Here is a 57,671-nt window from a genome sequence, read left to right as displayed (position 1 = left end):
TATAATGCGTGGAGCGAAGGAAGCCGTAGCCATCCTGCATCAGTTCCAACACACCTTCATTTAGGATTATTCCGTCAAACTCGCGGAAGTTATTGCTGCTGGCGGCCGCGTTCTGCTGACGGCGCGGTGCGTTATCACCGCCACGGTTTTGGTCATTGCGACTATCGCTGCGGTTTCCTACCTCAGGACGTTGCTCGCGTTGCTGTTCTGCACGATTTCCAACCTCAGAGCGCTGCTCACGCTGCTCTGTGCGGTTTTCGGTTCTTTCGCTGCGCTCTGGACGTTGCTCTGTTCTCTCAGTGCGTTCCGGACGTGCCTCTGTGCGCTCTACGCGCTGCTCCTGTCGCTGTTCACGTGGGTTAGCTCCTTCGGTACGGTTATCGCGGCGGGTCGTAACACGCTCACGCTGCGGGCCGTGGTCTTTAACGGGTGCCGGCTGTTGTACTAAAGTCGGACTAGTTTGTTCGCGGCGGGCTGCTTCGCGGGCAGGTCTTGGCTGGGCTGGTGCTTCGGCTGCAGGTTCTGTTTGCTCTTCGCTGGTAGTAATTGTGTTTTCAGTAGCTTCTGTTTCGCCGGTGGCGGCTGTACTGGGAGAGGACTTTACTTTTTTTGGCAATTTGTCGGGAGGGGTTATGGCTTGCTGGTCAAGGATTTTGTAAACCAGATCCTGTTTGCTGAGTTTCTTGAAATTCTTGACACCCAGGTCTTCTGCAATTTCCTTGAGTTCTGAAAGAAGCCTATCTTTCAATTCTTCAATTTTGTACATAAATGTGGTATGGTAGTTAAATTAACCTGCTTGGCACGCTAGGGCGAACGCAGCGAGAGCTTTACTTATAAATTCGGAAAATGGATGAATGCGATAGAGTTTTGTGAGGCTCAGGAAAGGGCCTGTCATAAATTGCACTGCAATGTTATTGCAATGCTTATTAATTAACAAATATTAGCGGGTAATTTGTTGAAAATGTTTCAGAATTTCCTTAAAAGATTTCGTAAATGCCGCTAACAACCTAAAAAAGTATATTTTTGCAGCTATACAAAGACCTAAATTATGCTACAGCTAAACGTTTTAAGAGAGCAGACAGAGCTGGTGGTGGCTGGACTTACCAAAAAAAACTACAAAAATGCCGCCCAAGAGGTTGAAGCTATTGTAGCCTTGGACCAGCAGCGCCGACAGGTGCAAAGCCAGCACGATGAGCTGCAGGCCCGAGCCAATACCATCTCAAAAGAGATCGGTATACTGATGAAAAACGGCGACCGCGAAAAAGCAGAAGCCCACAAAGCAGAAACATCCGAGTTAAAGCAGCAGACCAAATCGCTGAGTGAGCAGTTGGCTACCATTGAGGAGCAAATACAGCAAGCACTATACAAGTTGCCAAACCTTCCGCACGCAAGTGTTCCTGAAGGTAGAACAGCAGAAGACAATGAAGTAGTTCTGCAGCACGGTGAAATTCCTAAACTGCACGAAGGTGCCCTGCCGCATTGGGAGCTCATCCAGCAATACGACATCATCGACTTTGAACTAGGAAATAAAATTTCCGGCGCTGGATTTCCGGTGTACAAAAAGCAAGGTGCCCGTCTGCAGCGTGCGCTCATCAACTTCTTCCTCGACGAGGCTATGAAAGCCGGTTACATGGAAGTGCAGCCGCCGATTTTAGTCAACGAAGCTTCTGGCTACGGTACTGGTCAGCTGCCTGACAAAGACGGCCAGATGTACCACGCCACCGAAGACAACCTATACCTGATTCCGACGGCTGAGGTACCGATCACGAACCTTTACCGCGATGTGATTGTGCCGGTGGAGCAGCTGCCGATCAAAAATACAGGCCATACGCCGTGCTTTAGAAGAGAGGCCGGATCGTGGGGTGCCGATGTGCGCGGCCTGAACCGCCTGCACCAGTTCGATAAGGTAGAAATTGTTCAGATCACGCTTCCAGAAAACTCTTATGAAGCACTGGAAGAAATGAGCAACTATATTCAGGGTTTGTTGCAGAAACTGGAACTGCCTTACCGTGTGCTGCGCCTTTGCGGCGGCGACATGGGCTTTACCTCTGCCCTCACCTACGACATGGAAGTATACTCTACTGCCCAGAACCGCTGGCTGGAAGTAAGCTCTGCTTCTAATTTTGAGACCTACCAGTCAAACCGCCTGAAGCTGCGTTACAAAACCGAGTCAGGCAAGACGCAGCTACTGCACACACTCAACGGTAGTGCGCTGGCTCTGCCGCGCATTGTAGCTGCTATCCTGGAGAACAATCAGACACCAGACGGCATCAACATGCCAAAAGTGCTGCACCCATACCTGGGTTTTGAGAAGATTTCTTAGAAAGTGAAATTCTAAGGTTGTAGAGATTCCTCTATACCTGAATAAAGAAGCGCCGCTGAAATAACTCAGCGGCGCTTCGGTTTTTATACCGGACTTCTACCTTAACTCTTGATAGCGATTCTTAAAGTTGGAAATTGAGGCTTCATTCTTTAATCATCTTCAGATTTCCACACCTTAAATCTCAAAACCGGCGAACTATCCGAACTGCTCCAGGTACTGTTGATAATAGTTTTTAAGCTTGTATTTTTTGAGCGTTTCATTTCTGGCCTGCTGTATACCTGCTTCGGTAAGAGGCGTTTGCGAGAGCAGTTTTTGCAATGGACTTTCAGGCGTTTCTTCTGCCGAGTTCAGCGTCGCTTCCTCATACCTGGCCAGGAATTGCTCTGTCAGAGCCAGCTTGTTTTTTTGTACCAGCACAAAGCCAGCCGACACCAGCTTTTCGAGTCCTTGTTCCAGGTCTTGCATTGCCAGCACGTCGCTGTCCAGCGCATCGATCATTAGCAGCACATCCTGCAGCGTAGCGCCGCCCTCGCCACCTGTTGCCAGCAGCAGAGCATCGAGCAGTTGCTCGTCAGTGGCTTGCCAATTCAAATTATATTTGGACATTATAACTCGGTTTTTGAATATTTAAAAGACCTTAGCATAAAAGCTGTTCGAGACCTTTATATTTGCAAAGCTACATATCTCCTGCTCAATCTGAAACAACCTTTCATCACCCTTTTATATATGCTTCTTACAAAAAAGTACTCCCTCGCCTGCCTTCTTTGGCTGGCTTTTCTGTTTGTGCCTTCTATTAGCCAGGCCCAGAAAGTAAAATCAAAACAAGCCAAAGCCACTACAAAGGCACAACCTACTGCCTCCGCCAAATCACTGCTCTGGGAAATCAGCGGCAACGGTTTGAAGCAACCCTCATACCTGTACGGTACTTACCACCTGCTCAACTCCAGCTACCTGAACACGACACCGGAAGTAATGGAGCGCTTCATGGAAAGTCATGGCCTGGTAGTAGAAACAGAGATCGACTCAGCAAAGATGATGCAGCTAGGAGCTAAAATGGTTATGCCGGATAATAAACTCTCGAACCTGCTGAGCAAAGAGGATTACGCACTGGTGAACGAAGAAATAAAAGCCCAGTTTGGGTTTGAGTTGAGCATGGCCGACCAGATGAAGCCGATGACATTGATGCTGATGCTCTCTATGAAAGACTACCAAGGCATGGAAGTACTGAAAAAATATACAGGCCAGCCACTGGACATGTACTTTACCAGCCACACCAAGAAAAGCAATAAGAAAGTGAGCACGCTTGAGACCATGGAGCAGCAGTTTGACTTGCTGTACAACCACTATTCGCTGGATAAACAGGCAGAGCAACTTGTAGCCTACATCAAAAATAAAGATGTCGCTATGCAAATTTCAAACAAACTCGTGCAGTTGTATTTTGATAAAGATCTGGAAGGCATCTGGGCTTTATCGCAGGAATACAACGAGCTGACCGGTGGCGGCGATATGTCCTATATGACGGACGACCGTAACAAAGACTGGATGACAAAACTGCCTGCGATCATGAAAGAGCAGTCGACCTTTATTGCAGTAGGCGCAGCGCACCTACCCGGTGAAAACGGCCTGCTGAAGTTGTTGCAAAGAGCTGGCTATACCGTAAAACCACTCCAATAAATTAACTCCTTTGGTATAGCTATACCTAACAAAACAACATCGCCCGCACAAGTTTATACCTGTGCGGGCGATGTTGTTTCATACCTGCTTATTTATACACCTAAGCTTCTCTACAACTTAAAAGGCTGCCGTTCAATAGCGCTGAAATCAATATCGCGCATGCACTTGAAATGACCTTTTGGGCACTTGCTATACCCTATCTTAGAGCAGGGCCGGCAAGGCAGTCCGTTTACTTCGAGCACCTTATACCTGGTCCGGAAAGGGTACATGCCAAACTCAGCTATAGTGTTGCCCCAAACACTGATGATGTCCTTTTGAAAAGCCGCCGCAATATGCATCAAGCCTGTGTCGTGACTGACCACCTGCTTTGCCTGTCGCACCAGTGAGGCCGAACCTGCCAGGCTATACCTTCCGCAGGCGTTGTAGATAACTGTTCCCTGCGCATCGCCTGCCGCCTGTATGTAGGCCGCAATTTCATTACCGGTAGCAGCGTCTTCTTTGCCACCAAGCAGGATAATTGGCTGTTTCAGATCTGCACACAACTCAATGATGCGCTCCGTAGGGAGTCGCTTGGTATAGTGCTGCGCTCCGATGGCAAAGGCCGTATACCCCTGCCGGAAAGGTTCCAGAAGTGTGTTGATGTCTACTTCGTCAGCGGCAGGTATAAAGTAGTCCAGTCCTTTGCCGTCATCCTGTATACCTAGTGAGGCAGCAGCAGCCAGGTAGCGGTTAACGATATGTACATCTGGCAGGCGGTTCACTTTGAGGTTTACCATCAGCCACTTTTCGTAATTGAGTTTATCGAAGCTTTGGGATGGTTTGCCTAGTCTAGTTTTGATGATGCGCGTGCGCAGGTTGTTGTGCAGGTCTACCACAAAGTCGAAGTTCTCGGCCTTGAGTTCCTGCACCAGTTCGCCTAGGCTGTTGCCCAACGTATGCACCTTATCGATGTAAGGATTAGGCTCCAGTATACCTCTAAAACCCTGCTTGGTGCAGTAATGCACTTCAGCGCCCGGCACCTGCTGCTTAATGCAGCGCACCACCGGCGTAGTCAGCACGATGTCGCCGATAGAGGAAAAACGGAGAATAAGTATCTTCGGCATTCGCTACTTTATCTTCTCTTTCCGCGTTTTGAAGTAAGCTTCCACTTCCTCTGCAGACTTCGCATTGAATGTCATTTCTTTAGTCAATCCGCCTTTGCGACCTACCAGCACGCCGTAGCGCATGTCGTCGTAGCCGCTGGTGTGGTGGGCATCCGGGTTAATGCTCAGCATCACGCCCTTCTCGCGCGCATAATGCACCCAACGCCAGTCGATGTCGAGGCGCCAGGGATTGGAGTTGATTTCGATGATCACGTTGTTGGCAGCACAGGCATCGATCACCATTTTGTGATTGATCGGGTAGCCCTCGCGACGCAACAGCAGACGCCCTGTCGGGTGGCCGAGCATGGTCGTATAAGGGTTCTCGATGGCCGTGATCAGACGGGAGGTAGCCTTCTGCTCATCCATATTGAGGTTGCTGTGGATGCTGGCCACAATGAAATCGAAAGTCTTCAGAATGTCCTCTTCATAATCCAGGGAGCCATCGCCCAGAATGTCGGATTCTATACCTTTGAATATCTTGAAAGGAGCCAGCTTCTGGTTTAGCTCGTCAATCTCCTTTTGCTGACGCAGCACATCGCCTTCGCGCAAACCACCAGCATAAGCGGCCGTCTTGCTGTGGTCGGATATACCTAAATACTGGTAGCCCATGTCGCGGCAGTAAATCGCCATTTGCTCCAGGGTATGAGCGCCGTCGGAGTAAGTGCTGTGGTTGTGCAGAATGCCTTTCAAGTCGGACACCTCCAGCAGCTTCGGCAGCTTGTTCTCCATAGCCAGCTGCAGCTCGTTGGTGCCTTCCCGGAGCTCCGGCACAATGTAGGCCATACCTGCCGAGGCGTAAATATCCTCTTCAGAACTGTGACTGCTTTCGCGGGTTACGGTGAGCATGTTCTTGTTGGCAGCAAATATTTGGGACAGGTGCGCTGGTGAAGCGGATCGGATAAAGCGTTCGTTCTGGAAATTAGCCGGGCTGGCAAAACGAATCTCAGTGGCCAAGCCACTCACATTGTGCTTACCGCGCCATACCATAGGCCCTGAGCTTAGCTCGTCCTGCTGGAGTTCGTCCAGTTTGTTCAGGGCTGCTTCTGCTTCCGTTGGATTATCAGTTCCTATCACTAGCTCCAGCTTCACCACAATTTCCAGGCAGCGGCGCACATCGCCAACCAGCGCTACCTCAGCATCCGGCAAGGCCTGTTGTACCTGCTCCAGCAATGCCTGGGCAGCTGATTCGGCCTCGGCATAGAGTAGTTTGCCACGATTCTGCTGCGTAAACAGCAGTGCCTGTTTGATGTTCTCCTGTGTCTTGGCTCCGAAACCTTTCAGCTTGCTCACTTTGTCCTGTTCGCAGGCGTCAAGCAGTTCCTCTACCGTTTCAGTACCGAGTTCTCGCCAGAGCGTTCGTACCTTTTTCGGGCCGATGCCTTTAATGCGCAACATCTCCACCACACCCGGTGGCGTTACCGATAGCAGCTGATCCAGTTCCGTAAAAGAACCTGTTTCGGCTATCTCGATCACGCGGGCAGCGATGCTTTTGCCAACACCGGTTATACCTTCCAGCTCGGCCTGACTTTTTAGCGCCAATGACTCTTCTACCAGTTCCAGCGCAGCGGCCCCGTTCACATACGAGCGTACCTTAAACGGATTCTCGTCGTGCAGCTCCATAAGCTCGGCGGCCAGCTTAAACAGCTTTATGATTTTCTTATTTTCCAAGGCAATGTCGTGTATAAGTACAAAGATAGAAAAAGCCGCCATACCTTTGCCACCCCTACCCGGCAGCCTTTTATATAATGGGGCTTCTATATAAAGCAGGAAATCCCTAACTTGGCTATCTATTCAGTTGTTTGAAAAGACGCTATCAATACAAAAATATGAAATACGCTTCGCTGCTATGCGTTTTGTGCCTCGTGCTGCTGGCCAACACCTGCCGTAAAAAAGCAGAGGCCGAACTCCTGGGCCAGACCTGGTTACATTCTTACGAAGAAGATGAGGATGATGTGCTCGTATACCGCCCCAACACCTATGACTTTCCACCATCCAGAGGACGGACCGGTTTTGCGCTGGAGCGTGAGGGCGTGGCAAAGCAGTATGTGATCGCCCCTGCTGACGGACTCGAAGAACACATCGGCATCTGGGAATTCAAAGACAAAAATACGGTTCTCGTGCATATCCAGGGCAACGGTCACCCCGAGCAACGCTATACCATGGAAGTGGTGTCGCTGAAGGATAGTGTGCTCAAAGTGAGAGTAACGCCCGATGTGCAGGACTAGCTACTATTTAAGTTAGCGCATCATGGAAAAACCAATAGAGAAACTTTCGCTTAAAGTCCGCCTCATCATCTATGCCTTGCTACTGCTTGTAGCAATTGCGATGATCTATTCAGATAATTTTGCTGGATATTCGAAAGGCCTGGCAAACTTCTCTGAAGGTTTTGCCGGAGGGCTCATACTCGCTGTCGTCTTAGGCGAAGCGGCTCTATACCTTAGAAGACGAAACTATCGTAAACACCAAGCTTAATTCTACGGATGAAATATGCCTTCACCAGCCTGCCCGGCAATATAAGACTGCTGATCATGCTGCTACTGCTGGTAGCTACAATCATTATTGCTTATACCGATTATGTGCCACGTATCTTTGCCAGCTTTACAGGAGGATTTCTGATCGGTCTACTCATTGGCGAACTGACCATGTACCTGAAACGCACCAGCCGACAAAGACAGCAAGCTGTTTAAACTGATTATCAATTTAGTATACCTATACCTGAACACATGCAATACTGGTTAGTAAAATCAGAACCTGAAGCCTATTCCTGGGCCAGATTTGTAAAAGAAGGTCTCGCCTGCTGGGACGGCGTTCGCAACTACCAGGCACGCAACAACCTGCAGCTAATGCAGCCCGGCGACCTGGTGCTGTTCTACCACAGCGTGTCTGAAAAAGCGATTGTGGGCATCGCCAAAGTAGATAAAGCCGCCTATCCTGACCCAACTGCTGACGACCCGAAATGGATGGCAGTAGACTTGGTGCCGGAAAGAGAATTTAAAAATCCCGTAACACTGGACCAGATCAAGAAAGATCCGCGCCTTGAGAACATTGCCCTTCTACGCCAGTCGCGCCTGTCGGTGATGCCGCTCAAAGACGAAGAGTTTGACATGCTGCTGGCCTTAGGCAACTAACCTAGGGTAACTTGCTGCACACTGGCACAACGTTACTTTACAAAATGGAGTAAAAAGCATTTAACTGCCTTATACCCACTGCCTGCCGGCAGCACAAGATTGTAACATGCCATACCTGCGCCTTTTGCTGCTCTGCTTTGCCGTGCTGGCACCTGCCCTGCTTTGGGCACAGGAGCCGCGGCAACCTGTGCGCCTCGAGCTGCCCTACCAGTACGAAACCAGCCACGTAGAGGTAATGGCCCTGCCCGACAGCAGCCTGCTGGTATTCAGCCGAAAAGTCGATACATGGGCCCGTAATCCTGACTTTGTTCTTGAGAAGTATAACGCCAATCTGGAGCCTGTCTGGAAAAGCAAGCTGGACCTGAAATCAGAGTTCGAATTTGTACGCCACTATACCGAGGCCCCCTATACCTATCTCATCTTTCAGGCAGCCAAACCCACGCTCTATACCTTCGTGCGGCTTCACCTGGGCAGCGGTGCTATTTCTCAGAGCGAGGTCGAGTTGGATAAGGTAGAGTACATTTATGAATTCAATGTGCTGCGCGGCAACCACTTTCTCATCACTGGCAACAACTACGACACGAAGCCAAACCTGCTATACCTAAACCCCGAGAAGCCGCAGCCCACTATTTTGCCCGCCCTGTATGGCGAGGAGTCTTCTTTCTCTGACCTGCATACCGACCATGTGCACGGGCGTGTAGATGTGGTGCTGGTCGAGACCAATCGCCGGGTTTCGCGCCTGCAGGTAAAAAGCTTTGACCAGAACGGTAAACTACTGCAAAACTACTTTATCCTGCAGCCGCAGGACAGGAGTCTGCTCAACGCTGAGGTTACTCCCGGCGATACGCTTTCCCGCATGCTGGTAGGCACTTACGGCGCCCGCGACCTGCGCTTTGTGCAGGGTTTTTTCACGTCGCCGGTAGCTTTTAAAATAGCGGAAGGTGAATTTTACTCACTGCTCGACCTGCAGAACTTCTTCAAATACATGAAGCCACGCCGGGAGGAGCGAACCCGCAAACGTGAGTTTGCCCGCATTGCCGAAGGCAAAGAGCCACTGCAGCGCTACCGCATGCTCCTCCACGACCTGATCGAAACACCCCGTGGGTATGTATTGGCCGCAGAGATATATTTCCCCCAATTCCGCAGCAACAGCGGCTACTTCAACAGTCGCATCAGAGGACTGGAACGGGAAGCACAGGCTTACAAGCGCACGCACGCCATCGCCCTGGGCTTTGATCGAGATGGGGTGCTGCTCTGGGACAATGCCTTCCCCCTTCCCGACTTACTCACCCCCAGCCTGATACATGCAGTAGAAGTTGCTGCCCTGACGGACGGACGTGTAGTGATGGCCTACCCGGATAAGGAAAAAATTGTCTACCGCCTGATGGAGCAAAACAAGTTTACAGATAAGGAAACATCTGTTGAGCTTCTGCCCTACGAAAAAGAAGAAAAGATCACCAGCACAGATATAGCAGGCTTGATCCGCTGGTATGGCCCTCACTTTGCCGCTTTCGGCTTCCAGCGCGTACGCACACCGGATGGCCCAAACCGCACGGTCTTCTACATCAACAAGATAAGTTTTTAGTTGGCAATTTGTTGAATGTTGAATCTTTAGAGCTTTAGAAGTTAATTTGTTCGATTTCCGGATAATTAATGACTCTGAATAAATGTTCAGCTAAAATTTTATACCTGGCCTGATTGATTATTTTCCTTTCATGGTATCAACCAGCAACAAACAATTCAACCATTTAACAATTTAGCCTTTTAACCCCCTAACAATTTAACAATTCGGCCGAACATCCTATATTTGCAACCAAGACCCCAGGCCATGCAGAAAAGACTCATCGTAAACCACCAGTTGCTCGAGATTATGGTGATGCGCCTTTGCCACCAGCTCATCGAGAACCACGGCGATTTTTCTGATTCAGTGATCATCGGTCTGCAGCCCCGCGGCCGCCAGGTGGCACAACGCATCCAAAGCACCCTGAAAGCCATTCTGGGCACCACCGTACCAACCGGCTACCTCGACACTACTTTCCACCGCGACGATTTCAGAAGAAGGGATGCGCCCCTGGCCGCCAACGCAACGCACATCGACTTCCTGATCGAAGGCAAAAAAGTAATCTTAGCAGATGACGTACTCTATACCGGTCGCTCGGTGAGGGCCGCCATGGATGCCATGATTTCCTTTGGGCGCCCGGCCAATGTGGAGCTACTGGTGCTGATTGACCGTCTCTATAGCCGCCACCTGCCCATTGAGCCAACTTATGTGGGCCGGCGCGTTAACTCCCTGCAATCGCAGCGGGTGCTGGTGGAGTGGCAAGGGTCCGACACGCAGGAAGACAATATCTGGTTAGTGACCAAAAACGAAGAATAAAGCACCCATGCAAGAGCTCAGCGTCCGGCATCTACTCGGCATCAAAGACATTACAGCAGAAGACATTCAACTCATTTTCGAGACTGCTGATAACTTTAAAGATGTTCTGAACCGGCCCATCAAGAAAGTGCCTTCGCTGCGTGATATTACTATTGCCAACGTCTTCTTCGAGAACTCTACCCGTACCCGTCTATCGTTTGAACTGGCCGAGAAAAGACTTTCTGCCGATGTGATCAATTTCTCATCCAGCGGTAGCTCCGTGAAGAAAGGCGAAACCCTACTCGATACGGTCAACAACATCCTGGCCATGAAAGTGGACATGATCGTGATGCGCCACGCTAGCCCGGGAGCTCCCCACTTCCTGAGCCGCCACATCAACGCTAACATCGTAAACGCCGGCGACGGCACCCACGAGCACCCCACCCAAGCCCTGCTCGATTCTTTTTCCATTCGCGAAAAACTAGGTGATGTAGCGGGCAAAAAAGTGGTGATCATTGGCGACATACTGCATTCGCGTGTAGCCCTTTCCAACATCTTTGCGCTGCAGAAACTTGGTGCCGATGTCATGGTATGCGGTCCTGTTACGTTGCTGCCCAAATATATCAGAGAGCTGGGCGTGAAAGTAGAATTTGATGTCCGCAAAGCCTTGGCCTGGTGCGATGTAGCGAACGTGCTGCGCATACAGCTGGAGCGCCAGCAAATGAAGTATTTCCCATCCCTGCGCGAGTATACACTTTACTATGGCATCGATAAGAAGATGCTCGACAGCCTCGACAAGGAGATTGTTCTCATGCACCCCGGCCCAATCAATCGTGGTGTAGAACTAAGCTCTGATGCCGCTGATTCCCATCATTCCATTATCCTCAACCAGGTAGAGAACGGTGTTGCCGTCCGGATGGCAGTGCTATACCTGCTGGCTTCGAAACAGTAAGCTTTTATCCTTTTTATCTGAATTCTGTTTTGTATGGCGCGAGCGTCCTTGCTCGTGATTGCTATATTGGGGCTTCTGACCCAGGAATAGGTATAGCAACCTGTATTGCTTTATAGCTTGCCCTGGCCGGGCGGGCCTTACTTTTTTTATTGAGAAAAAAATAGAGGGCCCCTAGCCCCAGTAAGCAAAAAAATCAAGACCCTCCAAATCGAGGAGGGCCCCTACCCCCACTCGCTGAACGCTCTTGACAGGGGGACCCCTTCACCCCCAACAGTGGAGTGTCGTAATGGTGCACCTGACAAAGTGATCTGTTTCATAGCTTGAGGGGCAAGTTAGTCTTACTATACCTGCCAGTGGTATGTGCTACGAAGCTATACCTAATATCTGGCAGTTACAGCTATTCCCCTCTCGGGAGGGGCAGGGGTAGGTTAATCGTGTATGAGAATCCTGTTAATCCTGATTCAGACAACTACTCATTAACACAAAAAGGCCCCGCAGATTGCTCTGCGGGGCCTTTTTGTGTTTTAACCTTAACGGCTGGTTATGTTACTCCAGATTCAGTTGCATATCCGGCGTGTTCATCTCGAAACCAACACGTCGGTTCTGAGCACGGGCAGCAGCAGTTCTGGCTTTAGAGAGTCTTGTATTAACCTGTACAAGTGGCTGAGTTTCACCGTAACCTCTTGTCACCAAACGGTCTGGGTTTTGAACACCACGCTGGATCAGGTAATCCTTCACAGCTTGTGCTCTTTGCTCAGACAGAGCCTGGTTGTACTCTTCAGAACCAATGTGGTCAGCGTGACCTTTGATCAACAGTACGTGGTCAGGGTATTTCTCAAGAGCTACTACGATGCTGTCAAGCAGCTGACGGTAACCGTCCTGTACGCGAGCCTGGTCAAATTCGAATTTAACTTTCTCTTCGATCAGTTTTTTAGTACGCTCGTCCAGTTCAGGGCAACCTTTAGTTTCGGCAGTACCAGCAGAGTTAGGGCAAAGGTCTTCGTTATCCGGAACACCGTCACCGTCAGAGTCTACTGGGCAACCATCGGCACCTACCTGCACACCAGATGGCGTGTCTGGGCATTTGTCGTCTTTATCAGCTACGCCGTCACCATCGCTATCCGGGCAACCCTGAGTAGCAGCAGTACCTGGCTCGTCTGGGCACTGATCATCTTTGTCAGCAATACCGTCGCCGTCACGGTCAGGGCAACCACCTAAGTTAGCTACACCAGCCTCAGTTGGACACTCGTCCTGATAATCCGGAACGCCGTCACCATCTGTATCGATTGGGCAACCGTCTTTGTCAACCTGTACACCGGTTGGAGTATCCGGGCACTTGTCTCTTCTATCCGGAACACCGTCAGCGTCAGTATCTTTCGCTTTGCCCAGGTTAATGCCAAGGCCGATGTTGTGCTGCAGGAAGCGATCGTTGATGTTAGACTCGATGTTGTCATATTTGTCGTTGCTCGTGAAGTGAGCTCTTGACTCTATGAAAAGGCTCACGTTTTCAGAGAACCTGAATCGGATACCAGCACCACCAAATACAGTACCTGCAACGAAGTTTTCGTCATAAGCACCTGTTGGAGAAGTACCTTCTGGTCTTACGAAGTGAGCGCCACCACCTGCTGACAGGTATGGTCCGATAAAGGCATCCTCTTTCAGGATATTGCCATACATCTTCAGTCTCAATCCGAGGAGTGCCATACCGAGTTTGGTATCCATAGAGGAACCGAATCTGCTGAATTCAGTATTACCGTAGCTCAGGTGCAGACCAGCGTCGAAAGACGGGCTCAGGTATTGGTTCAGCGATACGCCGCCTCCCCAGCCCATTTTATCTTTCCACCAGTTGTTTCCTAAATCACCTTTATATTGGAGCGCACTTCCATATATCTGGAGGTTTGTCCGTTGGTCAGCGTTTTGCGCAAGCACAGCTGTGTTGGCAGACAGCAGGAATACAAGAGCAAAAGCAGTTGTTAATAGTTTCGTTAGAGTTTTTCGCATAATTTTAAAAAGTATATTTTGATATGACAATACGTACATATTTTCAGGTAAGTTTTTTTATATTTCCATAAAAAAACAGACGGAACGTATATTTCGATACGTCAGGCGGGTAGTCGTTGCATTGTTGTAGTTTTTATCCATAAGCAAAAGCATTTTGTTAATATCTAAAAAAATGGCCTTGACAGCTTAAATCCTAAATCTACTCCGATACGCTTTTGCACCGCTTTACCTGCTCTCCGCAACCGCGCATCACTATAATTCAACCCTTTTTACTAGTCTTGGGTTGTGTGCTCAACATCAATAAATGCAAAGCATCTGTTTTTTAACGTAAATACAATAAAAAAGGCTGCAAGTAGTTATCTGTAAACCCTTGCTATGCACGCGCTTAGCGCTTTTGCATCAACCTTTCAATGTCATCAGCCTCCAGCGGAATATTCTTCATCAGGTCCACCGGTCCGCTTCGCGTAATCAGGATATCGTTCTCCAACCGCACACCTATCCCTTCTTCTCTGATATAAATACCCGGCTCGCAGGTAAACACCATTCCTTCTTCAAAAGAGCGGTACTTGCTGCCCACATCATGCACATCGAGCCCTAAATGGTGCGAGGTGCCGTGCATAAAATATTTCTTATAAAGCGGATTCGAAGGATCCTGGTTGCGCACATCGCCTGCGTCAAGCAAACCGAGTCCGATGAGTTCATTCTCCATCACCGTTCCCACAAAAGCGTGGTACTGGTCAAGCGAATTGCCAGGCACCAGCATCTGGGTAGCCGCTTTCATCACACGCAGTACTGCATCGTATACCTCGCGCTGGCGCTTGGTAAACTTGCCGTTAACCGGCAGGGTGCGCGTCATATCTGCAGCGTAGTTAGCGTACTCGGCACCAACGTCCATCAGCAGCAGGTCGCCGTCCTTGCACTCCCGGCTATTGTCGGTGTAGTGCAGGATGCAGGCATTCTCACCCGAGGCTATAATAGGACTGTAAGCAGGTCCGCGTGAGCGGTTGCGTATAAATTCATGATAAAGTTCTGCCTCCACTTCATACTCCATCACCCCGGGCTTGATAAACTGCAGTAATCTGCGGAAACCAAGTTCGGTGATATCGCATGCTTTGCGGAGAAGCTCTATTTCTTTTTCGGATTTGATGGCACGCAGGTGGTGCATGATAGGCGCGCTGCGTTCATACTTGTGCAGCGGGTATACCTCCTGGCACCATTTAATGAAGCGGGCATCGCGTGTTTCTACCTCTACCACGGCACGCAGGTGCTCGTTGGTGTTCAGGTATATGTGCTCAGCTTCGGCCATCAGGCTATTGAAAACCTGCTTAAAATCTTTCAGCCATAACACAGTGGCTATACCTGAGGTGTCGCGGGCCTGTTCTTTGGTAAGCTTATACCCTTCCCATACCATAATGTGCTCGTTCGACTCGCGCACAAACAGTACTTCCTTCATACGCTCGTCGCGTGCGTCCGGAAAAAGCAATAGAATGCTTTCCTCCTGGTCTACTCCTGAAAGATAGAAGAAGTCGCTGTTCTGACGGAACGCCATGGTGCCATCCGCATTGGTCGGCATCAAATCATTAGAATGAAAAACAGCAAGAGAAGAAGGCTTGAGCTGCCGCACAAAATTGCGCCTGTTGTGGCAGAACAGCTCCTTGTCGATGGGCTGGTATTTCATAGTTCTGTAGGTATAGTGGCTAGGTGCAGTCGTCTGTCAGGTTCTTAGGCCTGACTGAACTTGCACTGCAAAGGTAGTACTTTTATATCAACTGCAAACACCTTTATAGAAAAAGCCTAATATATCAGCCGCTTCAGACTTGACTTATACCTTTTCCTTTCACACTGTATCCGATGATTTAACTCCCTTAGGCTGTGCGGGTAGCGAGCACAGCCAGCAGCTGTACTGTGGCTATATCTTTTGCACATTTAAAATGTCCTTCGGGGCAGGATTTGTACCCGTGCAGACCACAGGGACGGCAGTAAAGCGGCTCTTTTCTTTCGACAACGGCTGAGAAGTTTGCCAGTGGTCCAAATCCGAAGCGGGGCACCGTAGAGCAGAAGATGGCACAGGTGGGCGCGTCGAGCGCAGAGGCCAGGTGCATGGGACCCGAGTCGTTCACGTAGTTGAGCACGGCATCACGCATCAGGGCCGCTGATTGCAGCAAATTGAGCTGACCGCACAGATTTTCTACCCGGTTACTTTTGGTTTTGCTGATGATCTCTTCACAGTGCGTTTTGTCGGCCGGAGCACCGAGGAGGTATACCTTATACCTGTCGCCCAGCTGGTCGAGCAGCTCTACCCACTGCTCCAACGGGTACTGCTTAGTGAACCACACCGAAGTAGGCGCCATGCAGATAAACTGCTCCTGCTTTAACGGTTGCACTCTGTTGAAGTCTTCCGGAGAAGGGTATAATTTGGGTTTAGCCGCTTGACTGTCGGTGAGGCTGGCGATGAGCAGGTGGTTGCGCTCCACTTCATGCGTGCCGGAGTCCACACTGTGGGTATAACGGCGAGTAAAAAAACGGGAGAAAGGATTTTTGTCGAAACCAACCGTCTCACGGGCACCAGAAAGTGCGGTGAGTATACCTGTAGCACCAAAGCGTTGCAGGTTCACGACCAGATCATAACGCTCGTGCCGGATCTGCCGGAGCAGACGCATCAGGCTTTTATACTTCCCTTCCTGCTTGTTCCAGATCAGGACCTGCCGCAGCAGCGGGTGCCCTTTCAGCAGCGACTCGTTGCCTTTGCGAAGCAGAAAGTCGAGTTGCGCCTCCGGTAAATGGGCATGCAGTTTTTCCACCAGTCCGGTTGCCAGCACCACATCGCCCAGAAAGGCGGTCTGTATGATCAGGATCTTTTTCATCAGGTATAAGCTGCCGTAAAGCTACGCCAATGCGGCTAGACTTGAAAGTTTAGAAGCTGCAGGTATAGGCTTGTGCCAGCTTTCACGGAAAAGAACAAAAATATTTTTCTTCTTAGCGACAGGAAAGTTAGTTTAGCAGTTCTTTTAGCCACGATTACCTGTATGAAATCACTATTACATTCTACCAAACTCCTTGCAGCTACCCTCCTCCTCCTGACCACTGGCTGTGTGTCCACTTACATGCCCAATGTGCCCAATGTGCCCATGTTCACTGAAAAAGGCGAACTGAGCGCCGGCGGACACATCACACCAAAAGGCAATATCACATTTAATACCGCGTACGCAGTTACCGACAACCTTGGGGTGATGCTGAACGGCTCCATGCTGAACCAGGAGCGTAAGAAGCGGGACTTCCGCCACAACCTGATAGAGGCGGGCGCAGGCTATTTCACCACATTTGGCCCGAACCAGAACCGGGTGCTGGAGGTATACGCTGGCTTTGGCGGTGGCAGCAGCGACCGCACCGAAAAAGAAGAGAAAGAAGGTGTGATGACCCATACCCGTCGCGAGGCCGGCTTCAGCAAATATTTCACACAGGTTAACTTCAGCTCGAAAAAGAAAAAGTCGCTGCGACTGCTCGGCAACGAATACCCGCTTAACTATGGCACTGCCCTTCGTGTGAGCTATGTCAACATGAATAAACATATACTTGACGGAGTGGAACAGCCGAACGAGGACAACATTTTCCTGGAGCCGATTTTCTATACCCGGATGGCCTTGAGCCCTTCGGTGCAGCTGCAGTATACCAGCGGCACTAACTTCGGGCTGCGCAACCGCAAAGCGCTGACGGCGGGCTACTCCGTGTTTTCATTGGGCTTTGTGATCAACGTGGGCGGCCGAAGCCTCGACCGCTAACATTTGGCAGGCAAGCGGCCTGTTTTGGTACTTTTTGACTATCTTTGCAGGCTAATTGCGAACTGAATGCTTGATTATCATATTCATACATTGCCGAACGGTATCCGAATCGTTCACAAACAAGTACTACACACCAAAATTGCCCACAGCGGCTTTATTCTGGACCTGGGCAGCCGCGATGAGCAGCCTGACCAGTTGGGCCTGGCTCACTTCTGGGAGCACATGGCTTTTAAGGGCACAGCCAAGCGCAAGTCTTTCCATATCCTGAACAGACTCGAGTCAGTGGGTGGCGAACTCAACGCCTATACCACTAAAGAAAAACTCTGCTTTTACAGCTCCGTGCTCGACAAGCACTTTGAGAAATCGTTCGAGCTCCTTACCGATATCACCTTCCACTCCATTTTCCCTGAAAAAGAAATTGAGAAAGAGCGCGGCGTGATATTAGAGGAAATGGCCATGTACCTGGACACCCCGGAAGAGGCGATCGTAGACGAGTTTGACAACGTGGTGTTCGACAGCCACCCGCTTGGGAACAATATTTTGGGCACCAAAGAAAGTGTGTCCGGTTTCAAGAAAGACGACTTTCAGCGGTTTATCAAAGATAACCTGAGCACCGAGGCGCTAGTATTTTGCTCGGTGAGTAACCTGCCTTTTGAGAAGGTGGTAAAGCTGGCTGAAAAGTACCTGGCTGATATTCCGACCATCAGCAAACCACGTCAACGCATCGCTTTTGAGAACTACATACCTAAGACGGTGACGTTTGAGAAATCAATCTCCCAGGCGCATTGCGTGATTGGTTGTCCGGCTTATGCCCTCAACGACAACCGCCGTATACCTTTCTTTATGCTGGTGAACTTGCTGGGTGGCCCGGGCATGAACTCGCGCCTGAACTTGGCTGTCCGCGAAAAGCATGGTCTGGTGTATACTATCGACGCCAACTACGCCACTTACATCGACACTGGCCTACTATCCATTTACTTCGGTACGGAGAAAAAGCAACTGAAGCGCACCACTTCTCTTGTGCTGAAAGAGCTCAAGAAGCTGCGTGAAAAACAACTAGGCTCGCTGCAACTACACACCGCCAAAGAACAGCTGATGGGTCAGCTGGCCATGGCGGAGGAAAGCAACATGGGACTGATGATGATGATGGGCAAGAGCATCCTCGACCAGGGCCACATCGATACTCTGAATGAGATTTTCGACCAGATCAAAAACACAACTGCCCAAGACCTGATCGACATTGCCAATGATTTGTTGTGCGAGGAGAAGCTAAGTTTCCTGAATTACGTACCTGTTAAAGGTTAAATTGTTAAATTGTCAAGAAGGCTGTAGCCACAATAAGCGTATTGCTTTCTTGGGCTAATTTGGAGAATAACAATTTAACCATCAGCCATTTAGCCGTCAACCATCTAACAATTTAAAAATATGGAATTCCTGGACGAAGAACTGCAACAATATGCAGAGGAGCATACCTCACCGGAGTCGGAACTACTGCATAAGATAAACCGCCAGACGTACCTGAATGTGATGAAACCACGCATGCTGTCGGGCCACCTGCAGGGGCGTTTGCTTTCGATGTTCTCGCACATGATCCGCCCGAAGCAGATTCTGGAAGTAGGGACCTATACCGGTTACTCGGCTCTTTGTCTGGCAGAAGGCCTACAGGAAGACGGCACACTACACACCATCGACATCAACGAAGAACTAGAAGATACGGTCCGTGGCTATATAAAAGAGGCTGGCCTGAGCGAGAGTGTGAAGTACTATATCGGCAATGCGCTGGAGATTATCCCGACCATAGATACTACTTTTGATCTGGTGTTTATCGATGCCGACAAGTATAATTATGCTACTTATTATGACCTGGTGATTGACCGGGTGCGTTCGGGTGGTTACATTATTGCAGACAATGTGCTCTGGAGTGGCAAGGTGCTAGCCAAGTACCGTAAGAAACTCGACGAAGACACAGCTGCACTGCTGGACTTCAACAAAATGGTGCAGGACGACCCGCGGGTAGAGAATATTCTGCTGCCTGTGCGGGATGGGCTGATGGTTGCCCGCAAAAAATAACAGAAAAGCGACTGCCTGTCGCTTTTTTTGTGTCCGACAGGTATAGCTGTCAGGAATAGCGCAAGCGCCAAGGTATAAGTATACCTGTTTGCATTTCATGGCCTCTACGTTGCATTCTCTGCGCAACAGTACCCAAGCACACCTCATTACTTATCCACATCAAAAAATTTCTCCAAAATAACTTCGTTCTAAGCTTTAGAATGCGGGGTAAAATGCGTTAATTTTGCGGGTGTATTTCTTTATAGAGAACACACTATACCTTAAAGAGTTATCAACAGCTGTTTCAACATTTACTGTAGCTATTTTGTGGATAGCTTCGCTTTTTTTACCCGATTACGCTTATGAGAAGATTACTACCCTTCCTTCTGATGCTGCTCCTGCCATTGCTCGCGATGGCACAAACTGTCACCGTGCCGCACAATTTGTATTTTGGTGACATCCACCTACGCATTTCACCAAGAGCACAGGCAGAGATCCAGAAAAAAGTAGATGCCCTACACCGCAGTCCCAAGTACTTTCAGATGAAGGTGGAACTGGCTGATGCCTACTTCCCATTGATCGAGCGCACCTTTCAGGAAGAAGGTGTGCCGGACGATTTTAAATACCTGGCCCTGCAGGAAAGCGGTCTGCGCGGCGATGCCGTTTCTACTTCCAATGCAGTGGGTTACTGGCAATTCAAAAAAGAAGCGGCCCTGGACTTCAATCTTCGCATGGACCATCTTGTTGACGAGCGTCGGCATATTATAGAGGCCAGCCGTGGAGCTGCCCGCTATTTTAAGCGCAGCAATAACTTCTACAATAACTGGTTCAATGCCCTGCTCTCTTACTACCACGGTTACTCTGGCGCTAAAGCCTATACCAAAGAGTCAGATAAGGGCAGCAAGAAGATGGACATCACAGAGAAATCGGATCCATACCTGCTGACATTCCTGGCGCACAAAGTCGCTTACGACAGTTTTATCGGGAAAAGTGCTCCGCCGGTGGTTTCACTGCGCGAGTTGCGCGCCACCCCCGGACAGAGTCTGGCTGATATTGCACTGGCTCATGAAACCGATCCGTCTGAGCTAGAAAAATATAACAAGTGGCTGTTGGGCAGCACTATACCTGCCGACAAGGATTATTATGTGATGCTTCCGGTTCGCCATACGTCAGAGCCAGGTATAGTAGCATCAACCGAGCCCGTTCGCACGACACCTGTTCGCCAGACAGCTGCTATACCTGCAGCAGGCAGTATTGTTAAGCGCAACAACCTGAACGCTATCGTAGCCGGTAAAGGCGACACGAAAGACAAACTGGCCATTAAAGCAGGTATAACCACCCGCAAGCTTCTGCGCTTTAACGACATGCGCGACTTCGACAAGTTCGAGGAAGGTGAGGCTTATTATATTGAAGCTAAACGCCTGAATGCCGACAAAGAATACCACGTGGTGCAGCACGGCGAAACCATGCAGGAAATTGCCCAGTTATACGGCATCCGAATGGACTACCTGCAGTTCAAAAACCGCATGAAGCGCGCTGAGGTGCCGGTACCGGGCCGCGTGCTCTGGCTGCAGAAACGTCGTCCGGCCAAAGTTGCCATTGAAGTGCGTGAACTGAAGTCTGTGCCGGGTCCTGAGAAGCAAACCGTAACTGCGCAGGAAAATGCACTGCAAACCGCAACAACCTCGGCTAAGGCAACTGCTGCAGAGCCCGCTGCACAGCAAGACAATTTCCTGACCCGCTTAAAAAAGAGCTGGAATAAACTGAAAGGTCAGGCAGTAGAAACTGAACAAGAAGAAACGCAAACTGCCGCCACAACAACAACACAGGAAGCAGAAACTACGGCTGCTATACCTACCAAAGAGATTGAACAAGGTATAGCTAAGGAGGAAACGACTATAGAAGAAGAGCCGGTAAAGGTGGCTGTCACCCCTAAAAATGAAACGGCACCCACCCCTGTAATGAAACAACCAGAGCAGGAAGTGAAAGCCACGGAGACAGCAACAGCACAAAAATCGACAACGCCAGCTGCTACTGAGAAGTCCGCCAATGTGGCCTTATACCCTGGCAAAAAAGCCCAGGCAACGGAGGAACAAAAAACGGTAACTCAGGAAAAACAGGTTGAGGAGATAAAAGAGGAAAATGCCGAGTGGGCAGTCGGTCTGAGCGAAGATGTGTTTGTTGGTTTCTCCGGAAACGAAGTGAAAGAAACAGCTGAAGTGCTGGAAGCAACGAAAACAGTTGAAACGGATACTACAGCGCGTACTACAAAGAAGCCTACTCCTGCCAAAGCCGAACCGGCAAAAGCAACACCTGCTATACCTGCGTCAGCTAAAACAACCCAGGCCAGTACGGTAGCAAAAGAAAATGCTGCGCCACATGCCAAACCTGCACGCCACGTAGTAAAACAAGGCGAGTCACTTTGGGGCATTTCGAGGCTGTATGCCGTGACCGTGAGCGATATCACCACCTGGAACAACCTCGGCGACACACCGCTTAAGATTGGGCAGGAATTGATTATTGCAGAGCCGCTGACCGTGCCTGCGGAATCCGCCTATAACGATGAGGCAAATGCAGGAGCACCTGTTGCAGAAGAAAAAACCGAGATACATACCGTTGCTGCCGGCGAATCGCTGTACGTGCTCTCGCGCAGGTATAATGTGACGGTGAACGAACTTAAAGCCTGGAACAACCTGCGTAGCAGCGCTCTTTCCATCGGACAGGAACTGCGCGTGACTGCACCTGCAGATCAGAAAGCAACGAATGAGGATTTGGAAGAAGCTCCAGCAGAAACCTTTACAGGCTCCAGCACCCAGCATATAGTGGCATCAGGCGAGAGCCTCTACCAGATCTCCCGTAAGTATGGCGTTACCATCAAAGACATTATGGAGTGGAATAACAAATCAGACTTCAACGTGAAGCCAGGCGATACGCTAGTGATCAAAAAGAAGTAGTTTTTGAAAAATTCTAAACCGAAAGAGCCAGCTTTGATAGCTGGCTCTTTCGGTTTTTAAGGTATAGCTGCATTTAGCGTTTTCCCGGAGGTGCGGTGAGTTTGGTGGCCGTCCGCAGGCCGGCGGCGATCTCTGGAATGATGCCCAAACGCTGATAAATTGGCTGTACCATCACACGCAGGCGTTTCAGGTTCAGGGCAAATGGAATGACGCTGATAGCACAGAGAAAGCCGCAACCCAGCAAGGTATAAGCCACTCCGATCTGCTCTGCTATAGTGCTCGCCAGTATGCTTCCAAGCGGTGCCATTCCCATAAAAGCGGTGGCGTAGAGGCTCATCACGCGGCCTCGCTTGTCCTCGTCTACCAGCGTTTGCAGTAGTGTGTTGCAGGAAGCCATCGTCACGATCATACCAAATCCTGTGAACAGCATCAGTGCCAGCGACAGCCACAGTAGGGTGGAAAAAGAGAAAGCCATTAGCGCCGTACCGAACAACGTCATTGTGAAAATGATTACCTTACCAAGCCCTATCACCGATTTACGCTGCGCCAGGAACAGCGCGCCAGACAAAGCTCCCAGCCCCGATGCTCCCATCAGGTAGCCCAGCGTGTTAGCCCCGCCGTGCAAGATGTCGCGGGCGAATACTGGCAGCATCACACTAAAAGGCATGCCGAACATGCTGATTAAACCCACGATCAAGATAAGCGTCCGGATAGGAGGAAAACCGAATGCGTAGGAAAAGCCCTGCTTGAGGGAATTCCATACATTTTCCTGCCGTATTTCCCGCACGAAAGGCTTGAGGCGCAGTGTCAGGAGCGAAGCTAGCACCGCAATGTAACTCACCGCATTGATCAGAATACAGACACCCTCTCCTACCCATGCAATGAGCAAACCAGCGATGGAAGGACCAACCAGGCGGGCCATGTTAAACATCGAGGAATTGAGTGCAATGGCATTACTGATGTCTTCGCGCTTATCTACTAATTGCACCACAAAAGCCTGCCGGGTGGCCACATCGAAGGCGTTGATCGTACCAAGCAGCACCATCAGTGTCATCACGTGCCATACCTGCACCGTGCCCGTCAGCACCAGCGTAGCCAGGGTACCTGCCTGCAACATCGACAGGAATTGCGTGACCAGCAAAACACGATGGCGGTTAAATTTATCGGCCAGCACTCCGGCAAAGGGACCCAGCAGGAAAGATGGGATCTGGTTGGCGAACGTGACGGCACCCAGCAGGAACACCGAATCGGTGAGGCGGTATACCAGCCAGCTGATGGCGATCTGCTGCATCCATGTACCAATGAGCGAAATACCCTGCCCCATGAAAAAGACCCGGTAGTTGCGCGAGTGCAAAGACCGGAACATCCCCCCAATATTGCTTGATTCTGCTGCTTCTGCCATAGTTTACCTTCTTGCTATACCTGTTTGGCACAGGCTTTATCTTACGGGTGGTGGTGCTTTTCAGGTTATAATTATACGCTTTATTTGGGAATGCCTGCCAGTAAATTACTGAATCCACAGGGGATGAATACGCTCAAGGTTTTGTTTTAGCCAGAGGCTGTTTTTGGTTTGGGCAGCCGACCGATTTTCCGTAATTTTAACATCCCGAATTGAAACAGTCCCCAGGCTATACCTGGCCTTGATTCATACTAAAATTATCATTCGTCATTACTAATTCTCCATAGTCTTGCCAGTTTTTTCGCACTTACACACCCATACCCAGTACTCACTGCTCGACGGTCAGGCCAGCATCAGTTCGCTCATGAAAAAAGCGCAGGCTGATGGTATGCCGGCCGTTGCCATGACCGACCACGGCAACATGTTCGCCGCCTTCAACTTTGTGAACGAGGCCAACAAGTATAACGTGAAACCGATCGTAGGCTGCGAGTTTTACCTGGTGAAAGATCGTCACTTGAAGACCTTCACAAAGGAACAGAAAGACGTACGTCACCATCAGCTACTACTTGCTAAGGATCAGGAGGGCTATCAGAATCTGGCCAAACTTTGCTCACTTTCTTACATTGAGGGGATATACAGCAAGTGGCCACGCATTGACAAGGAACTGCTGCTGAAGTATAGTAAAGGTCTGATTGCGACCAGCTGCTGCATTGGCGCCGAGGTGCCGCAGGCTATTTTGTGGAAGAGCGAAGAAGAAGCAGAAGAGATATTTAAGTGGTGGCTCGATGTGTTCGGTGAGGACTATTACATCGAAATTCAGCGCCACGGTTTGATGAACATCGACGGCACCGGCAAGAGCCAGGAGGACATCAACCAGGTGCTGCTGAAGTGGGCCAAGAAGTATAATTGCAAGGTGATTTGCACCAACGACTCCCACTACGTGGACCAGGAGGACTGGAACGCGCACGATATCCTGCTTTGCGTGAATACTGGCGAAGACCAGAGTACCCCGGTGGGCGACTTTACCACGAAATACTACCGCTTCCTGAGCGACGACCAAAAGGTGATTTACGACACCGTGGAGAACGTGCGCAGCAAGTATAGCAACCATGTGGGCGTCCGTCAGATGCTGCAGCGCATTGACGAGGCCGGCCCGAAAACCCGCTTTGGTTTCCCGAACGATCAGTTCTACTTCAAGACGCAGGCCGAAATGAACCAGCTCTTCCAGGATGTACCGGAGGCTGTAGACAATACCAACGAGATCGTAGACAAGATCACGCCGCCTGTGCTAAAGCGCGACATCCTGCTGCCGAACTTCCCGATTCCGCCGCAGCACGCTGACGCCGACGAGTTCCTGCGCCACCTGACTTACGAAGGCGCAGCCAAGCGCTATTCTGAAATAACCCCGGAAGTGACAGAGCGACTCGATTTTGAGCTGCACGTGATCAAGACCATGGGCTTTGCCGGTTACTTTTTGATTGTGCAGGACTTTATCAACCGTGGCCGCGACATGGGCGTGTTTGTGGGTCCGGGCCGTGGTTCTGCTGCAGGTTCGGCAGTGGCCTACTGTATTGGTATTACGAACATCGACCCGATCAAGTATAACCTGCTTTTCGAGCGATTCCTGAACCCGGAGCGTGTGTCCATGCCCGATATTGATATTGACTTTGATGACGTAAACCGCCAGCGCGTGATCGACTACGTGGTAGACAAGTACGGCAAAACGCAGGTAGCCCAGATCATCACCTTCGGTACGATGGCCGCCAAGTCGTCTATCAAAGACGTAGCCCGCTCCACTTCTTTGCCGCTGGCCGAAGCCAACGAACTGGCTAAAATGGTACCTGAGACTCCGGGCACTACGTTAGCCAAGGCCTTCATGGAAAACCTCGAGCTGGCTGCCATCCGCGAAGGTAACGATGCACGCGCCGCCGTACTCAGGCTGGCCGAAAAGCTGGAAGGTTCGGTGCGCAACACAGGTATACATGCGGCCGGTGTGATCATCGCGCCGGACGACATTACCAATTACATACCTGTTTCGACCTCCAAAGACTCGGATCTGCTGGTGACGCAGTTCGACGGCAAGGTGATCGAAAGTGCAGGTATGCTAAAGATGGACTTTTTGGGCCTGAAAACCCTCACCATCATCAAAGACGCCATGGAGCTCATCAAGAAGAACCATGGCGTTGAGATCAATATCGACAACATTCCGATCGACGACGAGAAAACCTACGAACTGTACCAGCGCGGTGACACAATTGGTACGTTCCAGTTCGAGTCGGAAGGTATGCGCATGTACCTCAAGGACTTGCAGCCTACCAACATTGAAGATTTGATCGCCATGAACGCCCTTTACCGTCCGGGCCCGATGCAGTTCATCCCGAACTTCATTAACCGCAAGCACGGCAAAGAGGAAGTGGAATATCCGCACGAGCTGCTCGAGCCGATCCTGAATTACTCTTACGGGATCATGGTATACCAGGAGCAGATCATGCAGACGGCCCAAATTCTGGCCGGTTACTCACTGGGGGGTGCCGACTTGCTGCGCCGCGCCATGGGTAAGAAGGACATGAAGAAAATGGCCGAGGAGCGTGAGAAGTTCATTGCCGGGGCTATGGAGATGCACAAGATTCCGGCGAAAAAGGCTTCGGAGGTGTTCGATGTGATGGAGAAGTTCGCCCAGTACGGCTTCAACCGCTCCCACTCCGCCGCTTACTCTGTTGTGGCTTACCAAACCGGTTACCTCAAGGCGCATTACCCTGCCGAATACATGGCGGCAGTGCTGACCAACAACATGAACGACATCAAAAAGGTGACGTTCTTTATTGAGGAAGCCCGCAAACAAGGTGTGGCTGTGCTGGGTCCGGACGTGAACGAATCTTTACTGAAGTTCAACGTGAACGAACAAGGGCAGATCCGTTTCGGTCTGGCTGCCATTAAAGGCACCGGCGAAGCAGCTGTAGACGCTATTATTTCGGAAAGAGAGAAGAACGGTCCGTATCAGGATATCTTTGACTTTGCCAAGCGCATTAACCTGCGTGCCGTGAATAAGAAGACCTTTGAAAGTATGGCCCTGGCCGGAGCATTCGACTCGTGGGGACTCTATCACCGCGCCCAGCTGATGGAAGTGCCGGAAGGTGAAAATATAAGCTTGCTGGAGAAGGCGGTGCGATATGGCAATAACTACCAGGCAGAGCAACAGGCCGCGCAACAGTCGCTATTCGGGGGCAGCGCCGCTGTGGCCTCCCCGCTACCGAAAATCCCGGAAGTACAGGTATGGACGCAGGCCGAGATGCTGCGTCGTGAAAAGGAAGTAGTAGGCTTCTACATCTCCGGCCACCCGCTCGACCAGTTCAAGATGGAGATTGACTCCTACTGCACCTCCTCGCTGGCAGACATTGCCAATTACAAAAACAAAGACATCAATGTGGCCGGCATGGTGTCAGAGGTGGTGATCCGAACAGCGAAGAATGGCAATCCGTTTGCGCTGTTCTCCATCGAAGATTATGACACCACGCTGCAAATGGCGTTGTTCGGCGAAGACTACATGAAGTTCCAGCCCTACCTGCGACAAGGGCTATACCTGTTCATCAGAGGCAAGGTACAACTCCGCTACCGGACTGAGGACCAATGGGAATTGAAGCCAACCAACATCCAGCTCCTAGGTGACGTGATGGACAAAATGGCGCAGGGCGTGCAAGTGAACGTAAATCTGCAGCTCCTCACTCCGAACTTAGCCGAGGCTTTAGAGGAAGCCATTGCAACCAGCCCGGGCCAGAAGCGATTAGAAATCACGCTGCACGTGCCCGACGAAAAACTGGTACTGCCAACTTACTCCCGCAAGTATAGAATCGACCCGAAGGTATTCTTGGGGCAGGTGAAGGACCTGGGATTGGGTGAGTGTAAACTACTGTAATTGATTTGAGATTCTGGAGATGGGGGAGAATTCAGATGCATCTCTCCAGTCTCTTCAGGTATAGAGAAGGTATGCTACGCAAGCAGTATACCTTCTTTGTTGTAATAGCTCTTTCGGAATTATCAATCCGAAAGAGCTATTCCCCAACCTCCCTCTGCCACTATGCCCACTTCGCAATTTCACTGAAACTAAATCCCGCAACATTTGTTTATACAAATAAATATACCCTCGGCTTGTAAATTCGTATGTATAAGTTCTAAATTTGCATCGGGTTTTGCCCAATAACAGGACAGCTTGTCAGGCAAAAGCAATTGGACTCAAATTTGACAAGCTATAAAATGTTACTATATTTAAAACAGAGAATTTAACCAACAAAACGTTAAAGTTATGGCTAACAAAGCACTAGAAATCACTGACGCTAATTTTGATGAGATCATCAATTCAGATAAACCAGTATTGGTAGACTTTTGGGCAGAATGGTGCGGTCCGTGCCGCATGGTAGGTCCGATCGTGGAAGAGCTGGCCGGCGAATACGAAGGTAAAGCCGTAATTGGCAAAGTAGACGTTGACGCGAACCCACAGACTTCTGCTAAGTTCGGTATCCGCAGCATCCCGACACTGCTCGTTTTCAAAAACGGACAGGTAGTGGACAAGCAGGTAGGCGCTGTACCTAAAAACGTACTGGCTGGTAAACTGGACGCTCAGATGGCCTAAGTACCGGTCTGATATTATCTAAACACGAAAGCCTTTCCAAAACTGGAAGGGCTTTCGTGTTTAAGAATCCTTTTTAACAATACTGATGTTACCGCTCCGTTCCAGGCAGCCGTACGCCACGTCTTTAGTATCTGTAACACCTTCCAAGCGCAGGGCTTCTTGCAGATCGTTTTCAGTCAGATTATGTTTTTTGAGCTCGTCCTCCTGTATCCTCCCGTCTTTTATCAGACACACAGGATTACCCTTTATAAGTGGCCCGAAAAATCCGGAGGTATTATAAGCCAGAAAGGCCAGAAATCGGTGCAGCAAAACCAGCGTAAGGGCAGCGGCAAGCGTGGGCCAGAAGGGAGAGTTACCTGTGATGGCGCGGCTGAGAACTGAGCCATAGATGATCCCCAACACGATATCGAAAGCGGTATGCTTTCCGAAAATGCGCTTGTTGCCAATCCGCATAATCAGCAAAGCCGCGATAAAAACAACAACCGCCCGGATAGACATTTGCCACCATGTGAGCGAGTCCGAGCCTATACCTAGAAGCGTATCCAGAAAATCGACCATACACTCCCAACGGGTAAAATTGCGGGAATGTTATTGGCCCATTACTGACACTCGCAGAGTTTCTTATCTAACTCACAAAGCATGGCATAGTATTGCTCTACTTCTTTCATCAGACTGATTAGCTGCTTGTTATAGCCCTGCACCTGTTGCAGGTGAGCGTTCTCGGGCGCGTTTTTGGCGAGCGTGTCCAACTCTTTGATCGTGGCTGCAAACGAACTGCTCTTTTCACTCAACTTGGCGTAGTACTGGTCCATGCCATTGTCGGAACTGGCCACAGCTACAGCTTGCAGGTTATTGTCGAAGCACAGCCGCCAGCGCAGGTGGCGCAGCACCTGTTGTTCGGCTGCACTCTGCAACTTGCCCATTTCTTTGGTTTCCTCTTTCAGTTTAGAGTTTTCATAGCGTTTGTTATACTCGTTCACTGCATCGCGCACCTTATCGCGGCAGCTCAGGCAGTTGCTTGTGTTGGCTTTGTCCTGCAGGGCGTTGCGCACAGACAGCGTTTCTTCAGAAGCCTGCGTGTCCGTCAGTTTCTTTACCTCTTTTTCGAACACTTCGCGGTACTGCATATCCTCCAGTCTCTTGGTCAGGCGCACGATGGCCTCCCCTTCCACAGAGGCAGACAGGTAATCGGCACGCGGCAGCTCCACCGACGACAGTTTGGCCAGCGCGGCTTCGCGTTTGGCCGGCGTATCCCATGCTTTGGAATTGTTCTCGAGTTCCTGCAGCGTGTTTACCAGCACCTTTGCGTTTTTCAGGTTATGGTCGGCGTCCAGATATAGGTCGGCGTTGGCCAGTATCGATTCGTATTCCGACCGGAAGATGTTCTTATACGTTGTGTTCTTGCCAAACTCCTTTTCGCGTGCCTCAAAAGCGGTTTTCAGGCGCTTATACTCCTGCATGATGCCAAACAGGTTTTTCGCATTGATCTCCGGGCTATTATTGCGGTAGTTGAGGCGGTAGGCATTCAGGTTCTGCTTCATGTCAGCGAATATGCGCAGAAACTCCACATACAACTTTTCCTGTCGATAGGTCTCATCGTTCATCAGCTTGGTGTCATAAGCCGTCTGAATCTTTTGCTTGCGCTTCTCGATCAGGTCCATGGTCACTTCATCGCCGGTCAGCACATCCACTTTGTAAAGCGACTTGTAATTGGCCACCACAATATAAGGGTACTCCTTATACCCGATGGCATCTTCCATTTGCTTGCGGTCCAGCTTGCTCGAGTTCTTGCTGAGGTAATCGGCCAGTTTGGCTGGCTTTAAGGTAACGGTCTTCACACTGCCCGGCACGAAAACGTATACCTTCACCGAATGCAGACGCGTGTCAAAATTCTGCCCTTCGTACAGGCGGATCGTCGAACTGAACTTATACTCTTTCTTCTTGGCGCGTGAATTTAACAGGTTACCAAACTCCCCTACCAGAGACATCACCGCCACCGATGGATTGGTCAGGTTCGAAAGGCTTACCAGTTGGCTAGCCACCAGGTTGAACACCTGATCTCCATCCTGATTGGTAACCGCTTTAGCGTTGATCGCCGCATCGATGCTGTTCTGGGCAGAAGTCAGTGGCATTTTGTCGATGATGCGCACCACTTCCAGATGATCACTTACCTGGGTATGGTATTCTTTCTTGTCGGTGTTAATGTGAAAGTTGAAAAGCGGGTATACGATCTGGTCGTTGCCGAAGAGCTTCAGGTTTTTGAGTTGCGCCGTAATGAACAGATACTCCAGTTCGTAAGCGTACTTCTTCTTGCTTTTCTTCTTAACCCCCGACTCCAACTCGTTGAGCACACGGTTAAACTGGCCGCCGTTGTAGAGGTAAATATCAGTGGAAAGGTATTGCCACTCGTCCGAAAATTCAAATTTATCGTTGTAACTATAACCTAGTCTGGTCTCAATGTTCTGCTGGGCAAAGGCCTGCTGGCATAGCAAGAGGCCCATCGCAAAGAGGGAGAAAATTTTCTTCATAAAATACGTATAGCCGGTATAGCGGCAGATTCAGGTATATTTTTGCTTCTGAATCTAACGTTACGACTTGAAATTAAGTGCCTTATCGGATTGCAAAATTACTTTTCCGAACAGATTTTTTTTAAAATAAACGAGTACAAAAACCATGTTCAGAGTACTATTACTGGCAGTGGCCATCCAACTAATCCAAAGTGCACTGCACCCGGCTGCAGCGCAAGGTTCTTACGAAAACAGCAACTCTTCCGCAACGATGTCTGAAGACCAGAAAGTTCAGCTGCTGATCGAATACATCCGTACCCTCGAAGGCGCCACATTTATTCGAAACAACAGTGAATTTGCCCCTGAAAAGGCTGCAGCGCACTTGTCTTCAAAATGGAAAAAGCATGCATCCAAAATAAAAACAGCGGAGGGATTCATCACAAAGCTGGCCTCTGAATCCTCGTCGGGCACGCCTTACAGCATCCGGTTTGCTGACGGCAGTACCACTACTATCCGTGACGTATTGCTGCGGCAGCTAAGCATGCTGGTTGCCCAATAGGCTCAGATATTGTACAATAACAGGTATAAGTATCGCCGTAACTAAATACTATACTTGAACGTGGTCATCGTCGTTACGTATTTATGACGACAAACCTGATCCCAATGCTACAGTTACTTGAAGAGTCTCGAGATGAGCTGGTTGCTTTTCGTCTGGCGGGCAGCATAGACCGGCATGACTACGAAGTGATGTTACCGATTCTGGAAGAGAAAATCAAACAATACGGTAAGATACGGGTATATGCCGAACTGCAGGATGCCGAGGAAATTTCGCTGCAGGCACTTTGGGAAGACCTCAAGTTCGACTTCCGCCACGCTGGCGACTTTATGAAAGTAGCGCTCGTAGGCAACCGCAGGTGGCTGGACTGGCTCACTGTAATGGCAAGCCCTTTTACTACGGCAAAAATAAAACACTTTGAAGTAATGGAGCGCGAGCAGGCCCTGGAGTGGGTGCGCAGAAATGATGAGTAAAAAATCGATACTAAAGGAAGGCTACTAGCATTCCGATTGCCTTTGTTTCTATACCTGCACTTATCTGCTGTTCAAGCCAATTCCAACTTTCAAGTCACCAGATCTTCATCAACCGCTCTTTCCCGGCCTTTTATTAAAACACCAAAACATTTATCTCTCCATCTGCTATATAATATATAGGTTTAGCATGCTATTTGCCTAGCAATGGAGGTTACAAAGGAGCGGAACTGAGCCGGTTTATACTTATAAGCCTCGTTTTTCGTTCTGTTCCATAGTTGCCCGTAAAATCAATTACAAACAACCTGATCAATTAACACCTAAACACACATGAAAGCTAATTTCACGAAAGCATCATTATCACTACTGTTATGTGGCGCCTTAATGTCATCATGCGTTTCTTCTAAAAAGTACGACGAGCTGAAAGCCAGCAAGGAGGCCCTTGAACGCGAACAAGCTGCCAGCCGCGATAAGGAAAAAGAACTGAACAGCACACTGCGAGAGCGTGAGCAGAAACTGGCGGAACTGGAGCGCGCCATGAACGATCAGAAGAAGATTCTGGACGATCTGCGCAACGAAGTAAATACCGCGCTTTCCGGCTTTAACCAAGGCGATTTGAGCGTGAACATCAAAGACGGCAAGGTATACGTATCTATGTCCGACAAGCTTTTGTTCGCCACAGGCAGCACAAAGGTAAACAACACAGGAAAGGAAGCCCTCGACCAATTGGTGGATGTGTTGAAGAAAAACCAGAGCGTAGGCGTGATGGTAGAAGGCCACACCGATGACGTGGAGGTTCGGCCAGGCACCAAGGACATCGCCGACAACTGGGACCTGAGCGTGCTGCGTGCAACCGAAATTACCCGCCTGATGGCCAAGCGTGGGCTGTCACCTGACCGCATCACACCGGCCGGACGTGCCTTCTTCCAGCCGATTGACACAGGCCGCACGCCTGCCGCCAAAGCCAAGAACCGCCGTACCGAAATCATCCTGACACCTGACTTCACGGAAATCTACAAGATCCTGGGCATCCAGAATATCAAGTAAACCGCTATATCTACATAGAATAAGAAGGCTGCTGCTCCTATCGAACAGCGGCCTTTTCTATACCTACTATACCTTGCTATACCTTGCTATACCTGTCAATTCAGTCCGCTATACCTTTGCCTTGAGCCTTGGCCTGTTCTATAGCCGCAAACAACTCTCCGGCACGCTTCGAGCCAATCAGGAGCGGTTGCTGATTATAGAAGCGCAGCAACACCCCTTCTCTGCCCGACATGCTGTAAGCTTTGCCTTTTGCTCCCCAGCGTATACCCCAGCCACCGTATTCACGGATTGGATCATACATTACCTTCTCAAAATCGCGCACGGTATGCAAAAGTATACGCACCGGTTTCAGATGAAAAGGCCGGAAACGCACCTGCAGTATACCTGGCTTTACCTCGGTGATCAAGGTCATCCAATAGAAAAAGAAAGGAAGTCCGAAGCCGATCAGTGCCGCCATGATACTTAGCTGCACATCCGACACAGGCCGGTTGCCAAAGGTACCACCCAGCAGTACCTGGTACACAAAACCAGCCAGCAGGATGGCCGCTAGTCCCAGCAGCAGCGCCCATAGCCAGAACTGCGTGAACCGTTGCTTTTCCCAGAACAAGATGTGTTGCTCTTCCATCTATACCTCTACCTTACGAAAAATAGCCGCCCCACTTGTGCGCGGAACGGCTATACCTTTCAGTCATTTTTATGATTATCCGATAGCCTGCTCCAGGTCAGCCAGCAGGTCTTCAATGTCTTCTATACCTACACTCAGGCGAATCAGTGAGTCGCTCAGGCCAGCCTTCAGGCGTTCGGCGCTAGGTATACTGGCGTGCGTCATAGAGGCAGGATGCCCGCAAAGCGATTCCACACCACCCAGTGACTCAGCCAAAGCGAAATACTTAAAGCGCTCCAGCGCAGCAATAGCGTCTTCCATCTTATCACCTTTCAGAACAAACGAAACCATGCCGCCGTACGAACGCATCTGCTCTTTAGCAACGCGATGGCTGGGATGGTCTTCCAGGCCCGGCCAGTATACCTTCTCTACCTTCTCATGGTTCTTGAGGTACTGGGCTACAGCGCGTCCGTTTTCGCAGTGGCGCTCCATCCGGATATGCAGGGTTTTAAGACCACGCAATACCAGGAAGCAGTCCTGCGGACCAGGCGTGCCACCGCAGGCGTTCTGAATAAAAGCCAGTTTCTCGTGCAACTCGTCATCTTTCACGATCACAGCGCCCATCACCACATCCGAGTGACCGGCCATGTACTTGGTGAGCGAGTGCATCACGATGTCAGCTCCCATATCAAGAGGGGTCTGCAGAAACGGGGTAGCAAAGGTGTTGTCGGCTACCAGCAACAGGTTGTGCTTTTTGGCAACGACGGCGCAGCCCTTGATGTCGATGATGTTGAGCAGCGGATTGGTCGGCGTCTCTACCCAGATCATGCGGGTATTCTCGTTTACCAGCGCCTCTACCTTACTCAGGTCACTCATGTCGGTGAAGTGGAACTTGATACCGTAGTTGGCAAAAATTTTGGTGAAGATGCGGTAGCTCCCGCCGTACAGGTCGTTGGTCGAAATTACTTCGTCGCCCGGCTTCAGCATTTTGATAATGGCATCGATAGCAGCCATACCTGAAGAGAAACAAAGGCCATGTTTACCGTTTTCCAACTCGGCCAGTGCGTTTTGCAGGGCGGTACGTGTCGGGTTGTGTGTACGTGAATACTCATAGCCCTTGTGGTCGCCCGGCGAACGTTGAACGTAAGTGGAAGTCTGGTAGATGGGCGTCATGATAGCGCCTGTGGTTGGGTCCGGTTCCACACCGGCATGTATAGCTTTTGTTCCGAATTTCATAGTATCTATTTTATGGATAAATGATTTGATGCAAGTTAATAAATTTACACCACAGGAGTTAAATGACTGCTGTGAGCTTCGCGCTTCTTAGCACAGATCCTAAATATTTTATTGCCTGTACTGCAATCTACGTATACCTTCAGCAAAATCTTTGGCTGCAAGGCTCTATCTTTGACTAAAACGCCTATTATGCTTAAACTGTCCATGCTGCGGACTTTTATACGGGAAAACGCGTCTTCGTTTATTTCTATGCTGCTGTTGGTTATTGTGCCGCTGGTTGTCAGCTCCTCGGCGGCTGTATACCTGTACCAGCACGAAACCCTGCTCCAGGACCTGAGCTGGCCACAGATGCTCCTTTATTTTGTCGTAATTTCCATTACCATGTCACTGGCTCTCACCCCGACAACGTTTGTGGCGTTGGTGAGCGGTTTTTACTTGGGTTGGCCAGGCTTTGCCGGGGTAGTGGTATCCTATGGCATCGCTTCGCTCATCGGCTATACCTTAGCGCGGCTTATCGACCATGGCAAGATGATGGCCTTTCTAAACCGCTTCGAGAAAACGATGTACCTGATGCAGGAACTCCGCAACCAAAGCTGGAGCCTGATCTTTCTAACCCGCATTTCGCCCGTACTGCCGTTCGCGCTTATGAATTTTGTGCTCTCACTGCTCCAGGTTGACAAGACCCGCTTTTTTCTGGCAAGCATTGTAGGGATGTTGCCCCGCACGCTTTTCTTCTTCTGGGTAGGTACGCAGGCCAGCGACGTCATAAAATTACTGCAGGACCCCGGCAGCAACAAAGGAAGTCAACTGTTGATGATCGCGCTGGTAATCATATCAATAGGTGGATTATACTTTATTTTTGATCACGCCCTGAAGCGTGCACTTCGAAAAGCGACAGCAAAAAATTGAGAAAAATTCGCTTTAGGGCTTGCATCGCAAGAAAAAAGGCCTTTACTTTGCATCACCATAACGGAAAAATGGTCACGTAGCTCAACTGGATAGAGCATCTGACTACGAATCAGAAGGTTAGGGGTTCGACTCCCTTCGCGACCACTTGAAAATCAGCCACTTACGAGTAAAATCGCTAAGTGGCTTTTTTTATGTACATACAATTTGCATACATTTTGACTGATGATGTTTAATTAAGGAAGCAGGTGTCTAATACTGCAAGACGTTGTCTAGAATAACTCTTAAGTCTTTCTCTACCTTTCTATAGTCGCTTCTACTCCAAAAAGGCACCTCGCATACTTTAACGTTTACGCTACTATCTCCAGAGCCTGAGGGAATGCTGAAAGTATGCGCATCAGCTAATTTCTCCGATGTATTCGGATAAAGAAGAATTACATTGCTGCAGCCCCTTCTGTAAGCATAGCTGACCATCTGGTACATATCCGACTGCGCCACTCCCTGCTTTACATCAGCCTGATTCAAATCCCAGCGAGGCTTGTACTTGGTATCGATGATTATCTTCTCCCCTGTCTTTCTGTGCTCCAGAAAGATGTCGTGCTGCATCTGGAAGGCTCTCGGGCTTGCGGAAAAGTAGAGGTCAGACTTCTGTGCATGCACCTTGTAGACGTTGCCAAAATGCTTCCGGATAAAGCCGGTTATAAAATCCTCAAAAACATACTCCATCGGCAGCAGCAAAGACCACTGCAGGCTGTCATATGCACTGGAAGAGTAAAGCTGCTGGTTGAGTATGCGCTTGCACCATTCAATTATTGGTTCGTACTCCGTGAAGAGCGGGTTAAGCGATACGGTGTCCAGATCAGACGCAGCACATGGCACGTCCTCCACCTCGTCCAGTAGAAATGTTATCTGCTGCAGCAGCGACTGCGTGCTGGCGAGGTTAACGCTGTTTTGCAGCAGGCGGCACACATACTTGATTACACGGTTGAGCGTGTTATCGTATAGTAACGGCTCGTGCACACAGTCGATGTGGTGATAGTTGCCGCTCGTGATCCCGTTGCGGATATAGGCGCTGAAGTCTATCCTGCCTTTGGGAGAGTAAAGCACCTCTGTCACCTCCTCATACTGGCTGTAGGGCTGCGTAGCTATGACCTCTGCGGTGTAGTTGGCAAAATGCCAGATTAACAGCTCTGGCAGGGAGTCCGCGTCCCGCTTGTCTAAAGCAGTTTCTAGAACGGGGAAATGAAGCTTGCTGCAGTAGCTGAACCAGTAGAAGATGTGGTCCAGCACGAGTTCCTTGCTGGCAGAAGGCGTCCTTTTGAAGACTTTAGGGTAGATCTCGATGGTTTCCCCATCCTGCTGGATAAAGCCTATAAAGTTCTGGGTTCTGAACTCGTTCCCATCGAACCTCAGAAACGGCTGGTACTGCTTCTCTTCGTCCGGGGTAGCGCTCTCCTCCAGAAACTCTGCAGCGTAGGCGACATAGCGGCCCTTCCATACCTGCTGCAGGAACGCCTCCAGCTTCTTTCTGTTTAGGTTGCCAAGCGGGTGAAAAGCACTATACTCAAACAGCATACCTAGGCTTTGGTTATTGTCCAGTCGTAGTTGTCCGTGTCGTAGCTAACGTCATACCCGCTGTTGCTGAACAAGTCGCGTACCAAATCAATCTTTCCAGAAAAGTACTCCATAAGCAGCGGAATAACCTTACGCTTCAGGGTAGTAAGTAGGTCGTGGTCTGTGATCTTGTTGATGAAATAAGCGTGGCCAACCAGGAAGCCTGCTCCTTTCTTATCGAATATCTTCTTGTTGAGAGCCGCCAGCAGGCCAGGCACATCGTCGTGCAGTTTACCCTCTGCGGACAATTTGTCTATAACTGACTTTGTAGGGTAGTAACCTCTGAATTCGAACCTTCTGCGCAAGGCGATATCCACCAGCGCAATAGATTTGTCGGCCGTGTTCATGGTGCCGAGGATGTAGAGGTTTGGAGGAAGAGCGAAGTCTTGCTCTCCGTTCGGTAACGTAAGCCTCAGCTCGTTCTCGGCTCCCAGGCGCTTGTCTTCCTCCAGCAACGTGATCAGTTCCCCGAACACGCGGGAGATGTTAGCCCTGTTGATCTCGTCAATTATCAGGACATATTTTTTTAGCTGCGGTACAGTATTAGGTTGTTCAACTGTGCTAGACTGCTTAGTTGTACCAAATTGCTTGCCTTTTTTCCAAAGCTCCTCTAAGACATACCTGTAGTAGGTAATATAGCCATTATCAACTATCTCTTTATTCTCAAATGCCTTACGGTTTTCATATGCTTGTTTGAGGAGGTCCTTGCCTAATGAGTGCTGTTCTGATCCGTCGTGATACCGAAGTCTGACACGGTCCCCATCAATCTCTCTGACCGTTAAAGTCTTTCCGGATTTCATCGTAATTTTGATCTCTTGCCTATCTTTTATCAGAGGACTGAAGTATTCCTTAAAGACCTCCTCAAAAGGTTTTAGAAAATTCGAATTGCTCGCTTGAGCCTGTGACTTAGTGTGGTCTTTCTTTTTATCGTCTTGCTTTTCATAGGATAGCCTTGCCCTTTCGTAGATCTTGTAGAAGATGCCCTCATTCTTCCGGAACTTTAGGTCAGCATGATCCAGGTCTGGTTTTATGCCAACCACGAAATCCTCATAAGAGTAATTTTGGTGGAAGGTGATGAACTCTATTTGGCCCTCCTTCTTCAATAGATCGAATGTCTTTTTGTTTTCGGAGTGAGATGCATTCTTCCTACCTGTAACCAGCTCAACGGCAAGCTCAATTGTATTATATGTTTTTCCTGTGCCCGGAGGACCGTAGAGAATTGTGTTAAAGGAGAAATTATTCTGCTGCATAGTAGTGGCTGAAGATTGTGGAATTGAGGAGGCTTGAGGGAATAAGCCTTTATCAATAAGTTCTCGCTTTATATAGATGGTAAAGTCTTGTGCTAACCAGTTGTAGAAGAGCCTTGATGGGGAGGTGATATTTAACTCCTTCATATATGCAACTGCTGCTTCTTTCCCATGAGTTTCAATAAATACTACCAGAGCTTGACCATAAGGTTGATTGGCGGAAAAGCCCTTGTACCCCTTTAGCGGTAAATCTGGGTTATCCCAGATTTTACGAAAGGCATCAATCTCCTCCTTAGCAGCAATTGGGGCATAAGTTTCAGGAAAGAGAGTCCCAAGCCAACTACTTAGCCCGGTAAAGCTCATGCCTCTAGTATCCAGATCTGAGGCTGTTAAAGAACCGCCATTCGCTACCTTTCTGAAGAGTAAGACATCGTTCATGGTTATGAAGACGCTTCTTTTTTCTCTTCCTGCAGAAAGGATGAAATTAACCCCCTTTGACTCTGTATAACGTTGCTGCTGGCTCTCAATGCATAGATCAAGAACTTCTTGATCTGTCTGACTTTGGAAGTTAATCCTTGAGGTTAGCCAATAGGCGAATTCAAACTTATACTTTTCATCTTTGGCCCAATCAGACTGTAGTACAGCTTGAGTATAAAGCTTTAAGCAACGAAGCAAGACGTCTAAAACTTTTGGGCGTAGAAGTGGTGATGTTGAATTACTTTTCATGTGGTAGGTGAGCTGTTCTGACTTGATTTCGCTTCATGCATGGGAGCTATATTGCTGTTAAAGCTCCATCTGATTCTTCTGTACTGGAGATGCTGTCACTATAATTTTCTTCTACCAGCACTTTATTAGCTTCTTCACCTACAATAAACTTCTTAAGTGCATCAAACTCAGAAGGTATATTCTCTGGATGGCAGTTTATTACCCAATCATGTATCCGTTTGATCTTATTGCCTGACGATGAAGATAGCTCTGCATTTTCATCTATAGTATTAATAAAAGCTTCAAGATTTGGGTTGAATTCATACCCATTACCGTTCTTCAGCATCTCATCTAGAAGCCCCTTTTTCTCGACGTCTTTATCCTTATCCCACAGGCCAAAGTGTTCTGTTATACCTAAGAGTTTGCATACTCCTGCAAAATAGAGGACTCCGGATTTCCCACCACATTCAATAATTGAGATACCAAGCGTGTCAAGATCTATTTTCCAATGGTATTCGCAAAGTGTAGAGATCATCATCTTTTCTGTATCTCCTTCAACTAAAACTACCTTCTTGGCGAAAAACAGCTCATTTCTCTCTGTATTAAATTGGGTGAAAATTTTAAACCTTTCTTTCTCTGCCTGCATTTTAGTCATGAAAGACGCCCTAATATTACAGCTAGTGCCGTTAGAATCTTTCTTAAGCATCACTACTTCATAAGCTCTAGCAGCATCCACAAAGTTTTGGCAATGTGTAGTATATAATATTTGTGATTGCTCGGACAGCTTTTGGAAGTTCTTGTAAAGAGCCCTCTGTGCCTGCGGGTACAAGTATATTTCTGGCTCTTCTAACCCAAATATCACTTTGCCACCCATTAACTCGGCGTACGTCTGAAAGATTGATAATAGAATCAGATTTTGCATACCAGACCCTAACTCTTCGCAATCGAATGTTTTGTCGCTAGTGGACTCTGTGACGGAAATTTGAAGTGTTTTGTAGAACCAATTGAGGTTGTAAATATTGAGCTCCGGTGAAAATGAATTGGCGATGCCAGCTGAATTAAGCTTACAGTACTTATCAAATGTGCTGGAAAACTTGTGAAAAGTAATGTTACTTTGATCAAAGTCTGCTTCTAAAAAATCCTTAGGAGCAAGCATTAATCCCTTGAAAACTTCTTTCAAATCTTCCTCAGAAGTATAATAATTTACATAGTTATCATAGACAATCTTCATTAGCTTTCCTAACAAAGTCCAGTTGCTTATTCTCATTTGCGCGCTTAGCTCTCGGCTAGATGGAAAGTAGATGAAGTGGCAATTCTTTTTGAACTCTTCATTAACATACAAAGACTTGTCACTTTCTCGTACATGTAATCTTGTCTCGCATGATAAATTAGGATACAAATTCATTCTTAAAGTCGCACGGTAAACATTATATGTTTCGCTGTAGTAGGAGTGGGGAATGTCTTCTGTAAACTCTATGTCTATGGCTATTTCCTGATCAGGATCATTGAATAACTCTCTTGCAACCTTTGCTTTTGTGGTCCATCCCTCTCCAATGACTAAATCTATTGCCTTAAGAACATTAGTCTTCCCAGCGCTGTTAGGACCGACTAGAGCACATAAGTTACTAGGCTCTATTGTTAGTTCTTTAATAGAGCGAAAGTTCTTGATGTAGATTTTTTTGATCATCAGAGGTAGATTGAAGAGTTGGACTTACTTAGTCAAGTATGATAGCCTCATTTAGAGGGTTGATATTCATAAAATTGGAGTGCTCAAGAGGAAAAGTAGTTCCTGGATTGATGTTGATTATCTTACCAATAGAATCTCTAGACCTCTCAATCACATCATTTACATGAGGGTCTAGATATGAATAGCCATTTATAATTAGTAGATCAGATCCAGGAAGATCATTTTTAAAAGCCTCATATAAAGCAGTATACATGTAGTCTTCTTTAATCAAAACCAGTTTGTTCCTGCCTGTAATGAAGCGAGGCTCAATGTAAAAGTTATGATGCTGTCTGACCTCTCCTGAAGCATCAACATATTTAGCCGAATGCTTTGTGTGGTAATCCAAGGTCTTAAAGTAGTCATACTCTCCAGCTTTATCCGTTTCGTTTGCATAGACGTACAGGTGCTGATCTATGCTACCGTGAAGTTTGTAAAGCTTAATGCGCTCTTCAAAAGAATTGCCGAATATAGACACAGGATCATCGTTAGGATCGATAAGCGGACTATTTTCGATTGTAAACCCATCTGAGTATTTGAGCCACCACCTGTCTAATAGCTTTTCAACAATGCGGTCGTGATTTAATGTGTAGATTCGTACGTCATGTTCTTGATTACTCATCAAGCTCAAGTATGGAGCATACAGATCTGAATACTCTTGAAGCGGCTTACGGGGCCACAATAAATCATCTATTAAGTGCACAAGGCAGAAGAGTAAGTTTTTCGTGCTTAAAGAGATACCCTGAAGGACGTCGCTATCTGGAAACTTATCTCTGACTTCAATTGCCGTTTGCTGCTTTATATTTTGCCATACTTCACCCTCATCATCTATTTCCCAAATCCAAGCATAAAAGGCTTCATAATTATGCTCTTCGGGAGGTGATGTAGCCTGAAATGTTGCAATTGCATTCTTTAGTAATAGAGTTATAGGCACTCGTTCGAAGCTTAAACGACCATTATGTAAATCTGGACCAGATGTCAAGTCAGCCCATTTCCATTCACTAGAGCCTAAACAGAGTGTCATCTCCTCGATTTCAGGATTAGTTAATCTATCCCAAATATCCTTTGCCATGGGTAAGCCAGCATTGAAGGAAAAACCAGCTCCTAAGATGAATGATACTTTCATAGCTCTACCTCTTCCTGCACCTGCAAAGCCTCCTGCACCACCGCCTGCATCAGCGCCTCTGCTTCTTGTTTTGACTGCTGAATCTGCTGCTCCAGTTGGTCACACAGCTGCATCAGTTGGTCTACTTTGGCAACAATGGCTTTCTGTTCAGAAAGGGGAGGAAGAGGAATGAGGAACTCACGAAGCTTAGTCATACTTAACCCTTCACGCGAAACACCTACTTGTACATCCATAATTAGGCGCTGTATCATTTCTGATGTCATCAGGTAGTGAATATACTTTCTTATACCTGAGTCAACCAGTCTTATAATGGCTACGTGCTGGCTTACATTGGCAGTATCAAAATCATCTGCGACCAACGCGCATCTACCTATAGAGCCGCCTGTGATGTTAAGTAGTATATCCTTCGGCTGAACATGTGTACCAGACATCTTCTGATGAACAGCCTCTGTAATTTGTGCTACGCCATTTAACCGAAGACCATCATCATAAACATTTTGTGAGCGTAAGAAAGGTATACCTTCTTCCACGTATACTTCCTTGCCTCCTTTAGGTGTGCTTCCTGCTCCAAGCTTGCTCGCAATGTCTGCCATTCTACACCAAACCCAACCCTCCGGCAAAGCATAAGGCACTTCATCCTCTGCAATCGGCTCCAGCGGTTTTTCCTTTTTGATCTTCTTCTCCTTTACCAGTTGCGCCTTCTCTGCCTGAATGCGTTTCAGGAGGTCGGAGGCTGGCTCGGTGGTAGGGTTCTGGGTGCGCCAGTTGGCAGTGAGTTTGCCCTGTACAGCCAGCTGAAGGATGGTTTCGCGGAGCTTTTTTACGTTCGCGGCATCATCAAACATCGTATGGAAGTGCTGCTTCAGGAAAAACCAGTTTTGCTCCAGTTCCTCGTCTGTGGCGGCAGTTAATTGTTGTAAGGCGGCGGCTCCCAGGTGCTGCTTCAGCTGTATGCGTTCTGCCGTTTGCTTCTCCAGCTCCTCAATTTTCTGCATCAGCTCTTCCACCCGCGCCACAATGGCTTCCTGCTCGGCAAGGGGAGGTAGGGGGAAAGGATATTGCCTTAACCCACTGAGTGATACAAATGATTGTACCGCACCAGTGGCAGAATTCTTCATTTCCACTTGTGCATGGTTTAAGTATAGCAATAGATAATAAGGTGCTGGGGAATTCTCAATGAAATACTTGAAAAGAGCTACGTTCTTTATACTAAAGTTTGGCTCTACATCAACAATAACAGGATTCCCTATAGAACCAATCATAGCAAAGAGTATGTCACCCTTATCTACTTTAGATCTCTTAGAAATCTCAATGTGATCTTCTTGAGAAATATACTTTACATTTTCAAGGCTTAACTTTCCAGAAGAGATGTTCTTACTTGTAACTAGTGGAATTCCCTCAGGATGGTATTTTGGTGTGTCATGTGTGCCATCTCTCACGTCTAAACAATCTTGAAGCCTACACCACATCCATCCTTCTGGCAAAGTATAAGGTGCTTCATCCTCTGAAATTGGCTCCAACGGTTTCTCCTTCTTAATCTTTTTCTCCTTCACTAACTGTGCCTTCTCCGCTTCAATGCGTTTCAGCAGTTCTGCGGCAGGCTCTACATCCGGGTTTTGCCTGCGCCAGTTTTCGGTCAGTTTTCCCTGCACGGCCAGCTGCAGGACGAGTTCTTTTAGCCTGGCTGCATTTTTAGGGTGCAGCGTCAGGTTTTCGAATTGTTCCAGTAGTAACATGCGCGGCTTAGCTTAACAGGGATTCTTCCAATGCATTTACAATGTCCTGCTGCAGCGCCTTTACGCGCTGTGCCGTTTGCTGCAGCTGTGCCAGTAGCTCGTTCGGGTCGCCAAGAGCCGTTTCCGGGGCATGTGGGTTCTTGATGTCGAGGTTGTAGTTGCGAGCCACGATTTCCTCCACCGGCACGCACCAGGCGTACTCGTTCTCCTCGCGGTTATGCCACCAAGCCTTTTCAAGGTCAAACTCCTTTATGTTGATCGGCTTGCCCTTGTTGTAGCTTTTCTGCCCGGCGGGGTAGGGGTGCTCGAAGTACCAAACGTCTTTGGTAGGCTGGCCTTTGGTGAAGAACAGCAGGTTGGTTTTGATGCTGGTGTAAGGGTTAAACACGCCGTTGGGCAGGCGCACGATGGTGTGCAGGTTACACTTGCTCAGCAACTCCTCTTTGATGCGCGTTTTCACACCCTCGCCAAACAGCGTACCGTCGGGCAGTACCACCGCAGCGCGTCCGTTGTCTTTAAGCAGGCGCATGATCAGGGCCATAAACAGGTCGGCAGTTTCCTTCGTCTTGAACTTGGGCGGGAAGTTAGCGTCAGTGCCTTCTTCCTCGGTTCCCCCGAAAGGCGGATTGCTCAGCACAATATCTACCTGGTCTTTCGGCCCCCAACTATCGTAAGGCCGCACCAGCAGGTTATCGTGGCGGATCACCGGCACATCCATGCCATGAAGCATCAGATTAGTAGTGGCCAGCATGTGCGGCAGCGGCTTTTTCTCTACACCCTGAAAGCTTTCCTGCAGCGTCTGTATGTCGCTTGGGTTGCTCAGCTGGGTGCGCACGTGCTCAATGGCGCAGGTCAGGAAGCCGCCCGTTCCGCAGGCAGGGTCCAGCACGCTTTCACCTATCTGCGGAGCTGTCATGTCTACCATAAACTGCGTTACGGCACGCGGGGTATAGTACTCGCCCGAGGAGCCGGCGCTTTGCAGCTCCTTGAGCATGTTCTCGTAAATATCGTTAAACAGGTGTCGGTCCGAAGAAGAGTTGAAGTCGATCTGGTTGATCTTGTTGATCACCTGACGGATCAGCGTGCCGCTCTTCATGTAGTTGTAGGTATCCTCAAACACCTGCTTCACGATCCATCCCTGCGGGTCGGTCTTCGGTGCCACGTCAAGGTTCTTCAGCGTCTCGAATAACTCGTTGTTCACAAAGTCGAGCAACTCGTCGCCGGTCATACCTTCCTCATCGGCAGCCCAGTTGCTCCACTGCAGCTTGGCAGGTATCGGCGATTTATAGTTGTCTATAGTCAGTTCCCACTCTTCTTCCTTGTCGCTAAAAACTTTCAAAAAAAGCATCCACACCATCTGGGAGATACGCTGTGCATCCCCGTCCACTCCCGCATCCTGGCGCATGATGTCGCGGATGGATTTAATTATACCTGAAAGGTTACTCATGTAAATGTATTTGTAAGCGTAATTTTTATTGTTCTACTTCTTGTTTTAAGGCCATCAGCTCCTCTTTATGAGCAAGCATAGCACCTTTTACTTTTTCTATGATCGGGTAAACTTTGCCATTCCAGAAGGTTTGAAATTCTGCAGGTCTGGTTTTAGGATCATTCCGCATCAGCTCCTCGATGTCCATTTTCACTTCTTCCCTGAAGAAGCTCTGCCAGCTCTTATCCTGGTTTCCTCTCACACCATCAACTCCATTCATAATTTCGGTTAACTTCTCTTTATATGCACTGTTTGGCCCTGAAGGAGCGCCTGTGGCTTTGAAAATGAGTTTATCTTTATCCAGCTGAAATTCAAATTGGAAAGCCTCTTTCTTAGCCCAACCAGATTTAACTTTTTTGTACCTAGGTACAAGAGGGTTCAGTGCATTTGGTAAGAACCTCACATAGTGTTTTGCTGTTGAGCCTAAGCTATATCCGTTATTTCTCAGATATGACCCTAGCAGATTTGTGAATTCATCGGTATGATCCGGTTTGTTCTCGAAGATAAAGTCCAGCAGTTTCTTATGGTTGAGGTAAATTTCTCTAGCCATATCATTGGTTACATCGCTGCCCATAAGATTGCGTTTTAACGATTTAATGTAGTCTTGAATATAATAGGAGGACTGTGGTGCAATAAAGTCCTTATAGACGGACAAGATACGATCCAGAATCTGTATAATGTGCTGGTAAGATATGAAAGCGTAAGTGTCTTGCTCATGGGAGCTGGCACCGCCGTACGGAGTCAGGTACACAAATACCTTCTTAATCTTCGTATCTGGGTACTCTTCATGGACAATAGCCTTGTAGCGGCTAAGCTGCTCGGAATGATCTTTCGACCAGATCTTGTTTTCGATGCAGATAATCAGGTCAGAAAACTTAATAAATAGGTCGATGTTTCTCCACTCCCTTCTGATCTCAACATTCTGGTAGTTTAGCCGCTCTGCATCAATAGGGTAAAGCCCTTCTATTTTTCCATCAAAGAAGATCTCCCTTAGGAACCGCTTCAGAAACATATCATTTAGCCCGTGGCTTTCCTTGGGGTCAAGAAGCCAGCCCAGGAAATTGGAGTGGCGTATTTCCATATGCCCTATGGAGAGTATGGAAAATATGTTAGGCTTGTTAAGCGCCAGTTCTAGTTTGTCTACCTCTGGGTCGCGAACCAGCTTCAGGTAAGCTTTCTGCAACTCCAGCTCGTTTAGTACGTCCATTTGTTATGCTGTTTTGTAAAGCTCCTGCTCCAGTTCGTTAATCGCCTTCTCAAAGTCAGCCTTCTTACCGAAGCGGCGCACTATTTCAATAGGGGTGCCAAGCTGGTTCAGCGGCTTTACGGTCAGCACAGTATTGTTCTCCAGAGAGCTTATACCTTCATCGGCATACTTGTCCAGCAGTGTCTGCAACACCTCACGGGCATCAGTGCCATACTTCTCGAAGTAGTTGCGCTTCTTCACCTGTTCCGCTCTCTCCTTGCGTGTAAGGGGCGGTCGGTCAAACGCGATGTGGACGATCAGGTCAAAGGCATCCATATCCTTGCCGATCTCATGCTGCAACTCCTCGAACAGTACCCCTTTCTCGGCCAGCTCGTTGATGATGACCTCCTTGCGCTCACTGGCCTTCCACTTCACCAGGAAGTCGTCCAGCGAAGCATACTCACTCAGCAGCTTCGTGCGGGAGTAATCCTTCAGTGATTCAGTGATGAGTTTTCCGTCCGCTCCGTAGTACTGTACCCGTTCGTTAATCACTTTCACCGCCACATCGTTGATGTAGTACTTCCTCGGCTTGTCAGGCTCTGGGTCACTACCTGTATCACCAGCCCCTTCGCCCGGTATCGGCTTTCCGTCCGGCAGTTCTTCTCCGCCACCGCCTGTTCCTGTAGGAGGCACAGGAGAGTCATCCTCACCGGGTTCATACACCATCTCGGGAGGTCCGTCAAAGTCAGGATCGGCAAACAGCTTGGTTACCTGCCGGAAGTCTAGGATGGTGAAGTATACCTTGCCGTCGTCCTCGCGCAGGCGGGTGCCACGGCCAATGATCTGCTTGAACTCCGTCATGGACTGTATGCCCGAGTCAAGCACGATCAGCTTGACCATCTTAGTGTCCACCCCCGTGGTCAGCAGTTTAGAAGTGGTTGCAATCACCGGCTGTTTTTCTGTTACAGACGAGAAGTTATACAGCTCCTTTTTGCCAACCTCATCATCGCCAGTAATGCGTACCACGTAATAGGGGTACTTCTGCAGCATATCGCTATTCTCGTTTACCAGCGCCTGGCGCATCCGCTCTGCGTGTTCGGTGTCCACACAGAAGACAATGGTTTTAGCCATCCGATCTGTCTGCTTCAGGTACTCGCTTATCTTACGGGCCACCTTCTTGGTCCGCTGGTCTATCACCAGGTTTCGGTCGAAGTCGCGGGTATTGTACTCCCGGTCCTCCACTTCGTAGCCATACTTGTCCCGTTTGCCCTTCTCCGGGCGGTAGCCCTCATCCACGTTCAGGCTGATGCGTACCACCTTGTAAGGGGCCAGGAAGCCATCGTCTATACCTTGCTTGAGCGAGTAGGTATAGAGCGGGTCCCCGAAGTAGTAGATGTTGGATGTATCTTTGGTCTCCTTAGGGGTGGCGGTCATCCCCAGGTGTATGGCAGACTTAAAGTATGTCAGTACTTCCCGCCAGGCAGACTCCTCGCTGGCACTACCGCGGTGACACTCGTCCACCACCACCATGTCAAAGAAGTCTGGAGAGAATTGCTTGAAGATGTTTTTCTCCTCTTCGGTTCCCGTCAGTCCTTGGTACAGTGCAAAGTAAATCTGGTAAGACTTGTCCACCTGCCGCTTCTCAATCTTGGTCATGATGTCCGAGCCAAAGGGGCGAAAGTCGCCTGTTTTGGTCTGGTCCACCAGTATGTTGCGGTCTGCCAAGAAAAGCACCCGTTTCACGGTCTTCGTCTTCCAGAGGCGCCAGATAATCTGGAAGGCGGTGTAAGTTTTGCCGGTGCCGGTGGCCATCACAAGCAGCATGCGGCGGTCACCTCTGGACACAGCCTCTATCGTGCGGTTAATGGCGATCTGCTGGTAATAGCGCGGCGCTTGCTCTGTCTCGTCAGTGTGGTTCTCCTGCTTCACCACTTCCTGCTGCGTCGGCGTGAGGCCTTTGTGGGCGGCGTAGCGCTGCCAGAGCTCCTCCGGAGAGGGGAAAGCGCTAAGCAACAGTTCTCGTTCTATCTCGCTATCCGTTCTAGTCGTGTCGTGCTCCAGGAAAGCATCTCCGTTGGAGCTGTACACGAAGGGAATATCCAGAATGTCAGCATACTCCTTGGCCTGTTGCATGCCATGGCCTACGGAGTGGTTGTTGTCCTTGGCCTCTATGATGGCTATCATGGTGGATTTGTAGAAGAGCACGTAATCGGCGCGTTTCTTCGTGCCCCTGGTGTACTTCTGCCCCCTTACGATGATCCTGCCATCGGTGAAAGACCACTCTTCCCGCACTTGCTTCTGTATATCCCAGCCAGCTGTCGCGAGGGCAGGCGTAATGAACTTTGTGCAGATATCACGTTCTGAGAGGGCTTTTTTATTAAGCATGTTTTCAAGAGGTATACCAGAAAGTAAATATAGGATATTGTATTTATTTTAGCAAAAGATTAACCTAAGCTATTCTTTGGCTCTCTTACATGCATATATTCTTAGTATCAGGACATAATAGGAAAAACAAATACATTAAATTTGGGGTATATAGTATATCAGTTATATCTGCCTGATAAACGGCAGTATAACGCATTACTCTACATTGTTTTTCCCCACCCTTGGTTATTGACTAAGGCAAGCAGTTCTGGAAATTGAAAAGCAGCAAAGGAAGCAATGAAAGCTAGAATAGGTTTAACAGATTTTCTAAAACTAGTAGAAGAGGAGGCATTTGATAGATTTGAAATCCTCGATTATATTGAAGAAATCACAAACAACCATCAGCCTCACAGGCTTAAAGCACTTCTGCACGAGGTTGACATCTACATTTGCGTACGCAGGGATGAACTAGAGTCAGAATATTGGGACAAAATTGTTGAAGCGTTAAAGCAATGCAGTCTGCAGGGAAAGGAACCTCCATACCAAGTACTTTCCTTACCCGGTCATGAACCACAAAAGATACTCGATAAGGACAGGCTTTTAAATGGAGCTATCTCAATGGCACTTTATCCTCTATATCAGCTTAAACAAGAAATTGTATCCCTATTAAAAATTTCTGTGCCGAACGTAACTCCTATGCAAGGTCAAGCGCTACAGAAATCACAACCTCAACAAATACTACCGCAACAAGACCTGGCACCCTCTTCAAATGGAGAGTTCGGTTTTTATTACCACCTGACAGAGGATGGTAAAAAGGTGTATCCCATCGTGAAAGAGCTGTACTCAAAGGTAAAATTAAAAAAAGAGTATGCTATCATGCTTGTTGTGTTAAATGAGCTAGGATATTTAATGAACAAGCATTTTACCAATAAGGAGCAGCTAACTAGTGCCCTAAAAACCACCTTTGGGAATATTATCGGTAGCAGACAGAACCTCTTTAACTATGTAGAAAGATACTGTGATGCGCCCGGACCGGCTGAACGTGAAGAACTTAAACGCCACAAACAAAGGCTACTCGATGCTATAAGCAAGGCATCTCAACAATCATTTGCAAATAATACGCAAGTAAAGCGCAAATAACACAGGGCACCTCCTTTATATATTTGCATTGGAACAAATGATGGAATGCGTATGATGGAGAACCCTTTTGCTATTATTGAGAAGCGTATAGACCGTATAGAGTCTATCCTGCTGGACATTCAAGAACGGCTGGATAAAACAGACTGCACTCAGTCATCTGGTGATTTTTTAACAGTAGACGAGGCTGCCGCATACCTTAACATATCAAAGTCAGCCATCTATGAAAAAACCAGCTCCAGATCGATACCCCACCTTAAGAAAGGCAAGCGGCTATACTTTGTCAAGCAAGAGCTGGCGGATTGGGTTAAAGCTGCACGTCAAAGGACCGTTGCTGAAATCGAGGCTGAGCCAGCATCCATTATGGTTATCAGCAAAAGCAGAAGGGCCTCATGAGACTCTAAAGTGTGCATTATGAATGCCATTCCATATTCAAATAGGTAGTAAATCACTCTTCTAATTACTACCTAACGGGCTTGATCTTAACACTTGGCTCCCGGCCCAGCCTCTTCTTAAAACCCTGCTGTATCAGCTGCCGGATAGCGTCGGAATCTTGTCGCTGGCAGATCACGCCGTCGTGCCTGGTGATGAAGACCAGCCGCAGGTCCAGCGCCCGGGGCACCAGGTACTCGACCATGACCGAGCTTTCCAGCCTGGTAATGGTGCGGTAGACGACAGCGTTGTCCTCGCGGTTAAGCCGCTCCACCTCCCCGAACACGGTGGGGAAGAACTCCCGGGCCACCCGGTACAGGGTCAGGTGCTGATTGATGGCGCTCAGGTTGCTATTAGGCTTTCTGTTGAGGGACCTGAGCATCGCCTTCTTCACCAGTTCCTTGGTTCCCCCGTACTTTTCCTCCAGTTCCTCTACCTCCCCCACTCTCCCCTGCTTCATGAGCTCGCCCAGGCAGTAATCGTAAAGGGCCGTGTAGAGGTCCCCGCCACTTGCCATCGCGTTGAAGCGCTCCAAGTCCCGGCCCCTGTTCCCCTCCAAGGCCAGGTAAGCTCCGAAGATAAAGAAGTAGCAGGCCGACACGTCCACCTCCACCCAGTCCGGCTGCTCCGGCCGGTTGTCTATCCTGAGGAAGCGGCGTAGGCTGTTGTCCAGGCTGTTGAAGGGGTGGTAGAGCCTGCCCTCCCTATCGAGCTTGAGGTAGTCCCTCCTCCTCAGGTTATAGACCGGGTAGATCGCCCGGTAGAACTCAAGTTCTTCATAGTCCCCCTGGCTAGCCAGCAGGCTCTCCTCCGCCTCCTCGCTAAGCGATACCCGGCTGAGCACCTCCCGCCTGTAGCGGTGCAGGTACTCCGGCACCTGTCCTACTTTGGCGGCAGTAAGCTTTTTGAGCAGGTGCGGGTCAGTGAGCTTCACCCTGGTGATGGAGCGGGAGGAAAACTCCACGCCCACGAGCCTGTAGCTCTTCGTGAAGGAGTCCTTTTTCCTCTCGGGCAGCCCCGTCGAGTACGCCTCGTTTACCACCAAGACGGGGACTTGCTCCAGAAATTTCCTGATGCTGTAGTAGTGCGTGCTCCCCCCGTAGCGGGCGAGCTCGTCGCGGTGGATGCTGACGAACTCCCTCAGGCTTGACTTCTCCCGGAGCCGCTCCCCGTTTTCCCCCTTGGCGGGGAAAAGGCGCCTGGTGATAACGTACCAGATCAGGAACAGGGTCCTCTCCCTTAGCCGCTTCTCTACGGTGCGGCTCCACTTCCCGCCGCCCCCTAATACGAGCTCTTTAAGCCCGTTGAAATCTCTGTCGACCCAGTCGACGACCTCCTGCGGAAGATAGATGTACATAGCAAAGTCTTGATCCCTTTATACCCTTGCGTCCCTTGCCTGCGCCCTTAGGGACACTGAAAAAAGTGAACACATATATGGTGGTGGAGAGGGGGAGGGGGTATTTATAATACAGTACACTAATTACTGATACTGATACAGTACGTAAGAGGATTCCGTACGCAAAGGCCACTTAGCCACACCAGGAAACGTACGGCATCACCCCAAGTGCCACTCCCTCTCCACAGGGCACAGCGCGCCTGTTTGACCGCACAATTTACGTCTATGTCAAAAAAGGCGCAAGAGACAGCGCCGCTACGCTGGGCTTGGCGCGCAGAAGGGCAAGTCCGCCAGTAGGCACGACAGCACTCAAAAAGCTTTCCAGATCCGTTTTTTAGCCCTCTGGCTAGCCTTCTCCCTCAGGCCATAGTTCACTCCCACCTGGCACATGAAATCGCCATAAGCGCTCTTTTTCGCGGCATTCCTGTGCCATTTCAGGGCTATCTGCCGCCGCTGGCCCTGGGCTCTCCTCCGCACTTCCTGGTCGCCTGACACGACACTGCCTGCCAGCAGGTCTCTTGCCCGTGGACATGCCAGCCCCACCCCGTCTCCCCCACGCACCCGCAAAAAAATTCACTTCCCGCACTAACCTCCTGCACCCTTTTTTCCTATACTGTAGTGAAAGGAAAGAGGAGTTTGGTTGGATTCTCTCAGCTTTAGGCTAAACATCCAGCATGTTCATGTGTATCTGTCCGTAGTCTCTGTTCCGCATGATCATTACCCGTGGCTAGAAGCGCTCAGAGCCACAGCCGAGAACAAAGCGAAAGCGGCGAGCAAGGTGCGCAACAACCGATGGACGGCGCAACGATTCGCAAGCCCTGGGATTTTTGGTTGTTTGTCTCCGGGTGCGTGTGGAAACCTCAGAAATGTTTCCCCAGACAGTTCCCCCACCCCTAAGGGAGAACTGTGTGTGTATTCCTAGAAATGTCCCCTGTTATAGGGACGAAGAGGTACGTTGAAGGACGAAGAAGGACGTGATGTGGCTGGAGTTGCGAGTATTGAGTGACGGTGACTTAGGTGAGGTGTACTTGTGAGCATTATGGATTTTGTAGCGTACGTGTGTCGAAGTTTATTGGAGCTAAGTGGATGTGGTGTTGACGGTTGAGTACGGGCTTGTACTATAGGGAAATTAAAAGAGAGAATAGATAACGCGAGATGGAGCGATTGGAGATGTGATGTGGAATTGCGGGTAGATGTGGTGCAGTATGTAGGCAAGTGACTTGAGAAAGATAAAGCGATAGCGTGTAACGAAAGAGCAGTAAAATTTTGTTGTCACCTTAATTATTGATGGAAATGAGAGCGTTTTATTCGGTAAGAGAGTTTAGAGCAGAGCTAAAAAGCAGAGGAATCGACGTGACGGACAAAGCGATCCGCCACTACATTGAAAGAGGCACGTTAAAAGCCCAGAAGGACGTGCTCCGGCCAAGCCGCTGGCTTATCCCGTCCTCAGAGCTGGAGAGGGTGGCCCCTTTGGCACAGCAGGCTGCGTGAGATGGCCCCAAAACCTTGAAAATGGGCCGGTAATGTATGCGCCCTTACAGCCTCTAGGGGCACCCGGGTCGTTATTTTCTCAAGGGAGGGGGGCTATAAGGCTGATGCTGTACCGGACTATCCCCCTGCAGGCTGGCCAACTCCTGGCGGCACTCTTCCAGCAGCGCCCGGGTCTCCTCCAGGCTACGCTCCATCTCTTCCTGCTCCTGGGGGGAGAGGAACTCCTCCTCGTCTCTGACAATTCGCATCATGACCAAAATATAAGAAAGTCCCCTGGGAAAGCAAGGCCGCCTGAGCAAACACAAAAAGCTAAATCGGGGTCGGGCCGAGAACGCAAAAATCACCGTCCAAAACCCTAAAACGGAACTGGAAGGGCAGGCGCCGGAACCTAACCCTCTCACGCCATAGACGAAGAAGGGGTGTTTACTTAACGCTACCTGCTTGTTGTATTCTATGTATCAGCCAAGCAATTGCACTACTTTTTATACTAAAAGGAAGTAACGGGGATATAAGTCAGAATTGTGTCTGTTTCCCAGTTTCTGATTCAGATTTGTTTAAAATCTTGTAGTCGTGTTATAACGCGAATATACCCGATTATAAGCGGATATATTCGGATATTGAAATTGCACTGAAATACCAAATATTGCCTCATTGATACTGCTACCTTTTTTACTGTTATTGCCCTTTATTCAAGCTTTTAAAGCCATCTTGTGGATGATGAAGGTAATAATGGGCTGTTTTATGCCTGGCATTCGACATTTTTTGAGTCTATCGTGCCTAAAATAAAGTAGGAAGCACTGGTGCTTTGAATAAAATTTTTTATATTGTAATAGTAAAATATTACAGTGGCAACACGGCAAACTGCCTAAGCAGCTTTAAAAATTGAAAGAAGAGCAGGCAAATCCACTTCCGTACATAGTGCAGATAAGCGTATGTTTACGCATATCCAATAGTTGTGTGGCATTTGAAAAATGAAAGTACTAACAATCATATTGTCCTTTTTATTTCTCCAGAATCTATCTGGCCAAAATCATTATTCCTACATAGAAAGGACTGTGGAGAAAATAGATTATTGCGGGGAAATAAAGAATGTCAAAGAATTAATCGGACAAAAAGTTAAGATTTGGCATAATGGCGGAATTTATAGCTCACTGAATGGAAGTGATAATATAAAATGGCCAAATGACGAGATTAAAAAAACAGCTGGAAAGGAATATTGGAATGGCTATGAACCGCAAATCGGAGATATTGGAGAAATTGTATTTGTATCAAAATCCAAATACAACGAGATAATTTATATACTCAAAATCAGGGATAAGTATGTACCCATTAAATGCTCTTATATCGTTAGTCCAGAAAGTTTAGATGTCAACGAAGCTCATCAAAAAAGATGGGACGAAATTTATGCTTATGGAGAACATGATTGCAATTTTAAGAAGTTTGGTTTCAATGATATCTGGAATCGAGCTGGAATTGCAGAAATTGATAAAATATCAGAAACGTTCGCTTGTGATTTAAAAACCAAAGGAATTGACACTTTAATGTTAGTCAAAAGAATTTCAGACAATGGTTCCTCTCCTTACGAAAAGCAGTACGTTTTATGGAAAAAAAACGGACAAGGCCTTTTAAAGACTTTTGAAAATAACACAAACCACAAACCGACTCAGACCGAACCTGAAAAATTTAATTGGGATGACTTGATCAGCTTTTATGAGCAAAACAATGTTTCATTGGAGACTAAAAAACCAGAATCAATAGTTAGCCATTTTACCAACTTAGTACTTCAATTCTATAATGGTTCTGATTACTACACTTTTGGCATGCAACTGATTTGTAAAGAAGAAGATGAAAGATTAATAAATGTTCAATTCATTAGACTGATTGACAATAAACTTAAATAAATAAACGCCACACAACAAAGTATAGCAGGTATGCTGCGGCTACGCCTCGCAATCCGCTATACAAGCACGTTGTGGAGTAATAAGATTATGGAAATCAAAATAGGTAATAGTGCGGAATACTTAAATATCAGTTGCCCAGAAGTTGGTGAAACAAGGGCTGTTGACGACGATTTCTATAAGGTCACACTTCAGCTACATATTAGTGGAATAACTACTAGTATAGGTGCTTATGTTATGATTGGAGAACTATCGCAGTTTCAAAAGGACTTAAGCAAGCTGTATGATACATTAAAGCATAGCTTCGTGTTTGCAAGTATAGAAGATAATGTAGAGTTACGCTTCACACCTAACGCCACAGGACAGATTGAAATCAAAGGTTATGTAAGAAACAGCGACTATACTGCAACAGTTGACTTTATAATAGAAACTGACCAGTCATACTTACCATCAACCATAAAGCAGCTAAAAGAAGTACTGACAGAAGTCCAATCTAAAAATTAAGAATATCACCCCACAACAAAGTGCAGCACTAACCCTCGCTACGCTACGGGCTTCGGCTGCACAAGTAACGTTAAATCCGTCATTGGGATTATTTTCAAATTTTAAAATGGCGAAGCTTTCAGGCTTTACCGGCGGGGAGGAATCACAGGCTATAAAAAAGGGAATGCCTGCAGAAGAGCCAAAGGCATAAATGGAGTTTAGGCCGGCAAGTCTTGCGGCGGCGTTGCCGGGAGAAAGCCAGCGCTTTCGGACGGGGGCGTCCCATGCAAGACTTTGAGGGGCGAAGTTAGCCTTGGGAAAGGACAAAGTCAAGTGAGCCAACTTCGGACAGGTGGCTCTTGTGCAGGCATTTAAGCTAATAAAAGAAGCCAGTGATGAAATGTCTAAAAAAAGCCTGCCGCCCCGGACCACATTGCCGATACCCGTATCAACAGTATGGCCCGTGGCTAAAGCCGCCATTTAGAAGGAGAAAATAACCCAACGAGCAGCTTGTTTTTCCCTCAATAAAAATAGAAATTCCACACAGTAACTACAAAAAAAGGAAAAACAAGCACGGATAACTACCCGAAGAAGACATCAATCCCTACAAAACCAACAGGACGTCTCCTTCCAATGATTGTTAGGCTTAATTTCAGATGAACGAAGAAGGATTATTAAAAGTACATATTGATTTGCCGAACCACTGGGGAATCGGAGGCGAGTCACTTTGGGCTGAGCCACTGGGGAATGACTTATATAAAATCGAGAATGTCCCCTTTTATGCTTATGGACTTAACTTTCAAGATATTGTTCGTGCAACACCTGATTCCGAAGATCACATACCTGAAATTAGAGAACTTATAACGCCAAGTGGTCATAGGACCTTTCGGGTCTTTTTCAAAAAACATATAGACAGATACCAACAAGAAGCAATTTTGGACTCTATGGAAAGCCTAAGTGTTACTTATGAACGGGCTAACAATATTTATGTAGCTCTTGATATGAAACCTGAAGGAGATTACCAAGCTGTGTTTGACCAACTTGAAGAATACTTGGAACAAGATATTCTAGGCTTTGAAACCTGTGAAGCAAGAATAGAAGGAAGCTTTGACGATTTTCCTGAAGAAGAGGAAGAAGAAAATAAAACTTGAGCCTAACAACTAAGGCTTCGTTGGGTACGGAGTGCCGACAATGAAGCCGTGGTTGCACTAACCGTGCGACCCGTTATGGGTTTTAAGTCGGAAGAGGCTGGCCCCTGAACTACTTCTTGGTGCTATCTGGTAGCGGGCTGGCCCAACGGAGGTGAGCCTGGAAGGGTATTGAACGATACTTTCTGCTGTTTCCGGGAGAGGATTGCCGCTCTTTTCAGGGTATTTGCTCTGGTAAGGGCATAGCTGCGCCAGGCCACCTTCTTGGGTGGCTTTTTTTATGTTCTTACTCGAACTCCCGGTAGTGACGCTGCGTCCTCAGTCCCTGTGGCGGCCCTCGCTTGGAGAGCACCTGCAGGGTGAGCATCGTCTCCTTTTTGCAGCAGGGACACTCGAGCGGGTTGTACTCCTGGAGCTGCCGCCCTTCCACTTTCCGCCGTTTCTCCCCGGGCAATTGCTCCCGTATCACCGGAATGGCCGCCCCCTTGGCAGTGCCGCTGAGTATGCCGTAGTGGCGTATCCTGACAAAGCCCTTGGGCAGAATGTGCAGGGCCAGGCGGCGGATGAACTCCATGCCCCCGAGCTTCATCTCCAGCCTTTTGGCCCCCTGCCGGTAATCCTTATAAGAGAAGCTCACCGACTGCTCGTCCACCTCCTGTATCCGATGGTTAGAGATCGCTATCTTATGGGTGTAGCGGCCCAGGTACTCGACCACGTGCTCAGGCCCCGAGAAGGGGCGCTTGGCATACACCACCCACTGTTTGCCGAACAGCGCCTTTAGCAGCTGCT

Annotated in this window: 49 protein-coding genes and 1 tRNA gene (1 of these 50 running past the window's edge); 26 read left to right on the top strand and 24 right to left on the bottom strand. The window is 48.6% G+C overall.

Annotated elements, in window-relative coordinates:
* Window positions 1-766: the beginning of a transcription termination factor Rho gene (rho, locus tag K3G39_RS18410; RefSeq protein ID WP_220627641.1), read on the bottom strand. It extends 1,037 nt beyond the left edge of the window; the window shows 766 of its 1,803 coding nt (coding positions 1-766); the start codon lies at window positions 764-766; its stop codon lies beyond the left edge, outside the window.
* 282 nt (window positions 767-1,048) lie between these two features.
* On the opposite strand from rho, the gene serS reads away from it, so the two are divergent.
* Window positions 1,049-2,323: a serine--tRNA ligase gene (gene serS / locus K3G39_RS18405; RefSeq protein ID WP_220627640.1), complete on the top strand. Its 1,275-nt coding sequence runs from the start codon at window positions 1,049-1,051 to the stop codon at window positions 2,321-2,323.
* Window positions 2,324-2,518: 195 nt separating this feature from the next.
* On the opposite strand, the gene K3G39_RS18400 is transcribed toward serS, so the two are convergent.
* Window positions 2,519-2,929, bottom strand: a complete 411-nt coding sequence (locus tag K3G39_RS18400; RefSeq protein WP_220627639.1) for a hypothetical protein — start codon at window positions 2,927-2,929, stop codon at window positions 2,519-2,521.
* A 120-nt stretch (window positions 2,930-3,049) separates the two neighbouring features.
* On the opposite strand from K3G39_RS18400, the gene K3G39_RS18395 reads away from it, so the two are divergent.
* Window positions 3,050-3,997: a TraB/GumN family protein gene (locus K3G39_RS18395; RefSeq protein ID WP_220627638.1), complete on the top strand. Its 948-nt coding sequence runs from the start codon at window positions 3,050-3,052 to the stop codon at window positions 3,995-3,997.
* Between the two features lie 110 nt (window positions 3,998-4,107).
* Here K3G39_RS18395 and K3G39_RS18390 read toward each other — a convergent pair whose 3' ends face one another.
* Complete coding sequence (locus K3G39_RS18390; protein WP_220627637.1) at window positions 4,108-5,100, bottom strand: glycosyltransferase family 9 protein; 993 nt, start codon at window positions 5,098-5,100, stop codon at window positions 4,108-4,110.
* A gap of 3 nt (window positions 5,101-5,103) precedes the next feature.
* Complete coding sequence (gene polX, locus K3G39_RS18385) at window positions 5,104-6,849, bottom strand: DNA polymerase/3'-5' exonuclease PolX (protein WP_220627636.1); 1,746 nt, start codon at window positions 6,847-6,849, stop codon at window positions 5,104-5,106.
* 116 nt (window positions 6,850-6,965) lie between these two features.
* Here polX and K3G39_RS18380 point away from each other — a divergent pair, with 116 nt between their 5' ends.
* The 7 genes from K3G39_RS18380 (at window position 6,966) to K3G39_RS18350 (ending at window position 11,575) form a co-directional block, all read left to right on the top strand.
* Window positions 6,966-7,364, top strand: coding sequence for a hypothetical protein (locus tag K3G39_RS18380; protein WP_220627635.1), 399 nt, complete (start codon window positions 6,966-6,968; stop codon window positions 7,362-7,364).
* 22 nt (window positions 7,365-7,386) lie between these two features.
* Window positions 7,387-7,611: a hypothetical protein gene (locus tag K3G39_RS18375; protein WP_220627634.1), complete on the top strand. Its 225-nt coding sequence runs from the start codon at window positions 7,387-7,389 to the stop codon at window positions 7,609-7,611.
* A gap of 8 nt (window positions 7,612-7,619) precedes the next feature.
* Window positions 7,620-7,826 carry a hypothetical protein gene (locus K3G39_RS18370; RefSeq protein ID WP_220627633.1) on the top strand — a complete coding sequence of 69 codons (207 nt, stop codon included), beginning with the start codon at window positions 7,620-7,622 and terminating at the stop codon, window positions 7,824-7,826.
* 36 nt (window positions 7,827-7,862) lie between these two features.
* Entirely contained in the window at window positions 7,863-8,267 is a 405-nt protein-coding gene (locus tag K3G39_RS18365) for an EVE domain-containing protein (protein ID WP_220627632.1), read from the top strand.
* A gap of 106 nt (window positions 8,268-8,373) precedes the next feature.
* Window positions 8,374-9,852: a hypothetical protein gene (locus K3G39_RS18360; protein WP_220627631.1), complete on the top strand. Its 1,479-nt coding sequence runs from the start codon at window positions 8,374-8,376 to the stop codon at window positions 9,850-9,852.
* Between the two features lie 243 nt (window positions 9,853-10,095).
* The gene (gene pyrR / locus K3G39_RS18355) at window positions 10,096-10,644 is read left to right on the top strand and encodes a bifunctional pyr operon transcriptional regulator/uracil phosphoribosyltransferase PyrR (RefSeq protein ID WP_220627630.1); all 549 of its coding nucleotides are present in this window, start codon (window positions 10,096-10,098) and stop codon (window positions 10,642-10,644) included.
* Window positions 10,645-10,651: 7 nt separating this feature from the next.
* Window positions 10,652-11,575 (top strand): aspartate carbamoyltransferase catalytic subunit, encoded by a 924-nt coding sequence (locus tag K3G39_RS18350; protein ID WP_220627629.1) that lies wholly within the window; start codon window positions 10,652-10,654, stop codon window positions 11,573-11,575.
* Between the two features lie 546 nt (window positions 11,576-12,121).
* Here K3G39_RS18350 and K3G39_RS18345 read toward each other — a convergent pair.
* The 3 genes from K3G39_RS18345 to K3G39_RS18335 form a co-directional block, all read right to left on the bottom strand.
* On the bottom strand, window positions 12,122-13,576 hold the full coding sequence (locus tag K3G39_RS18345; RefSeq protein ID WP_220627628.1) for an OmpA family protein: 1,455 nt from the start codon (window positions 13,574-13,576) through the stop codon (window positions 12,122-12,124).
* Window positions 13,577-13,961: 385 nt separating this feature from the next.
* A complete protein-coding gene (locus tag K3G39_RS18340) occupies window positions 13,962-15,254 on the bottom strand; it encodes an aminopeptidase P N-terminal domain-containing protein (RefSeq protein ID WP_220627627.1) in 1,293 nt (430 codons plus the stop codon).
* A gap of 187 nt (window positions 15,255-15,441) precedes the next feature.
* Window positions 15,442-16,440, bottom strand: coding sequence for a glycosyltransferase family 9 protein (locus tag K3G39_RS18335; RefSeq protein ID WP_220627626.1), 999 nt, complete (start codon window positions 16,438-16,440; stop codon window positions 15,442-15,444).
* 162 nt (window positions 16,441-16,602) lie between these two features.
* Between K3G39_RS18335 and K3G39_RS18330 the strand changes: the two genes are divergently transcribed.
* From K3G39_RS18330 to K3G39_RS18315, 4 genes are all read left to right on the top strand, one after another.
* The gene (locus K3G39_RS18330; protein WP_220627625.1) at window positions 16,603-17,355 is read left to right on the top strand and encodes a hypothetical protein; all 753 of its coding nucleotides are present in this window, start codon (window positions 16,603-16,605) and stop codon (window positions 17,353-17,355) included.
* 66 nt (window positions 17,356-17,421) lie between these two features.
* A complete protein-coding gene (locus tag K3G39_RS18325; protein ID WP_220627624.1) occupies window positions 17,422-18,660 on the top strand; it encodes a pitrilysin family protein in 1,239 nt (412 codons plus the stop codon).
* Window positions 18,661-18,780: 120 nt separating this feature from the next.
* Window positions 18,781-19,425, top strand: a complete 645-nt coding sequence (locus K3G39_RS18320) for an O-methyltransferase (protein ID WP_220627623.1) — start codon at window positions 18,781-18,783, stop codon at window positions 19,423-19,425.
* A 341-nt stretch (window positions 19,426-19,766) separates the two neighbouring features.
* Window positions 19,767-22,358 (top strand): LysM peptidoglycan-binding domain-containing protein, encoded by a 2,592-nt coding sequence (locus K3G39_RS18315; RefSeq protein ID WP_220627622.1) that lies wholly within the window; start codon window positions 19,767-19,769, stop codon window positions 22,356-22,358.
* Between the two features lie 73 nt (window positions 22,359-22,431).
* On the opposite strand, the gene K3G39_RS18310 is transcribed toward K3G39_RS18315, so the two are convergent.
* Window positions 22,432-23,760 (bottom strand): MFS transporter, encoded by a 1,329-nt coding sequence (locus K3G39_RS18310; RefSeq protein WP_220627621.1) that lies wholly within the window; start codon window positions 23,758-23,760, stop codon window positions 22,432-22,434.
* 286 nt (window positions 23,761-24,046) lie between these two features.
* Here K3G39_RS18310 and dnaE point away from each other — a divergent pair, with 286 nt between their 5' ends.
* Complete coding sequence (gene dnaE / locus K3G39_RS18305; RefSeq protein WP_220627620.1) at window positions 24,047-27,670, top strand: DNA polymerase III subunit alpha; 3,624 nt, start codon at window positions 24,047-24,049, stop codon at window positions 27,668-27,670.
* Between the two features lie 387 nt (window positions 27,671-28,057).
* Window positions 28,058-28,384 carry a thioredoxin gene (gene trxA / locus K3G39_RS18300; RefSeq protein WP_076669473.1) on the top strand — a complete coding sequence of 109 codons (327 nt, stop codon included), beginning with the start codon at window positions 28,058-28,060 and terminating at the stop codon, window positions 28,382-28,384.
* Window positions 28,385-28,444: 60 nt separating this feature from the next.
* Here trxA and K3G39_RS18295 read toward each other — a convergent pair whose 3' ends face one another.
* Both K3G39_RS18295 and K3G39_RS18290 read right to left on the bottom strand, forming a co-directional pair.
* Window positions 28,445-28,942, bottom strand: a complete 498-nt coding sequence (locus K3G39_RS18295) for a DUF421 domain-containing protein (protein ID WP_255594490.1) — start codon at window positions 28,940-28,942, stop codon at window positions 28,445-28,447.
* Window positions 28,943-28,983: 41 nt separating this feature from the next.
* Entirely contained in the window at window positions 28,984-30,912 is a 1,929-nt protein-coding gene (locus tag K3G39_RS18290) for a hypothetical protein (RefSeq protein WP_220627619.1), read from the bottom strand.
* 145 nt (window positions 30,913-31,057) lie between these two features.
* Here K3G39_RS18290 and K3G39_RS18285 point away from each other — a divergent pair, with 145 nt between their 5' ends.
* The 3 genes from K3G39_RS18285 to K3G39_RS18275 all read left to right on the top strand — a co-directional run bounded on the left by K3G39_RS18285 (window position 31,058) and on the right by K3G39_RS18275 (window position 32,964).
* The gene (locus K3G39_RS18285; RefSeq protein WP_255594487.1) at window positions 31,058-31,450 is read left to right on the top strand and encodes a DUF5329 family protein; all 393 of its coding nucleotides are present in this window, start codon (window positions 31,058-31,060) and stop codon (window positions 31,448-31,450) included.
* A gap of 104 nt (window positions 31,451-31,554) precedes the next feature.
* The gene (locus K3G39_RS18280) at window positions 31,555-31,920 is read left to right on the top strand and encodes an STAS/SEC14 domain-containing protein (RefSeq protein WP_220627618.1); all 366 of its coding nucleotides are present in this window, start codon (window positions 31,555-31,557) and stop codon (window positions 31,918-31,920) included.
* 327 nt (window positions 31,921-32,247) lie between these two features.
* A complete protein-coding gene (locus K3G39_RS18275; protein ID WP_220627617.1) occupies window positions 32,248-32,964 on the top strand; it encodes an OmpA family protein in 717 nt (238 codons plus the stop codon).
* Between the two features lie 100 nt (window positions 32,965-33,064).
* On the opposite strand, the gene K3G39_RS18270 is transcribed toward K3G39_RS18275, so the two are convergent.
* Both K3G39_RS18270 and K3G39_RS18265 read right to left on the bottom strand, forming a co-directional pair.
* Window positions 33,065-33,589: a hypothetical protein gene (locus K3G39_RS18270; protein WP_220627616.1), complete on the bottom strand. Its 525-nt coding sequence runs from the start codon at window positions 33,587-33,589 to the stop codon at window positions 33,065-33,067.
* Window positions 33,590-33,664: 75 nt separating this feature from the next.
* A complete protein-coding gene (locus K3G39_RS18265) occupies window positions 33,665-34,804 on the bottom strand; it encodes a cystathionine gamma-synthase (protein WP_220627615.1) in 1,140 nt (379 codons plus the stop codon).
* A 189-nt stretch (window positions 34,805-34,993) separates the two neighbouring features.
* Here K3G39_RS18265 and K3G39_RS18260 point away from each other — a divergent pair, with 189 nt between their 5' ends.
* Both K3G39_RS18260 and K3G39_RS18255 read left to right on the top strand, forming a co-directional pair.
* Window positions 34,994-35,713 carry a TVP38/TMEM64 family protein gene (locus tag K3G39_RS18260; protein ID WP_220627614.1) on the top strand — a complete coding sequence of 240 codons (720 nt, stop codon included), beginning with the start codon at window positions 34,994-34,996 and terminating at the stop codon, window positions 35,711-35,713.
* Between the two features lie 70 nt (window positions 35,714-35,783).
* Window positions 35,784-35,857: transfer RNA gene (locus tag K3G39_RS18255), tRNA-Arg, on the top strand.
* 105 nt (window positions 35,858-35,962) lie between these two features.
* Here the strand turns inward: K3G39_RS18255 and K3G39_RS18250 are convergent.
* From K3G39_RS18250 to hsdR, 8 genes are read right to left on the bottom strand one after another with little or no spacing between them, the layout of a single operon-like run.
* Window positions 35,963-37,285, bottom strand: coding sequence for an McrC family protein (locus tag K3G39_RS18250; protein WP_220627613.1), 1,323 nt, complete (start codon window positions 37,283-37,285; stop codon window positions 35,963-35,965).
* Between the two features lie 2 nt (window positions 37,286-37,287).
* Window positions 37,288-39,297 (bottom strand): McrB family protein, encoded by a 2,010-nt coding sequence (locus tag K3G39_RS18245; protein ID WP_255594486.1) that lies wholly within the window; start codon window positions 39,295-39,297, stop codon window positions 37,288-37,290.
* Window positions 39,298-39,343: 46 nt separating this feature from the next.
* A complete protein-coding gene (locus K3G39_RS18240; protein WP_220627612.1) occupies window positions 39,344-40,963 on the bottom strand; it encodes an ATP-dependent endonuclease in 1,620 nt (539 codons plus the stop codon).
* Window positions 40,964-40,991: 28 nt separating this feature from the next.
* The gene (locus K3G39_RS18235) at window positions 40,992-42,125 is read right to left on the bottom strand and encodes an SIR2 family protein (RefSeq protein WP_220627611.1); all 1,134 of its coding nucleotides are present in this window, start codon (window positions 42,123-42,125) and stop codon (window positions 40,992-40,994) included.
* Window positions 42,122-43,861, bottom strand: coding sequence for a restriction endonuclease subunit S (locus tag K3G39_RS18230; protein ID WP_220627610.1), 1,740 nt, complete (start codon window positions 43,859-43,861; stop codon window positions 42,122-42,124). Before K3G39_RS18230 ends, K3G39_RS18235 begins: the two co-directional genes overlap by 4 nt.
* 7 nt (window positions 43,862-43,868) lie before the next feature.
* A complete protein-coding gene (locus K3G39_RS18225) occupies window positions 43,869-45,308 on the bottom strand; it encodes a class I SAM-dependent DNA methyltransferase (RefSeq protein ID WP_220627609.1) in 1,440 nt (479 codons plus the stop codon).
* A gap of 25 nt (window positions 45,309-45,333) precedes the next feature.
* Window positions 45,334-46,554: a PD-(D/E)XK nuclease family protein gene (locus K3G39_RS18220; RefSeq protein ID WP_220627608.1), complete on the bottom strand. Its 1,221-nt coding sequence runs from the start codon at window positions 46,552-46,554 to the stop codon at window positions 45,334-45,336.
* Window positions 46,555-46,557: 3 nt separating this feature from the next.
* Window positions 46,558-48,918, bottom strand: coding sequence for an EcoAI/FtnUII family type I restriction enzme subunit R (hsdR, locus tag K3G39_RS18215; protein ID WP_220627607.1), 2,361 nt, complete (start codon window positions 48,916-48,918; stop codon window positions 46,558-46,560).
* Between the two features lie 276 nt (window positions 48,919-49,194).
* Here hsdR and K3G39_RS18210 point away from each other — a divergent pair, with 276 nt between their 5' ends.
* Together K3G39_RS18210 and K3G39_RS18205 are read left to right on the top strand one after the other, a co-directional pair.
* Window positions 49,195-50,037: a hypothetical protein gene (locus K3G39_RS18210; protein WP_220627606.1), complete on the top strand. Its 843-nt coding sequence runs from the start codon at window positions 49,195-49,197 to the stop codon at window positions 50,035-50,037.
* Between the two features lie 51 nt (window positions 50,038-50,088).
* On the top strand, window positions 50,089-50,430 hold the full coding sequence (locus K3G39_RS18205) for a helix-turn-helix domain-containing protein (protein WP_220627605.1): 342 nt from the start codon (window positions 50,089-50,091) through the stop codon (window positions 50,428-50,430).
* Window positions 50,431-50,497: 67 nt separating this feature from the next.
* Here K3G39_RS18205 and K3G39_RS18200 read toward each other — a convergent pair whose 3' ends face one another.
* A complete protein-coding gene (locus K3G39_RS18200) occupies window positions 50,498-51,823 on the bottom strand; it encodes a hypothetical protein (protein ID WP_220627604.1) in 1,326 nt (441 codons plus the stop codon).
* 1,332 nt (window positions 51,824-53,155) lie between these two features.
* Between K3G39_RS18200 and K3G39_RS18195 the strand changes: the two genes are divergently transcribed.
* Entirely contained in the window at window positions 53,156-53,353 is a 198-nt protein-coding gene (locus K3G39_RS18195) for a hypothetical protein (RefSeq protein ID WP_220627603.1), read from the top strand.
* A 71-nt stretch (window positions 53,354-53,424) separates the two neighbouring features.
* On the opposite strand, the gene K3G39_RS18190 is transcribed toward K3G39_RS18195, so the two are convergent.
* Window positions 53,425-53,604 carry a hypothetical protein gene (locus tag K3G39_RS18190; protein ID WP_220627602.1) on the bottom strand — a complete coding sequence of 60 codons (180 nt, stop codon included), beginning with the start codon at window positions 53,602-53,604 and terminating at the stop codon, window positions 53,425-53,427.
* Window positions 53,605-54,408: 804 nt separating this feature from the next.
* Between K3G39_RS18190 and K3G39_RS18185 the strand changes: the two genes are divergently transcribed.
* Complete coding sequence (locus K3G39_RS18185) at window positions 54,409-55,254, top strand: hypothetical protein (RefSeq protein WP_220627601.1); 846 nt, start codon at window positions 54,409-54,411, stop codon at window positions 55,252-55,254.
* Window positions 55,255-55,341: 87 nt separating this feature from the next.
* Window positions 55,342-55,755, top strand: coding sequence for a hypothetical protein (locus tag K3G39_RS18180; RefSeq protein WP_220627600.1), 414 nt, complete (start codon window positions 55,342-55,344; stop codon window positions 55,753-55,755).
* Here K3G39_RS18180 and K3G39_RS18175 read toward each other — a convergent pair.
* Window positions 55,717-56,214: a hypothetical protein gene (locus K3G39_RS18175; protein WP_220627599.1), complete on the bottom strand. Its 498-nt coding sequence runs from the start codon at window positions 56,212-56,214 to the stop codon at window positions 55,717-55,719. The genes K3G39_RS18180 and K3G39_RS18175 overlap by 39 nt on opposite strands.
* Window positions 56,215-56,390: 176 nt before the next feature.
* Between K3G39_RS18175 and K3G39_RS18170 the strand changes: the two genes are divergently transcribed.
* Window positions 56,391-56,885, top strand: coding sequence for a DUF4265 domain-containing protein (locus K3G39_RS18170; protein WP_220627598.1), 495 nt, complete (start codon window positions 56,391-56,393; stop codon window positions 56,883-56,885).
* Window positions 56,886-57,168: 283 nt separating this feature from the next.
* On the opposite strand, the gene K3G39_RS18165 is transcribed toward K3G39_RS18170, so the two are convergent.
* Window positions 57,169-57,671, bottom strand: a 503-nt coding sequence (locus tag K3G39_RS18165; RefSeq protein WP_220627597.1) for a transposase, incomplete at its 5' end; no start/stop codon positions are given.

Origin of the sequence: Pontibacter sp. HSC-14F20 (genome assembly GCF_019599265.1) — a bacterium.
Taxonomy (GTDB): domain Bacteria; phylum Bacteroidota; class Bacteroidia; order Cytophagales; family Hymenobacteraceae; genus Pontibacter.
This window is presented reverse-complemented; position numbering and strand designations above follow the sequence as displayed.

Coding starts and splice junctions, on each gene's coding strand:
- serS (WP_220627640.1), top strand. CDS start 1,049: ATGCTACAGCTAAACGTTTTAAGAGAGCAGACAGAGCTGGTGGTGGCT.
- K3G39_RS18400 (WP_220627639.1), bottom strand. CDS start 2,929: ATGTCCAAATATAATTTGAATTGGCAAGCCACTGACGAGCAACTGCTC.
- K3G39_RS18395 (WP_220627638.1), top strand. CDS start 3,050: ATGCTTCTTACAAAAAAGTACTCCCTCGCCTGCCTTCTTTGGCTGGCT.
- K3G39_RS18390 (WP_220627637.1), bottom strand. CDS start 5,100: ATGCCGAAGATACTTATTCTCCGTTTTTCCTCTATCGGCGACATCGTG.
- polX (WP_220627636.1), bottom strand. CDS start 6,849: ATGGCGGCTTTTTCTATCTTTGTACTTATACACGACATTGCCTTGGAA.
- K3G39_RS18380 (WP_220627635.1), top strand. CDS start 6,966: ATGAAATACGCTTCGCTGCTATGCGTTTTGTGCCTCGTGCTGCTGGCC.
- K3G39_RS18375 (WP_220627634.1), top strand. CDS start 7,387: ATGGAAAAACCAATAGAGAAACTTTCGCTTAAAGTCCGCCTCATCATC.
- K3G39_RS18370 (WP_220627633.1), top strand. CDS start 7,620: ATGAAATATGCCTTCACCAGCCTGCCCGGCAATATAAGACTGCTGATC.
- K3G39_RS18365 (WP_220627632.1), top strand. CDS start 7,863: ATGCAATACTGGTTAGTAAAATCAGAACCTGAAGCCTATTCCTGGGCC.
- K3G39_RS18360 (WP_220627631.1), top strand. CDS start 8,374: ATGCCATACCTGCGCCTTTTGCTGCTCTGCTTTGCCGTGCTGGCACCT.
- pyrR (WP_220627630.1), top strand. CDS start 10,096: ATGCAGAAAAGACTCATCGTAAACCACCAGTTGCTCGAGATTATGGTG.
- K3G39_RS18350 (WP_220627629.1), top strand. CDS start 10,652: ATGCAAGAGCTCAGCGTCCGGCATCTACTCGGCATCAAAGACATTACA.
- K3G39_RS18345 (WP_220627628.1), bottom strand. CDS start 13,576: ATGCGAAAAACTCTAACGAAACTATTAACAACTGCTTTTGCTCTTGTA.
- K3G39_RS18340 (WP_220627627.1), bottom strand. CDS start 15,254: ATGAAATACCAGCCCATCGACAAGGAGCTGTTCTGCCACAACAGGCGC.
- K3G39_RS18335 (WP_220627626.1), bottom strand. CDS start 16,440: ATGAAAAAGATCCTGATCATACAGACCGCCTTTCTGGGCGATGTGGTG.
- K3G39_RS18330 (WP_220627625.1), top strand. CDS start 16,603: ATGAAATCACTATTACATTCTACCAAACTCCTTGCAGCTACCCTCCTC.
- K3G39_RS18325 (WP_220627624.1), top strand. CDS start 17,422: ATGCTTGATTATCATATTCATACATTGCCGAACGGTATCCGAATCGTT.
- K3G39_RS18320 (WP_220627623.1), top strand. CDS start 18,781: ATGGAATTCCTGGACGAAGAACTGCAACAATATGCAGAGGAGCATACC.
- K3G39_RS18315 (WP_220627622.1), top strand. CDS start 19,767: ATGAGAAGATTACTACCCTTCCTTCTGATGCTGCTCCTGCCATTGCTC.
- K3G39_RS18310 (WP_220627621.1), bottom strand. CDS start 23,760: ATGGCAGAAGCAGCAGAATCAAGCAATATTGGGGGGATGTTCCGGTCT.
- trxA (WP_076669473.1), top strand. CDS start 28,058: ATGGCTAACAAAGCACTAGAAATCACTGACGCTAATTTTGATGAGATC.
- K3G39_RS18295 (WP_255594490.1), bottom strand. CDS start 28,942: ATGGTCGATTTTCTGGATACGCTTCTAGGTATAGGCTCGGACTCGCTC.
- K3G39_RS18290 (WP_220627619.1), bottom strand. CDS start 30,912: ATGAAGAAAATTTTCTCCCTCTTTGCGATGGGCCTCTTGCTATGCCAG.
- K3G39_RS18285 (WP_255594487.1), top strand. CDS start 31,058: ATGTTCAGAGTACTATTACTGGCAGTGGCCATCCAACTAATCCAAAGT.
- K3G39_RS18280 (WP_220627618.1), top strand. CDS start 31,555: ATGCTACAGTTACTTGAAGAGTCTCGAGATGAGCTGGTTGCTTTTCGT.
- K3G39_RS18275 (WP_220627617.1), top strand. CDS start 32,248: ATGAAAGCTAATTTCACGAAAGCATCATTATCACTACTGTTATGTGGC.
- K3G39_RS18270 (WP_220627616.1), bottom strand. CDS start 33,589: ATGGAAGAGCAACACATCTTGTTCTGGGAAAAGCAACGGTTCACGCAG.
- K3G39_RS18265 (WP_220627615.1), bottom strand. CDS start 34,804: ATGAAATTCGGAACAAAAGCTATACATGCCGGTGTGGAACCGGACCCA.
- K3G39_RS18260 (WP_220627614.1), top strand. CDS start 34,994: ATGCTTAAACTGTCCATGCTGCGGACTTTTATACGGGAAAACGCGTCT.
- K3G39_RS18250 (WP_220627613.1), bottom strand. CDS start 37,285: ATGCTGTTTGAGTATAGTGCTTTTCACCCGCTTGGCAACCTAAACAGA.
- K3G39_RS18245 (WP_255594486.1), bottom strand. CDS start 39,297: ATGAAAAGTAATTCAACATCACCACTTCTACGCCCAAAAGTTTTAGAC.
- K3G39_RS18240 (WP_220627612.1), bottom strand. CDS start 40,963: ATGATCAAAAAAATCTACATCAAGAACTTTCGCTCTATTAAAGAACTA.
- K3G39_RS18235 (WP_220627611.1), bottom strand. CDS start 42,125: ATGAAAGTATCATTCATCTTAGGAGCTGGTTTTTCCTTCAATGCTGGC.
- K3G39_RS18230 (WP_220627610.1), bottom strand. CDS start 43,861: ATGTTACTACTGGAACAATTCGAAAACCTGACGCTGCACCCTAAAAAT.
- K3G39_RS18225 (WP_220627609.1), bottom strand. CDS start 45,308: ATGAGTAACCTTTCAGGTATAATTAAATCCATCCGCGACATCATGCGC.
- K3G39_RS18220 (WP_220627608.1), bottom strand. CDS start 46,554: ATGGACGTACTAAACGAGCTGGAGTTGCAGAAAGCTTACCTGAAGCTG.
- hsdR (WP_220627607.1), bottom strand. CDS start 48,918: ATGCTTAATAAAAAAGCCCTCTCAGAACGTGATATCTGCACAAAGTTC.
- K3G39_RS18210 (WP_220627606.1), top strand. CDS start 49,195: ATGAAAGCTAGAATAGGTTTAACAGATTTTCTAAAACTAGTAGAAGAG.
- K3G39_RS18205 (WP_220627605.1), top strand. CDS start 50,089: ATGATGGAGAACCCTTTTGCTATTATTGAGAAGCGTATAGACCGTATA.
- K3G39_RS18200 (WP_220627604.1), bottom strand. CDS start 51,823: ATGTACATCTATCTTCCGCAGGAGGTCGTCGACTGGGTCGACAGAGAT.
- K3G39_RS18195 (WP_220627603.1), top strand. CDS start 53,156: ATGAGAGCGTTTTATTCGGTAAGAGAGTTTAGAGCAGAGCTAAAAAGC.
- K3G39_RS18190 (WP_220627602.1), bottom strand. CDS start 53,604: ATGATGCGAATTGTCAGAGACGAGGAGGAGTTCCTCTCCCCCCAGGAG.
- K3G39_RS18180 (WP_220627600.1), top strand. CDS start 55,342: ATGGAAATCAAAATAGGTAATAGTGCGGAATACTTAAATATCAGTTGC.
- K3G39_RS18175 (WP_220627599.1), bottom strand. CDS start 56,214: ATGGCGGCTTTAGCCACGGGCCATACTGTTGATACGGGTATCGGCAAT.
- K3G39_RS18170 (WP_220627598.1), top strand. CDS start 56,391: ATGAACGAAGAAGGATTATTAAAAGTACATATTGATTTGCCGAACCAC.